A 55906-nucleotide genomic window follows, 5' to 3' on the forward strand; every position below is an offset into this window, starting at 1 on the left:
TGTAGGGCACGGCCAGCCCGCGGCTCTTATCCTTCGACGTGTTGGAGACGCGCCATTCCACATCGGAGGAGGCGAAGGGCGCGGACATTTTTTCGTAAAGCTCTTTTTCCGTCATAGCGGTTCCTCCCTAGTTCTCGTTGATAAAGTCCATCAGGGTGCGGCTGTCGGGAATTAATATATCGCTGTAGTAGAAATTCGGATTCTTGTCCTTGAGCAGTTCCAGCAGATCCCGCATTTCCAATTGAGGCTTGTTGTGCCGTTTATTGAAGTGGTCGTTGTTGTTGGGCATCGCGAGGATGTAGTACGGCAGGCTCCCCAAGGTATGCAGGCTTTTACAAACCGGCATCGGGTTGTTTCCCGTGCAAAGGCGATAGCCGCTCACGTTGGAAAAAGGATAATGGTACATCGGTGTTTTGGGCGTCAATAAGCCCTGTCCCACGACGCCCATCCAGCTTCGCATGACCCGCGCGCCGTCCTGGTGTTCAAATTTGAACACCAGCCGCGGCAGGGGAAAGTCCTGATACTCCGTTCCGGCATAGCTGATGTCGGCGCGAAGTTCCGGGTGGAGGATGGAAGTGATAAAGCGCCCGCTTGCTCCGGCCTGAAAGGAGATGCAGCCGGGCGGCAGAAGGCCGCTGCTGACCAGATCTTTCTCGAGGCTTCCCCGGATGCTTTCAACCAGCGTATCGTAGGAGACCTGCTTACAGCGCCGGACGCCTTTTTGAACAAATTCCGTCTGGATGGTATTGCTGCGGGGGGTGATGCGGATCAACAGTTCGGTGGCCGTGTCCATTACGCCGCCTCCCTTTCTTTTTGAGATGCCGGAAATGGTATCAGCTTCTGACGCTTAAGGGTTTCCACTTCTTTGCGCAGGTCCTTTACAGCGCGGTCGTAAAATTCAAACACATAGAGCAAACGGGAAAACAGTGCCAAAAATTCGCAGAAATAGCTGACATCATACTTGAACACAATCCCACTGGCCCATTTGTGGTTGACTTTGGTTTGCAGCCAGGAGCAGCAGTAGTAACAGCCGTCCTCGCTCATCTGCGCCCGCACCTCCTCCAGGGCGCGCAGCATATAAGGATTCTCTTTGAGGGAGATTCCCTTCAGCTTTCCGTACTCCCGGCAAAGGCGATAGTATTCCATCATGGCATTGGAGGAAAAGTACATGGCACACACCTCCGTGTCTTCCGAGTAATATTCGCTCATAAAGTCGCAGAGCCTATACATACCATTGAGCGCAAATTCGCATTCCACATCCCGGTCGAAAGGAGTGTTTGACAGATACTCCAAAATATCCGGCCGGCCGGTTTCATATGCCATGGCCGCTGTTTCCAGTATGGTAAGCGCGTACTGTGCCTCGTCGAATATGTTTTCATCCATTTCAGGCGCCTCCTAACAAAAAGTCCGCTGATGCTGTGCAACCGGCCTGGCGGATGTGAATTTGTTCAGAAGCTGCATGAGGTTTAGATTTGACAGGCTGGCACATTCCAGATATTTGCCAAAGTCCTGAACATCCTCCAGCGTAAACTGGGAGAAATCCAGATCCCCCACGGTGGGGACGGTTCCATTCATAAACGGAATGAGATAGTGGTCGAATAGGTGCCGGTTGACCTCTCCGTTAAAGGATGTGGATTGGGATGGTTCGCAGGCTTTGGCGCGGCGAAGTTTGCCAATAAGGCGTTTGACGCAGATATCCATTTTTATTTTTACTGCTCCTTTCCGTTCGCATCGAGATACCGGCGCACCTGTGTTTGATAATGGCATTCCCATTGGCTCAGCTTCCAAAATACATGGGAAGGCGCGATCTGATAGGCCCTGCTACACCTCCAAAGCACGCCCGCGGCATATTCCAGCCGGCGGCGCAGCAGCGTCAGGTAGCAGAGAAGCACGGCTTGCTTGATGTTTTTCATTTGCATTGTCCTTCCTTATGTCAACGATTTAAAGCCGGCCGGCGTCAGGATATTGAACACCAGCTGGTTTGAAGCTGTTTCGGTGACGGTGGTTTTCACAGCGTTTCCGAGGCGGTCCTGCTGGGTGACATTTTCGGTGGAGCTGATCGCTTTGATGATGCGCCCCTTGACGATGTGGGGATGATCGCACATCGCCAGCCCGTTGATGAGGCCGCTTCCGCCGATCAATCCCACTTGGCCCACATTGAGCGGCAGGATCGGCCGCTTGGCGGCGCCGTCCAACGCACTTTTCGCCAGCCTTTTGGAAAGGCTTTTGGAGGCCGCCAGCTGCCGCGCCAGTTCCGCGGTATTGAAGACGACGCCTTTGAAGAGCGGTACCTCAACCGGCTGAGCCGGAAGTGTGTAACGGCCCTGCGGCAGTTCGGACAACTCAGGGATTTTGGCCGGCTCCGTGATGGACTCCAGAAAGGGAACCGCCAGAGCCGTACCGTCCTCCCGCTGCTTGCGCGTTCCAAAGATTGCGATTTGATGGAAGCGTTCAAATTCCGCGCCCATGAAGCGGTACGCGGTGAGGTCGGCAAAATTGTCGCAGAGGATGCGGGCGACGTCCGGCGTCAGGCGGTAGTAGGGGATGATGTAGATGAGCAGCCCTCCATAAATCAGATGCTCATAGCTCTCCGCCAGGAATCGCTTTTCGTGGCGTGCCTTGCCGCCGTTTTCATTCAGCACCGAGAGGTAGGGAGGGTTGAGTAGCATCGCGTGAAACGCTTCGTGGCTGATGCGGCTGTGAAAGAAGCTCCCCACCGCCACGCGGTGCAGCCGTTCCTGCGCTTCGGCGGCGCGCTGTTCGTCGATCTCCACGCCATAGGTCATGCAGTTGTTTCCCGTGGCCAACGCCCGCAGGGCGAGCCCTTCCCCGCAGCAGGGATCAAACACATTGGTGGTTACCCCCGGCGGAAACGCGATTCCCCGCGTGATATGCTCCACGTGCAGCGGATCGGTGGGATAGTAGCCCATTTTGACGCTGTTCATCAGCCGGCCGATCACGGCTGCGCTGGCGGTCTGCGGCTGCGGCAATTCGGCGGCAAAGGCCGCCAGGATATCCGACAGCTTTTGATAGTCCGGCGCCATGATCGGAAAGGCGGCAAGCTGGGGGCGCAGAGACGCCGCGACTGCCGCGAGTTTTTCCTCACCCAATTCCAAAAGGCACAATCTGGCCTCCCCCATCAGGGAGGCCAGCCGAGTGCGCTCTTTGAGGATCAGTTCGTAGATCTCTTTTGCCTGCGCCTTGTCGGTTTGCAGGTATTTGTCCAGACGCCTTCGGTACACCGGCAGGATGTCCGCCAGCGCCGCAAAGGTCCGGCTAAATTCGGCAAGCTGTTCCAGTGCATAATAACGGGGCGCGTCAGGCTGCTGCATGGCGGACCTCCTTGCTGCGGTCCATCGCTGAAAGTATTTTTAAAAAGTCGTCATAAGAAAAGGTCTTCATATCAGATGTTGTAAGGTACCGGTTTTGACCACCGGTAAAATCCTTCATATGGTTGATGTTGCGGTAAAGCACACAGCAGCGGCCAAACGCAGGCTCGGAAAGATAGATATCCAATCCGTTTCCCGGGGTCCACATCCCCATGAGGGAGACCTCTCCCGACACGGCGATCCCGGCCGGGTTTTTGGAAACATTCATCTGGGTAAAGCCGAGGTCGCGTCCGAGCTGGGATAAAAACCGTTTGCCCTTATCAAGAAATTCTTTTTTCTCCCCATTCGGACCGCCTTCACGCTCGCCGTAAATGTAGCCAAGGTCGTGGCTGAGCAGCTCCCCCAGCCGGTGCATCAAGATTTCCTGCTTTTGTGCGTTTGTTTTCGCCATGAAAATTCTCCTTTCAAAGTAAAACGGACGAAGGCCAGCCGCCTTTGTCCGTTTTGGGTTATGCCGCGTCGGACGCGGCGTTCTCCTGATGTTTTGCCGGACAGGGCGCGCTTTTTCCACAGCAGGCAGTAATTTGCTCCTTGCCGGCGTCGGTGTAGCGGCCGGCCGTGCGAATTTCCGTAAGCCGCAGTTTCCCATTGTCGTTGGTGACGCAGCGGCTGACGCGGTAAAAAGTCCTCATCATGCCGCATCCCCCTTTTCAAACTCGACAAACTGGGGGGCGGGTGGTTCCGCGCGCACAAAGCCCTGTTTTTCAAGCTCGCTCACCAGAGCGGCCAACAGTTCGGTTGTGAGGACGGGAGGTTGCTGCTCATGCGCTTCCGGCTTTGCCGCATTTTTTTGCGGTTTGTCCGTCCGTGGCTTTTCAGCCTTTTGCGGCGGCTTTCCGGGCAGCCATAAGGAGCGCCACCACGACGCCAGAAGCATTCCCAACAACCCGCGCTTTTTGTCGGGCAGGGTAATGACTTCCGTTACCTCGCACAGTTCCAGCCGGGAACGGCTCATGGTCAGCTTTCCGGCCTGCACATGAAGCGCTTCAAAAAATCCGGCGACGCCGATTTCATCCGCGCGGCAGTCCCGGACCAGCAGGTTGCAGGTGGCGATCTTTTGCGCGGTGACAGTCTGCGCCCGGATGGAATTGACGGACGAAGTGCCGCAAAGGACTTCCTCCGCCTCCAGATAGCCATGGCCCTGTATGTGTTTTGCCGTAAGCTTACCGATTATTTTCAAGGCACCTTCCACAATGACGAGTTCTGTGTGCAGTTCCGACAATTCGACCGTTTCACCTTTGGCGACGTAAAACCGTTTCATGCTGCTTTCCTCCGTTTCAGATTTACAAGATTTGGCTTCAAATTGAGCGTATTGGTGCTGAAGGTGACCGAACGGGTGTCCAATTCGCCGCGCACCAGGATGTTGTAGACGAAATTCACCACCGCCGTGGCCGCCATAATGTTGGCCACAATGCTCTGGGGCGCGGAAACAGAGGCCTCCGCGCAGGAAAGCTCGGTGGGGAATTTGTCTTGTTCCTGCAGGATATCGGGGTATACGGCACCGGCCGGCTTGAATACCGTGCGCTTGCCCTGCCGGATACCGCAAACCACCTGGCCGGTGTGCTCGCCGTTGCCGCTGTCGATGTAGACGAGAGGCGAAACCCGCCGGAACACCGCATGGCAAAGCTGGCGGCTGCGGTTGTTATCCACCGCGCCGATCAGGATGACAAGCTCCCAGTATTCCTCCACAAAGGGATGGCCGTTCACAAAACCCACATCCCCGCGCAGGCGTCTTGGAGTCACCAGTTCTTTGAGCCGCCATTCATCCTCGATAAACTCCGGGATATATTCTGTTTCCAGCCCGAATACCGAGGAATAACGCTCGGCCAATACCTTGGCTTTGTTTTCGCCCAGATCGGCTTCGATGAAGTTCTGCCGGACAAGATTCTTTTGTTCCACAATATCGCCGTCCGCGATGATGAAGCGGACGGGACGGTCCAGCGCGTAGAGCAGGCGGTAGAGGTGCGGCGCGATGTGGCCTCCGGTGCCGCCCGCGCCCAGCATGACGATCTTGACCGGGCGGTTTTGGCTGAATTTCATTCCTCCGTCGCCCCCTTTGACCAAAAGGACCGCGATTGCCCAACGGTTTCCACCCGCGCTGTCCATTCCTGTGGAAAATCAGGCGGCAGGCCTTCGATGACGCTGCCCGGGTTGATGCGGCAGCGTTTTCTGCCGCAGGAAATGCGGGCGCTGATTTCGGGGAAAAAAGCGTCCAGCCTCCCGAACACCATGTAAACGCGGGTCATGCGCTCGTCCCAGTCGTCGGTGGGGGAAAATTTCGCCGGCATGGAATTATGGCTGTGGATATCGGCCACGCAGACATAGCGGTCCTCGTCCAGAGCGTCGTCGGCGTCAAGCCGCGCGTCCACATGCGCTTTACCAACAAATTGTTTGGGTACCGCGATGCGGTACTGTTCCTCCAGCTTGTCCCAGTAGATCTGCACCATTGCCTCCAGTTCCCGTTCCCTCATAAAATAGCGGAAGAACCCGACCACCTGACAGATGACCGGAAAGGGAATCCGGGGCAGCGCCGGAAAAAAACCGGCGCTCACCTCCGAAAGTTCGGGAATATCGGTGGCAGGGACGACAAAGCGCCCCGCCTCGGTACAGCGGATTTCGTAGACCCTTCCGTCCCGCCCGGGGACGATTTGAATGGCCTTTCCCGACTGCTCCGCTTCCTCCAAATTGGTGAAAACTCCTTTGTAGGCTGAAACAACGCCTTTACTCTGGGCAGTGATGCGGGGTTTGACCTTGCAGACGAGGGCGTCCTTCTTCTCCTTTTGCTTTTTGAGCATCTCTAAAAATTCTTTGGAAGCTTCAATTTCCCCCTTGAGCTTATGGATCACGGTCTCCTTGGGCTTGGGTACCTGCCGTGTGATCGTGCCATACTCCATCGTCCATGTGACGCGCTTGCCGTCGTCGAGTTCGGGGAAATCCTCCGATTTGGCGATGCGCAGCTGTTCAAAAGTCTGCGTCTTGTCGGCAAGATCCTCTTTGGCGCTGCCATAGGTAAAGACCGGCAGCCTTGAAAGGACGCCCACGGCGCCGGCCCGGACGTTCTGTTCTTCCGCTTGGTTCACCGCTGCCGCAAGGGGATTGAAATCCGGCGCCGTCACATTGGACGGTTTGGCCGGCGCTTGCGCCGGACGTACCGGCGTGCTGGTTTCGGGTTGCTCTCCATCATCCTCGGCATCTTTCCCATCTGACTGTCTCTCGTCGCCCCCACTATTACTGATAGGAGTAAAAGGGATCGTGCCGGACGGATCATCTCTGGAAGGAACTTCTTCTGCGTCTTGTGCGTCCGCGGCTTCACCGGAAAACACATCGCTTGCTTGTGCAAACGGATCATAATCCGGGACGTTGCCGCCCAGGTCAAATCCATCGTCCTCCAGAAGCTGATCCAAGCTCAGGTTGTCGTTTTGTTCACTCATAGCTGCTCCTCCTAAATAAAAATTTTTTACAGCAAAAAAGACCATGACGGCCCGAAAAATCGGGTTATCATGGTCTTTTGGCTGTGCTGTATTTTGGCTGCGTCAGGTGTAGGGCCTCTCCCGTGGGCGCACGCGTCCCCGGGACTTCACTCTTCCGCCTGAGGCGTCCGCACCGCGGCACGGACGCCCTGACCGCCGGGAAAACCTTCGCTTTCGCCAAGCGGCCTCACTTACGCCTAAAATACAGCTTTATTGTAACAGGGATTGGGAGGGCTGTACACTTGAGGTTTTGACCGGTACAGATCTTCCAACGTCAGCAGGGTCACCTCGCCAAGCTGACCCTGCTCTGCCAGGTTGGAGGTAAAACCGCCTTTGGAAAAAATATAGTAGTGATACTTCCGGCCTTTTCCGAAAACGGCAGCATAGGATCTCAGCAGCTCCAGTTCATCCAAACCAATCTTTTCATTCCGATATTTGCAGGAGCCGATGAGGTATTCATCCCCGTCTGTGGGCGTTCCAACAATGTCAATCTGTACCTGCTTGCGGGTTTTGCTGTCGGTCCCCCACCATTGACCCACCTCGCTGAGCAAGATGGGCAGGTTATCAGCATAGCGCATCAGATAATCCTGACACATCTTCTCAAAAACCAGCCCCATATACTCGGAGAAATACTGCTTTACCGCCCGGTCATAAACTTTGGCAAAACGCCCTGCACTGATGGCCGACATATTCCGCGGGACAAAGCGATACCAGAAACGGAAAAAGTTGTCGTCGATGGCATAGATGGTCTTTTTACCGGGCTTCTCTGTGATCGGGGTTTCCTTTTTTAAGATCCCCAGTTCCAACAGCACCCGCAGGTATTTGGCGCAGACGCCGGACTCGATCCCCACCTTAGTGGCGATCTCGTTGGAACGGGAGGCGCCTCCCGCAATGGCTGAAATGACGGAATTATAGACAGTGGGTTCCCGCAATTCCTGCTTGAGAAGATTTTCCGGCTCCTCGAACAGATAGCTGGAGGTATCAAAGAGATTTTGCAGCAGAGCGTTGTCCAGACTTTCTTCCACCTCCAGCTTGTTGATGTAGTGGGGAATCCCGCCGGTGACGCCATAGAGAAGAGCCTGATTTTCGATGCTGAGCTCAGGATGAAATACGGTCATCTCCCGATAGGTCAACGCATGGATTTTAAGCTGCGCGGTACGCCGCCCGTAGAGGGGGCTTTCGTAGCCCAGCACCTGATACTCCATAAAGCTCATGGAAGAGCCGCACAAAATCAGATAGATTTGGCTCTCCTGCCACAAATGGTCAATAATGTGCTGGAGACGGGAGGAAAAGGATTTCTCCGCTTTCGCCAGATAAGGGTACTCGTCAATCACAAAAATCAGCCGTTGCTTTTGGGCCAGTGCGGTAATCTCATCCAATGCATCGGAAAAGCTGCGGTAAACAGGGAAAGATGTTCCCGCTGGATTCTTAAAGGTCTCAATCGCTTTGGAGAGCGCCTCCAGATTCTCTCCGGAAGAGGCGTTCAAGGCCGAAAAATAGATGGTGGGTTTGTCCATGCAAAATTCGTTGATCAGAGCCGTTTTTCCCACTCGGCGCCGGCCATAGATTACAACACACTCAAACTTGCCTTTCTCATAACGCCGGGTCATCTGCTCCAGCTCGTTCTCGCGACAATAAAACATTCTTGTCCCCCCTTTTTTGCATTTTATATACTCAAAAGTTACTTTCTTACGAGTTTATTATATTCTTGATCCTGCAAAATGTCAATATCACTATTATTTCACTGCCAGAATATAAAACCTCAAGTGTACAGTCCTCTCAATCCCTGCTACAATGAAGCTGTATTTTAGGCGTAAGTGAGGCCGCTTGGCGAGAGCGAAAGCTTTCCCGGCGGTCAGGGTGTCCGTGCCACGGTGTGGATGCCTCAGGCGGAAGAGTGAAGTCCCGGGGACGCGTGCGCCCACGGGAGAGGCTCAACACCTGAAGCAGCCGAAATACACCATAGCAGAAAGACCATGATAACCCGATTCTTCGGGCCGTCATGGTCTTTTTTGCTGCAAAAAGCAAAATAGAAAGGAGGCAGCCACAGCTATGAAATTATTCCAAACGGCGAAAAAGGAGGTGCAGCCACAGTATGCCCGCCCCCAAACTCATCCCCGTCAGTTATCGGGACAGCGGCAACGTCATTCATTTGACCTGTTATGCGGACACGCTGGTCTACACAAAAAGCGATAGCAATACCGGCTGGCTGATCGGAATCCGCATCGGCGGATATCCGGAACAGGTGCGCGGGATGTCGGACGCAATCTATGGCGGCGGAGAAATCCGCGTCGAGCGTCAGAATCTATCTCCACTGGGGCTGCGAAGCCTTGCGAAGCATTATACCCGCCAGCAGAGCATGGATGGGGTCTATGCGGAGGCCGTTGTTTTTGCCACGGATGACAGCGATATTCCAGTAAGGGTAAACGATCCCGAAAAAGAGGGGCAGACCAAGCTGGAGACCCCGCCCCGCGCCTGCTATATCTTCACACCGCCCGGAGACAGGGACCGGTTGTTTGAAGAGATCGACAAGCGTGTGAGGGTGCCGCTGCTGCCGGAATTCCAGGAGTACCTTCTGGACGAATTGATTGCTGGCGAAATGCTGAAGCAGCTCACCGCCGTCTGCCTGAATGAAAAGTTTGACGCGTGGATGCTGCGCTGTGAAGCGGATGACAAAAACGTCATCCGCATTGTGGAGCATGGGCTCAGGGAGGGTAAAATCCAAATTCCCGGCTCGGCCCCGGATAGCTCCGCCGTGTTCGACGAGATCAACACGGTGTCCCAGTATCTGCAAAAATTTGGCGTCACCATCGCTGAGCGCATCAAAAGCCAGTTCGTTCCGCTCTTTGACCCATCGGCAGAGCCGGTGTCCGGCGAAGTGCTGTCAGTCAACGACAACATCTTTGCGCATACCGGCTATCACCTGTACGACGCGCAGCTGGCCGCGGCAGAGGGCCTCAAACGCAAGCTGGACCGCCATGATCCCGCGCTACTGATTGCGGAATGCGGAAGCGGCAAAACAAAAATTGGCGCCACGGCGCTGTATGCGAGCCATTTGGCGGCGGGTAAGGCAAAGACCTTCAACATCGTCCTGTGTCCCGCACACGTCGCGCAAAAGTGGTGCCGCGAAATCGAAGAAACCATCCCAAACAGTATGGGCGGCGTGATCAAGGGCATCAGTCAGCTAAAAGCCTTTTATGCCGCGTATGAACAAAGCGGCCGCACCGCCTTCGCCGTCTTTTCAAAGGAAAAGGCGCGGGACGGGTATATGCACCACCCGGCGGTCACCTGGAGCCGGCGCAAAAAGGGGTTCCTCTGTCCCGAATGCCACAGGCGCGTCATGATGACCGTGACCGACGACGGGATCAATTATGAGATCCCCGCCGACGACGTTTACTTTCGCAGGCAGCACAGCAAAAACCACAAATGCGCATATTGCGGTTCAACGCTTTGGGCGCCGCTCAACCCCGGTGTGCAGAGCGAGTGGGTCAAAATCGGCGCCTACGGTTTTATCCACCGAAGGTTTGCTTACCATCATTTACGTGATCCAAAGGCCATGCGGTACACTGAGGAAATCGAGGCGGTTGCCAATGAGCCGGAAGGTTTTTTTGCCGCCGTGGGAGCCGTCCGCCGTTTTGCACTCAGCACCTATGTGAAGAAAAAACTCAAGGGCAGGATCGACGGCGCGATCATCGATGAAATCCATCAATATGCCCGGGACAGCGGGCAGGGCGACGCGATGGGTGAACTGGCGCGCACCGCGGATAAGGTGGTCGGCATGACCGCGACCCTGATCAACGGGTACGCTTCCGGCATTTTTCATCTGCTCTACCGCCTGTTCCCGCGCTCCATGCTGTTGGACAACAAGCCCTACGATTCCCCGGACACCTTCATTAAGGAATACGGCGTGATCGAGTCTACCTACGAGATCACCGCGGCGGAATATAACGCCAACCGCCGCGCCTCCCGGCGCAAGGTGCGGGAGCACCAGCTGCCGGGCGTATCTCCGTTGGTGTACAGCCGCTTCCTGCTGGAAAACGCGGTCTTTCTGTCGCTGATGGATATGGGGAAAGATCTGCCGGAATACGAGGAAATCCCCATACCTCTCCATCTGCCGCACAAAATCCGGGAGGAATACGACCGGATATCCAGGACGCTAAAGGACTTTATGCAGAAAGACCGGAAGGCTGCCCAAAAAATCCTGAGCGCCTACATGGGCCTGCTCACCGTCTACCCGGATCAACCCTATGGCCATGATCCGCTTGTTAATCCCATTACAGGCGATGAAGTCGTACGGCCCAAGGATTTAGCGACGATCGGCGACCTGCATCCCAAGGACAAAAAGGCTTTGGAAATCACACGGAACAAGGTATCCGCGGGCGGGCGCGTCCTGATTTACACCAGCTGGGTGCGCATCGATTCGCAGCAAAAGCTGCTGACCGCGCTGGCGGGCGAGGGCATCCGGGCGAAAATCCTGCCCGCGTCGGTAAAGCCCGAAACGCGGGAAGCGTGGGTGGACGCCGAGGTCGCCAACGGCCTGCAGGTACTGATCTGCAACCCTGCAGTGGTGGAAACAGGCTTGGATCTCAACGCTTTTACCACGCTCATCTACTACAATGTCGGCTACAATCTGTTTACCATGCGACAGGCCTCTCGGCGCAGCTGGCGGATCAACCAGACGGCGCCTCGTATCGAGGTGTATTTCCTCTACTATGAAGGCGTCATGCAGGCGCGGGCCATCGAACTGATGGCCTCCAAGCTGGCGGTTGCCGGATTGGTGGAGGGGAACTTTTCCGACGAAGGGCTCGCCGCGCTCAGCGATTGCCGCGACCTTACCTCACAACTGGCGATGGAGCTCACAACGGGGATTAAAGAGTCGGTGGAGGATATCGGCGCAATCTTTAAGCGCATGGCGATCCTGCATCCTACCCGGCCGGAAAATGTTCCTCAGTCAACCGACACTGCATCTCCATCACCTCCGGTTTTTAACGCTGCACAGACGCTGACGGAAATCACTCCCCCTGCATTCCGCGAGGAGAGTCCGGAAGAGTTTGTCTTTACCGCTGTCTTTACAAGACGGCGAAAGAAGCAGCCGGAACTTGAGCCGGACGAAAACCAACTATCTTTGTTTGACCTTCCAAAATCGGCATAGAAAGGAGTCGTCTGTATGCTATGCAAAGATAATACGATCTACTTTTCCTATTTGGACAGACTTCGGAAATCCGGCATCACCAACATGTTTGGCGCCACCTCATTCTTAATGGACAGCTTCCACGAATTGTCCGAACGAGAAGCAGCGGAGATTTTGATCTGCTGGATGAAGGACAGAGGACGCGCCGACGATCAATCTGATAACACAAAGGGGTTGCAATGAAATGAAACTATCCTTTGACCGCAAAGACTTTCTGGAAGCGGCCAAGCGGCTTTGCAAAGTCGCGCCGCCGACACACAACAACCCGATCCTCACCGGCGTCCTTCTGGAGGCCGACGCGGAAAATCTGGAGGTCACCCTCACCGCAACCGACCTGATCACCACCGTTTGCTGCAATCTGTCCGCCGCCGTGTACGAGGGCGGCAGCGTTGTGGTGAACGCGGAGCTGTTTGCGAATATGCTCCGGCTGTTTGACGAGGCAACGGTGTCGGCGGAACTTTCCCCTAATGGGCGCCAGATCTCCCTGTCCTGCGGCAATGCCGTTTTTACGATCGGGGCGCTATCCGGCGAGGCGTTCCCCCGCATTCCAGTTCCCAACCCTGAATATACCGGGAAACTCGCAGGATTGCCTTCGCTTGCGAAGCACACCGCGTTTTTGGTGCCCCGGGCAAAGGCGGACGGCGAAAGCCCGAAACATTGTGTGCGGCTGGAGCTTTCCAATGCCGCCGCGCGCGCCATCAGTACCGACGGCAGCCGCCTGATGTGCTGTACCAAGCCGCTGCAGGGCGAAAACAAGCCTGTGTCGCTGCTCCTCCCCGTGGAGGCGCTCACTTTGCTGGCGTCCATGGTGGGTGAGGAGGAAACGCTGAGACTGAAAAGTTCCGCAAGGTTTATCACCTTTGAAAGCGATAAAATGGCTTTTATCACCCGTCTTGGGACCGGCAGCTATATTGACGCGGACAGTGTACTCTCCGCCGTAACCGCCTTGTACGAGGCGGTCGTGGACGCCAAGGCCCTTCAGGACGCGCTTGACGCAGCTGAATCGGTAGCGCTCGTGGGGGATCAACTCAACATGGTATTCCGGATGGACGGAATCGGATTTGAAAGCAACAGCGAACGGGCAAAATCAAAGTTTTATGTCATCGCTCAGGTAACGGCCCCGATGCCGCCGGAGGGCTTTTACTATCCCCTCAAAAAATTTTGCCAGGGGATCGCCGCGATGAGCGGGATACTGAAGCTCTCGGTGACGTCAGCCGGTTTTTTGCTGGTTGAGGGGACCGGGCAGACCCTTTTCCAATCGCCGGTACAGTATCGGGAAAAGGTTCTGAAGCGGCCGGATAAACCGAAAAACGAGGATGAAAAGCCCGCGAAGAAAACCAAAACCACAAAGAAAACCAAAACCACAAAGAAAGCGGCCAAAGCCGCTTAAAGAAAGGATTTTAAAGATGAATGGACAGGAAATGCACCCGCTGACCAAGGAGCAGAGCGATTTTGCCGCCGAGCAGTACGGTATGGTATTTCGATACCTTGCACACAAGAGACTGGACGCCGACGAATTCCATGACGTGGTGATCCTCCCCTTCCTGCGGGCGGTGCAGCAGTACATGGAGCGCCCTGAACTGCAAAAGTATGCGTTTTCCACCATTGCGTGGCGGCAGATGGACTCCGCCCTTTCCAATTATTTTGCCAGACAGAAGCGACGCGGCGCCCTTGCGGCCCCACGCGGGCTGAATGTCCCCCTCCCGGGCGGTTTCACATTGGAGGAGACGATACCTGCCTCCTGTGATGTTTGCGCCCCGGCCGAGGCCCGTGACCATTGGAACCGCGCGAAAGCGTTCGTCAGCCGCAGGCAGGGCAACGTACTCTATTTGCGCTCCCGGGGACTGAGCTACCGGGAAATCGCGGAGCAGGCGGGCATGAAAATCAAAGGTGTGGACAACTGCCTCTATCGCGCCCGGCGCAGGGTGAGGGAGAACTGTGCGGCCTAATAAAACAATAGAGGTGTATCAATTGAAAATAGAACTGCTGCCTTTCTGCCAATGCCCTTATCCGGAATTGCTCAACGATAAGGAACGGCAAATCGGATATATCCGCGGAGACCATGACGGCTACCGCTGGTGGACGACCTGGTGGCCATCCCACCTCGAATTCCTCACCGATGGCTGCAAAACGGAATTTAATGGCGTCCTGAACCACCTCATAGCCCATGATTTTCCAAACGGCGTTCCGGATATCGTTGCATTTACCAACCACTATCCGCAGGCGGCCATTGGCGACCCCGGTTGGGGGGAATACAGCTTCTTTGTGGATGGCAGGGAATGCGGCTACTGGGTGAGGCTCATTACCCGGTACCGTGACTACAATCTTTACCTGTACGGGTTTACGAAAACAATTGAAAACGGAGGGAAAAGTTGTGAGCGTTAAAATCCCAACCATCTGCCCCTATTGCGGCGGCAAGGTGATCTTCACCGATTCCGCCGTCCTCTATGGCGGTAAAAGTTATGGAGACATTTATCTCTGCACCAACTGCAACGCCAGCGTCGGCGTCCATAACGGTACGCGAAGGCCTCTGGGCACGCTCGCCAATTCGGTGCTCAAGCTGAAAAGGCAGGAGGTCCATCGCGTTTTTGACGGCTGGTGGAAAGCTCAAAAGCTTGGACACGGCGAGGCCTACCGTTGGCTGGCCGGGCAGATGAAGCTTCCCGTCCACCGGACTCATATCGGCCAGTTCGATATGGTGCAGTGCGAGCAGACAATCCAGGCGGTTTATGCCGCACAAACGGAAAAGGAGGCAGCGTAAATGATCAGCAGAATTCAAAAACCCGGCGTGATCCCCCTCGGCAATCTGGCGCAGGAAATGGTGAACTTTGGCGAGCAGCAGTATGGGCAGGGCAACGCCCGCCTGGAGCGGTTTGCCGCCTGTATCATCGGCTGCGGCAACGCCCCGGCCAACGAAGGAATTTACCGGCTTTTCGTTGAGTTCGTCCGTGCCCTCGCCGCTAAGAGCAGCGTGGAGGACAAAGACGGCGAGGCGGTGGAAGCCTGCCGGAAGATCTGCGATCTGATGGGCTGGCCGCCCCGGGAGGTGTGAGTATGCACAGCAACATCACCAGTTGCTGCCTTTGCGACTGCTACTATACCCATTGGGGTGTGGAACAGCTTGATGGCGGTGTACGGATGAAAAGCGGCGTCAGCTATTGTCGATTCAATCCCAAATACCGCAAGCTGTCCCAAACCGAATGTTTTAAGGCCATTGGCGCAAAGTGTCCCCGGCGGCTCAAGGAAGCTGTTTTGGGCGTCTATCGTAAGGATGACAATCCCTATGACGGTATCATCGGGCGCCCAGCAGCTTTTGTGAAATATGAGTTTCTGCGGGAGTATAAGGTGCCCTGTCACTCAGCGGATAGCTTGATGGGATCCCTGGTCGGGAACGGCGTAAGAGCTGATATTGCCCTGGAATTTGGGGATGTGTTCACCCTGTATGACGGCCTTTGCCGGCAGGCGTACTTGTATTTTGGAGACAGCGAATACCGACTCCTAAAAACTGCTTTTTTGTCCAACAAAACTATCTCTGTAAAAAAGAGAAGAAATCGAAATTTGAAAGGAGCGCCTTTATGCTGAGAGATAAAATGCAGGCGGTCATGGCCGAAGTCAACGGCGAGGTGGCAGAACGGGAAAAGCTGGTGGAATACATCGCCATCGCGCTGCTCACCCGCAGCAACCTGTTCATTCTGGGCGACACCGGGCAGGCCAAATCCTACGCCATCAACCGCTTCCGCAGTCGGATCACCGGCGCACGGCAGTTTGAACGGCTGCTTTCCAAACAGTGTGATGAGGAGCAGCTGTTCGGCCGGCTGGATCTGGGAAGCCTGATCCCCGGCGGCCTGCCAGAAGCGGTGCGGATGGGCAGCAATACCTACCAAACAATTTATAACGACTTAACCGAAGCCCTGCGGGAATATGAAGACGCCCCCACCGACGACGCGCTCTGCGAATTGACCGACATGGCAAGCCGGATGCAAGACTTCTGCAAGGTGCTGTCGGCGGCCAGCCAAAATCAGCCGAGCATCATCACCGCCGGGAAGATTCCCGATTGTGACATATGCTTCCTTGACGAGATTTTCAAGGCGAACGACGGTATCCTCAACGCCCTGCTGACCGCGCTCAACGAGCGGCGGTACACCAATGAGGGGCGCACTGTGGATATCCCCGTCATCTCATTCTTCGCGGCGTCCAACGAGATTCCCAACTTCTCCGACCCCGCCGAAAGCATCCTGCGACCTCTTTACGACCGTTTCAATCTCAAGGTGGTCACCGAGTATGTGCAGGATCGGGACAAGCGGCTGGAAACACTCCGCAAAAAGCAGGCCACCGGCGACGCCGCGCCCACCGCATATATTTCTCTGGACGAGCTGCGGCGGATGCAGGGGGAGGTGCGGCAGGTGGAGATATCTCCCGCCATCAACGAACTGATGGACGATGTGATGTGCGAGCTTCGGCGCAAAAACATCCATGTGTCCGACCGGAAATATTTCAACTTTTCCCCTATTGTACAGGCAAAGGCGTGGCTGGACGGCAGAAGCGAAGTACAGCCGCCCGACCTGCTCTGTCTGGAGGCCTACCTGTGGACGGCTCCCGAGGAAATCCCGGAGATCCGGCAGGTGCTGGGCAAAAAGTGCATCAATCCGCTTAAGGATAAAACGGACGCCATCCGCACCTGCGGGCTTGAGGTTCTGGACGCCTTCAAACAGGATGTGCAGACCTCCGGCAGCAAGGCAATCGTCAAATTCCGCACCGAAATCGTCGCCGTCTACCGGCAGGCCAAGGAACTGGAATCGGAATTGGAGAACGGCGGCGACCAGGCGCTCTATAACGCGCTGCTTTACGATCTGAACGAGTACAGCCGGCAGGCGCATTCGGCGGTCAACTTCACCGTTGTGCCGTTGGACGAGCTGGCCGCGCTCAACTGAGGGCGCCGCTATGACAATGTTGTTGAACGGCTTGCCCATTCGTGAGGTGGGCATGGACGAGCAGGTGACCTACCGCTGCGATTGCTGCGGCGATTGCTGCCGCCATGTCAAGGACGCCATCATGCTGGATTCCATCGACCTCTGCCATCTGGCGAGGCATTTTAACATACCGGCCTCCGAGGTGATCGATCGCTATGCCAGTGCTGTGCCGCTGGATGAATCTGGTTATCCGATCTTCTTGCTGAATACCGCAGGGCCAGATGACGCCTGCGTCTTTCTCAGAAACAACCGCTGCACCGTGCAGGCGGCCAAGCCTCGCGCCTGCCGGCTCTATCCGTTTACGGCGGGCCCCGGGAAAAAGGGACGGGAACTTCGGTACTACCTTTGTCTCGAAAAGCCGCGTCACTTTACCGCCGGGCAAATTCGGGTGGGAAGCTGGCTGCGGGAGCATTTCAGCGACGAAGACCGCCTGTTTATGACGGGCGAGTATGACGTTATCCCCGAACTGTCGAAGCTGCTGCGCTCCCTGCCTCAAACGAAACAGAAACGGGCGATGACGTCGCTGCTGTTCTTTCGCTATCTGAGCTTCGACCCCATGCGACCGTTTCTGCCGCAGTACGCCCAAAACAACCGTGAACTGATGCAGGCGCTCCAATACCTGGCATCGGAAAAGGAGGAAATCACTTGAAAAGTATGATCAACCGCAGAGGCTCCAAAGCGGCCACCCGCGCGCTCAAACGTTTGGGAACGCCGCGCCGCACAGTACCGGCAAAAAATGTGAAGAAGGCCGCCGCGGGGCGTTGCTGCCGCGAGGATTTTGAGTCCTGCAAACCGGAAAAGGGCCATGAAATGACCGCTGAACAGGAGGCGTGACGATGGCGAAGATCCCTGTTTCGTTCTTTCAAAAAATAGAAGCGGATTATGCGGTGTACATAGACCGGTGGAGCGGAAAGCCGTTTTCGGAGGTTTTGGCCTGTGCGACCGAAATCTGCAATATGAAAAATTTGCACCGCAGCCTGCACACCCACAGTCATCTGCTCGAACCGGAACAGGTCCGCTATCTCAGCCGCTTTGCACATCCGTTGGAGATTCTGCTGGCGTACCGAAACGAGTATTACTACGACGATACCCCTGTGGAACTTTGCCATCTGATGCGCGTCGTCTATGAGGAAAAATACGCGGATGTGCGGGGCTTTGCGCTGGGCGTCGAAGCGGCGGAGCGGCGCTGGTATCCGGTCCTGTGTGGGGCGCTCTCCACGATGGAGCGCTACGCGGAGCATGACGTTCCGGGACTGAATCCCAAGAAAATGCGGTGGGAAATCATCGACCGCGAGGCGATCTATTTTGTCCGCAGCGGCAAAGAAATCGAAGATTCATATGCGCCGGAGGGGAAAAGCATTTGCGCCACTCTCCTGTGCGACCGGAATCTCACAGCCATTGCCCAACAAAAAGGGCTGATATTTTAGAAGGAGGAAACCAGCATGGCAAACAGAATCGTTATCACCGGCAGACTGGTGGCCGACCCGGAGCTGCGGCAGACGCAGAGCGGTGTTTCGGTTACAAAATTCCGCATCGCCGTTCCCCGCAGGTTTTCCAAGGAGGAGAAGACAGACTTCTTCGACGTGGAGGCATGGCGCGCAGCGGCCGAGTTTGTCTGCAAATATTTTGCGAAAGGCAAACTGATCGAGGTGGACGGGAACCTGCAGACCAGCCCGTGGGAGGACAAGAACGGAAGTAAGCATCAGGGCGTAAAAATTGTCGCCGAACAGGTGAACTTTGTCGGCGATAAGCCCAAGGAGCAGACGCCCGCCGCACCGGCGGCAAACGCATCCCCGGCGGCCGCGCCGGAAGGCTTTGATCCCTTCGCGGCGGTGTCCGACAGCGATGATCTCCCGTTCTGAAATAAGATTGCGCGGGAGAGGGCTTCGGCTCTCTCCCGCGCCAGTTATAACCAAGGAGGATATTGATGCGTGATTTGTATTTGAACTTTGGTGCGCTCATGGCTGCTGCATGGTATGCAAAAAAGCGAAGACAACAGCCGCCGCCGGGCAAAAATCAAGTGCTGCAATCCCGCCGGATGGAGGATGAGGTATACCGGCAGAACCGGCCGCGGAGCGAGGCGCTGGAGGAGGTGCGGCGAACCTGTGAGGCAAAATTCCCGCTGATCGAAAACCTGTCCCGCGATATCTTTCAAAGCTTGTACTCGCTGAACATCCGGCACAATGAGCAAAGCGAGCTGTCCCCGCTGGCGCGCCGTTTCAACCGGCATATCCTGGGAGAAATCATGAAGTCGCCGGATTACCCAGCCATGAAATCCATTTGTGAGGGGCGCGGGTATCAGTCGATGGAGAGCACCGCTGAATTTATGGAACAGGTAGCTGAAAATCTGGACGAGCTGCTTGCCGCCGCCAATGGCGGCAACAAGGCGTTGGACGCCCTTGAAGCGCAGGAACGGCGGGCGGCGCAGCTTTTGCGGGACCTGAAGGAGCAGGCACGGGAGCATGAGAGCAATCCAAGCCCCGCACTGGAGAAGAAGCTGCTGAAAACAGCCAACCGGCTCGACAGCAAAGAGCGGCAGGTGGAACGCCTTAACCAGATGGTACGGGACAACCTTGCTAAGTCCAAGCCGGCGCGGGAAATCCTCGCGCGGGCCATGGAGGATGCCAAAGAAAAAGCGCGGGAGGTTCAAAGCATCCTGCGCTCCTGGGGTGATGAAGCCGGCGGGGGCGAGCCGTCCGAGCTCGACCGCGCGCTGGTGGAGAAGGTCCGTCAAAACCAACAGCTTTTGGAGATTTCCGAGTATTTGGGGCGGCTCAAAGAATTGATCCGGCAAAAGCGCAAAAATGCCTACGCCTATGGCCGCGGCGAAAAATACGCGCTGGAGCTGGGGAACAACCTGAGCAGGACGCTTTCGTCCGAAATGGCTCTGCTGGCGGCCCCCGAAACGGTTCCCCTGTTTCTGCGGAAATTGCAGCGCAAGGGCCTCAAGCAGTACGCGCGGCGGGAGCATATCTCCAAGGGGCAGGGGGACATCATCGTGTGTTTGGATGAATCCTCCTCGACAATCGGCCCCAACGCCGCGTGGGGCAAAGCCATCGCGTTTGCCCTGCTGGAAATTGCGGAAATCAACCGGCGCGACTTCGCCCTCATCCATTTTTCCAGCGGTAGGCAGGTCAAAATAGATCTGTTTGAGCATGGAAGGTATCCGAAAGAGCGGGTCTTTGAGGCCGCGCAGCATTTCTTTGGCGGCGGCACGGATTTTGAAACGCCGCTGGATCAGGCGGTTGACCTGATGAAAGAGCGGGGCTGGAGCAAAGCCGACCTGGTGTTCATCACCGACGGCGAATGCAGGGTTTCCGAAAAGTTTGCAGAGAGGTTTGCCCAATCAAAAACGGCGATGGGTTTCACCGTCACCGGTGTGCTGATGGATCAGGACGAGCCGGGCATGGCGTTCAGCTTAAAGCCCTTCTGCGATGAGATCATCCGGATCAGCGAGGTGGGCGGCGAACGCGCGGCCGACCTGTTGATTGGGGACAGGGCATAGCATATGGAAAAATCAAGTACAGCTGACTGATTGATGGCCAAACTGCTGGCACTGGGGCAGCAATACCGCAGCTTTCTCCAAATGGTTTGTAAAAAGGATGACCGTGTGGAAGTACGGTCATCCTCAGCCTGTCGAAAAAGACCAGCCGAAGGGGCGGCTCAATAAAACAGCATGGGAATGTTTTCGAGAAACGGCATGGATTCGGCTATGCCGTTTCTCTGTTTGATAGCTTGTTGAGCAAGAAAGTGGGAAGGATCCCCACAAGATCGTATGTAGACACGCAGGCAATGATCAGCCGCATATGAGCCAATACACCCCGTTCCAAAACAACGGCGCGGATAAAATGCGTGGGGCAAGCATCTTTCCCTTTGCGCCTTGAAGTGGAGCAAACAAAGTGGTCTTGCCGCGCTTCAAAGTTCTTGCTTATGCAATAGTACAGTTTTTCCCCACAGTCGGCATAGCGCACGATACCTGAAAACAGGTCCGTCTTTCCTGTCCTTGCCGGGCGGCGTTTGTTCTTCCATAATTCCTGCACCCGTTCCCATGTATCAGCGTCAATAATCGCTTCATGGGTATTTTCAAATACAAGCTGTTTTTCTTCCGGATTACAACACTTTTTTTGATTTGTAGGATTGCATGTAGGTCTTGAAGTTTACCGTATGCCCCAAGTAATCTTTCTTTTCCAAAATCGTCGCTACCGTATCGACTGTCCAACGATAGGGATTATCCGGCACAGGTTGGTGATTTCCCTTTGCGGTCGCTAATGGGCAGCGGGCGTCAATACCTTATCTGCTTGCAGCATACGGGCGGTTTGCGACGGCCCGTATGCGTTCAATCACAGGGCAAATATCCTCTTGACGGTCTCGGCGGCGTCTACAATCCATTGTTTCGGATTGTCCGGGTTCTTCATATACTTATAGTAAAGCATCGGCCAATCACCCGCTCCGAAGCAGGCGCAGCCAAGCATCCCGCAAAGCAGCGCAATGATTAGGTCTTTTTCGTTCTGTGTACTTCATGCTTCAAATCTCCTTGATCTAACGTGCATCTCTTTTCCGCAGCGTTTCCAGCCAGTCGATTACCGTGTCCAACACCAGCTTTGGATTGCCCACGTTACAGTGGCCGCCGGCATCCTCCTTCGCGGTCATCAGCCGGAAGGTCAGGCTTTTTACATTGGACAGGGCACTGATTTCCTGAGCGTACAGTTCCCGCGGGATAAAATGATCCTGCGCCACGCCCAGGATCAGCATATCCTGGGTGAGCATCGGCCCGATGTCGGTCATTTTGTAGTTGTTCAGTTTTTTCACATAGGCGAACAGTATGACTTTCTTTTGAACTGCTTTTGCGAGGCACAGAAGGAATTTGCCGCCATCCCACCGGAAGAACAGCCAAATAATCTTGCCAACACTTCCGGCGAGTGTATGTATGAAATGCTTTTGTATGCCTATGAACATTTGAATGAATTTAAGCTCATTCTTTGCCGTTCAGAGGGAACACGTTTTTCCAAACTGATTGATGAAATGGCAGAGATAGAAACAAAAGGAACACATGATTATTTGACTGTGCTTGAAAAGTTAGGCAGACCGTCGCCGCCTATTGATGAACGGTTGGAGCATATCTTGATTACAGGAATGTTTAATACATTTTTTGAGTTGATTATACATGAAATGCCCATTGAAGAAGCAAAGCATTATCTAAAAGAGATGAGAGCTTTTTACACCGCTGGGTGGATGAAAATTATGGGGCAATAAGCCCTATAATTTTTACACGCAAGTTAGCAATAGCTAACTTGCTGCAATGGATATTCGGGAACGTATATTGCGTTTTCATATCATAAATCATTTTAAGGAGGTTTTTTCAATGAAAAAGCAATCTAATCTATCAAGATTGATGGAGTATGCCGGGAAACATAAAATATTGACTTATCTTTCTTGGGTACTGTCCGTAACGAGTGCGCTGTTGGCTCTTGTGCCTTTTGGGTATATATGGCGCATCATTCACGACATACTGGAGGTTTCCCCGGACTTCTCACAGGCGGGGAATATTGCAAGCTACGGCTGGTCTGCCGTATTATTTGCGGTTATATCTATTGTTGTCTATATAGCCGCCTTGATGTGTTCACACATGAGCGCGTTCCGGGTTGCCGCTAATATCAGAAAAGAGCTTATGCGGCACATTACAGCGTTGCCACTTGGTGTGACTGAAAAATATGGAAGTGGGAAACTGCGGAGAATAGTAAATACTTCCAGTAACGCAACAGAAACATATCTTGCACACAGGCTGCCCGACAAAGCGGGGGCAATCGCTACGCCCATAGGTTTACTTTTTCTACTTCTTGCGTTCGACTGGCGGTTAGGGCTTTTGAGCCTTGTTCCCGTTGTGCTTGGCTTTCTCATTATGATGAAAATGACCGGAAAAGATATGGCGCAGAGAATGGAGCAATACCAAAATTCACTTTCCGATATGTCAAATGAAGCTGTTGAATATGTAAGGGGCATACCCGTTGTAAAGACTTTTGGGCAGACAATTTTCTCTTTCAAACGCTTCAAAGACTCAATTGACAATTATGAAAAATGGGTAATCGCCTACACAAAGGGACTGCGTCTGCCTATGATGTTCTATACAACGGCAATCAACGGCGTATTTGCCTTTTTAATTGCCGGAGGGATTCTCTTTACAAGGGGCGGCGCAACAAAGGAGTTGCTGCTGAATCTTATTTTCTACATTGTAATTACGCCTGTTATCGGTACGACATTGACGAAAATCATGTTTATGAGCGAGGACGCGATGATTGTAAGCGATGCGATAAACAGGATTGATGAAGTACTGAACGAAAAGCCGCTGTCTGAAAGCCCGGTGAACAATATACCGTCTGATAATTCGATTGCATTGGAACACGTTACTTACAGCTATGACGGGGAGAAAAACGCACTTAATGATGTATCTATGCGGATCAAGCCGGGACAGACAATCGCGTTGGTCGGCGCGTCCGGCGGCGGCAAGACGACCCTTGCAAATATCGTGACAAGATTTTTTGACCCGGTGGAGGGGCGCGTACTGATAGGAAATATCGACATACGTGATATTCCGAAAGAAACGCTGATGGATAAAGTGTCTTTTGTATTTCAAAACAGTCGCCTGATTAAAGCGTCTATATTGGAAAATGTGCGTATGGCAAAGCCGGGAGCAGCCCGCGAAGAAATCGCTCATGCGTTGAAAGCTGCACAGTGCATGGATATTATTGAAAAGTTACCGAATGGCATAGATACCGTTGTCGGAACAAATGGCGTATACCTGTCCGGCGGCGAACAGCAGCGAATAGCGATTGCCCGCGCCATCTTGAAAAATGCACCTATCCTCATTCTTGATGAGGCGACGGCATTTGCCGACCCCGACAATGAGGTGCTGATCCAACAGGCATTATCTGCTCTTTCAAAGGGGAAAACCGTGATTATGATTGCACACAGGCTGTCATCAATCACAGACGCGGACTGCATTTATGTACTGCAAGACGGCAAAATTGCCGAAAGTGGCACGCATAACAAGCTGATAGAGAGAAAAGGCATATTCACGCGTATGTGGAAGAATTATTCCGAAGCGGCGGAATGGAGAATCTCGAATGAAAAAATAGGATTGGAGGCAAAGGCATGATTAAGACACTGCAAAGACGTTTTGCGTTATCAAAAGAAGGGGCCGTCGATTTAGTAAAAGGGTGTATTGCCTGCGTTGTACAGGATATATCGTTTATGCTTCCTGTCGGGCTTCTGTACTACTTTGTCATTGATACTATGAATGGCGGTGTGAGTGGAAACCGCATAGCTTTTTATGTGATTGGCGCTTTGGTTTGCTTATGCCTTATATTTATCGCGACTTGGTTTCAATATAATACCACTTATTTAGCAACCTATGTGGAAAGTGGTGTAAGGCGTATTTCCTTAGCCGAGCAGCTCCGTAAAATACCATTATCCTTTTTTGGCAAAAAAGACCTTGCCGATTTGACAAATTCGATTATGGGGGACTGTGCAACACTGGAAAGAGCATTTTCTCATTATGTCCCCGCCTTAGCAGGCTCCATTATTTCAACAACGCTAATCGCAGTCAGCCTTTTTGTTTACGATTGGCGTATGGCTCTTGCGGCGGTTTGGGTTTTGCCGATTGCATTTGCAATCACATCCTTTTCAGCCCGTATACAGGAGTATTTTAACCGTAAATCCGTAGTTGCAAATGTCGCTCTTGAAAGCGGTGTACAGGAGTGCATTGAGAGTTTGCAGGACTTAAAAGCCAATAACGCAGAGGAAAGTTATCTGAAAGGGCTTGACCAAAAAATTGATCATGTGGAAAAGCGGCACATTATTTCGGAGCTGGGAACGGCCCTTTTTGTTGTTTCGTCCACGCTGATATTAAAGTTTGGGATTGCCACGGTTGCGCTTGTAGGTTCGGCTCTGCTCATTCGCGGGGAGATTGATATTCCACTGTTCTTTATGTTTTTACTTGTCGCTTCAAGGCTGTACGCCCCGCTCGAAGGCGCACTGCAAAATCTCGCGGCGGTGATTTCCACCAAAACAAACATAGACCGCATGAACGAAATCCTTGATCACCCAATTCAGACAGGCAGCAGCCGGGTAACTAATAAAGGCTATGATATTGTTTTCGACCATGTGGGCTTCGCTTACAATACCGGGGAAACCGTATTGAAGGATGTATCTTTTATTGCAAAACAAGGGGAAGTTACCGCATTGGTCGGTCCGTCCGGCGGCGGCAAAACGACGGTGTCGCGCCTTGCGGCAAGATTTTGGGATATAACCAAAGGCAAAATCACTGTCGGCGGTATGGATATATCGAAGATAGAACCGGAAACATTATTGTCGCTGTACTCCATTGTTTTTCAAGATGTGACGCTGTTTAACAATACAATCATGGAGAATATCAGAATAGGCAGAAAAGACGCGACAGATGAAGAAGTGATCGCGGCGGCAAAGCTGGCAAATTGTGAAGAATTTGCCGAGAAACTTCCGAACGGATATGACAGTATGATTGGTGAAAATGGCTGTGAATTGTCCGGCGGCGAAAGACAGCGCATTTCAATCGCCCGCGCTTTCCTCAAAAATTCTCCTGTCATCTTACTGGATGAAGCAACGGCAAGCCTTGATGTAGAGAATGAAACATTGATACAGGCGGCATTATCAAGGCTGATAAAGGATAAGACCGTACTTGTTATCGCTCACCGTATGCGTACCGTAAGCGGCGCGGATAAAGTAGTTCTGCTTTCAGACGGCCGCGTTGCGGAGCAAGGTGCGCCGGGAGAGCTGATGGATACCGGCAAGATTTACCCACATATGGTAAAGTTGCAAATGATCAGCAGGGACTGGGGGATTTAGTACCGTGCCTGCCCAATGGACAAACCGCCCTGTACCTTACGGAGGCATATAGATAACCGCCTGTACAGTCCTGCACTGTACAGGCGGTTTTTGTTATAGCCCTCATTCTAAACGGAAAGGGGGTGAACATGATGTTATCCAAAGAATACAGAGTGCGAGTTTCAGAAAATTCTGATAAAGTTCTTGACAGGATTTTGAGGGTGTGATATATTGTCATTATTGTTCGGTTAGTATAAACTAACCTAATGATGCAAACGGTCAAGTTTTGCGCCACGGTTAGCTATAACTAACTAAATATAATGGAGGAGCTGAGGCCTTGAGCATCGTAATTATCGGCGGAAATAATCGGATGGAGCGAATTTATCTTGATGTGTGCAGTCGGCATGGATGTAAAGCAAAGGTTTTTACGCAGATGAAAGGCGAATTGAGGCGAAAAATCGGCTCACCCGACCTGATGATTCTGTTTACCAATACAGTATCACATAAGATGGTGGACTCTGCTTTATGCGAAGCGCGCCGATGCAATGCGAGGATCGAGCGCTGCCACAGCAGCAGTTTAAGCGCTCTGCAAACGATTTTGCAAACGCAATGCACCCCTTCGGAGGACCTTTCATGAATCAAGATTTCGACCGGATTCTGATCAAACAATGCTCTCCAACGCTTGCCCGACTGAAACCGGCAAGCCTGTTCTGCATTTTTACCGACCGACCCGATCAGCTCTACCGTCGTGTTTTCGAGTGGAACCGATTGCTTGGCGCTTCTGGAATTACTGTGAGAATTCTGAAGTTCTGTAAACGGAACTCTTCTTTTTTGATTTATGTTTATCGCCCAAAACTGCTGTGGGATGTTTTAAGCCGGACAGAAATTCTTGATTTTCTGTTCGGTATGGGTTATGAGACCGTGTCAAATCCCGATCGGTTACTGAAACAGCTCTCCTGCCGGTTATGTTTGAATCAGGAATTTCCACATGAGATTGGAGCTTTTCTTGGTTATCCACTGACAGATGTAATTGGGTTTATCGAGCACAAAGGACGCGATTTCACGTTTAGCGGATACTGGAAGTCCTATGGGGATCCTGTAGAGGCCCAAAAACGCTTTTCTCTTTATCGCAAGTGTACCTCTGTCTACCAAAAAATGTTTGAAAATGGGACGCCAATTGAGAGGCTTGCCGTAGCCGCTTAATCATAGATGGATTTATTGAGAAAGGGAGTATTGTTATGTCCAAAATTGCAGTAGTTTATTGGAGCGGAACCGGAAATACCGAAGCGATGGCCCACCTCGTGGCGGAAGGAATTTCTTCGGCGGGAAGCGAGGCGGAGCTCATTCAAGCCGCGAATTTTTCCGCCGCGCTCGCGCAGAAGTATCCCTCCATCGCGTTCGGCTGCCCGTCGATGGGCTCGGAACAACTGGAAGAAATGGATTTTGCGCCAATGTTTGAAGCGGTAAAGGCGGGGCTCAGCGGCAAAAACGTCGTACTCTTTGGCTCCTACGGCTGGGGCGATGGCGAATGGATGCGCAATTGGGCGGCAGACTGCGATTCATCCGGCTGTCGGATGGCCGCCGATCCGCTGACTGTCAATGGAGCGCCCGAGGGTGCGGATGCCGAGGCCTGCAAAGCCCTTGGCGTCGCCCTCGCGAAAGCGTAAGAAACCCCCAGCATTATAAAGGCGCCGCGGAAAACAAAATTTTTCCGCGGCGCTTGCGTGATTGAGATGCCGCCGCCGTAAGAATTTATTCTTTATTTTGCTGTTGCAGCGCCTCGTAGCGCTCAAGTGTAAGCTCTTTGATTTTCTCAAAGCTTTGCTCGCTCAGGGCGTGCTCGATTTTGCAGGCGTCCGCGGCGGCGGTCTGTTCGTCCACGCCTAGATCCAGCAAAAGACAGCGCAAAACGCGGTGCCGTTCATAGATGCGCTGTGCAATCTCAAGTCCGGACGGTTTGAGGGTAATATAGCCCTCCTTATCCATCTCAAGATAGCCGTTCTCCCGCAGCCGCTTCATTGCGACGCTGACGCTTGGTTTGGAATATCCCAGTTCATTGGCAATATCAATGGAGCGGACAATTCCCAACTGCTCTTTCAACTTCAGGATTGTCTCCAGATAATCCTCGGCGGACTGATGAATTTTCATAAAAATTCTCCTCTATCAGGACTTCATACAATCAAGATTATCATATTTCTAATTTTGTTGCAAGAAAATGAACAATTTGTATTGACAAGAATCGGTTAGCGGTGGTAAACTGTGAATGTTAAAAGTTAGGAACTGCTAACCACAATTCCTTTCATCAGAACGGCGAGAGCGCTGAGATAAGGGGGAGTAGGATTGATGCCTCTGACAATGGCAAAGGCCGGCGAAACGGTGACGATCCGCAAAATAACCGGCAAGGACGAGGTGCGCCAGCATCTGGCCGAATTGGGCTTCGTGGTGGAAAGCGATGTGACGGTGGTCAGTGAGATCGCCGGGAACCTGATTCTGCAGGTCAAGGACAGCCGCATCGCACTGGACAAGACGATGGCAAACCGTATTATGATTTAGGAGGAGTCGCTATGAAAACACTCAAGGACGCCAAGGTTGGAGACACTGTTACAGTGGTCAAGCTGCACGGGGAGGGCCCGGTTAAGCGCCGCATCATGGATATGGGGATCACCAAGGGCGTGGAGCTTCACATCCGCAAGGTCGCCCCGCTGGGGGATCCGATGGAACTAAACGTCCGGGGATACGAGCTCTCGGTTCGTAAGGCGGATGCCCAGATGATCGAGATCGCCTGATTTTGCATGGAAAGCGGAAATCCGCTTTTTTATTTGACGTATAGTTAGCTGAGGCTAACATTCGAGAGGAGCAAAAGCATGAACATCAAAATTGCGCTGGCAGGCAATCCCAACTGCGGCAAGACGACCCTGTTCAACGACCTGACCGGTTCCAACCAGTATGTGGGCAACTGGCCGGGCGTCACGGTGGAGAAGAAGGAGGGCCGCCTCAAGGGCCATAAGGATGTGGTCATTCAGGATCTGCCCGGCATCTACTCCCTTTCCCCCTACACGTTGGAGGAGGTGGTCGCCAGAAGCTATCTGGTCACCGAAAAGCCCGACGCCATCATCAACATCGTGGACGGCACCAACATCGAGCGGAACCTCTATCTCACCACTCAGCTGGTGGAGCTGGGAATCCCGGTGGTGATCGCGGTCAACATGATCGACCTGGTGCGCAAAAACGGCGACAAAATCAACCTCGCGGCGCTGGGTGAGGAACTGGGCTGCGAGGTGCTGGAGATGAGCGCGCTCAAGGGCGAGGGCAGCATGAAGGTCGCTGAAAAGGCGATTGCGCTGGCCAAGGCCGGACAGAACGCGGAACTGCCCCATGTGTTTACCGGCAGCGTCGAGCACGCCGTCGCGCACATCGAGGAGTCGATTGAGGGCAAGGTGGACGCGCGCAACCTGCGCTGGTTCGCCATCAAGCTGTTTGAGCGGGACGACAAGGTGCTGGAGGATCTCAGGCTGGACGCGGAGCTTCGGTCCCACCTGGAGGAACATATCGCGGACTGCGAAAAGGAGCTGGATGACGACGCCGAGAGCATCATCACCAACCAGCGCTACGCGTATATCAACACCGTCGTCTCCAAGGCGGTGCGGAAAAAGGCCGCCAAGCACAGCCTGTCCGTTTCCGACAAAATCGACCAAGTTGTCACCAACCGCATTCTGGCGCTGCCCATCTTTGCCGGCGTCATGTTCCTGGTCTACTGGATCGCCATGGGACCCTTCGGCAGCTTTCTCACCGACTGGACCAACGACGTTTTGGGCGCGGAGTGGCTCCAAGCCGGGTCGCGGGCCCTGCTGGAGGGCTGGGGCGTGGCCGAGTGGCTCACGGGCCTTGTTTCCGACGGTATCGTCGCCGGCGTGGGTGCGGTCCTCGGCTTCGTGCCGCAGATGCTGGTACTGTTTTTGATGCTGGCCATCCTGGAGGATGTGGGCTACATGGCCCGCGTCGCTTTCATCATGGACCGGATCTTCCGGAAGTTCGGCCTTTCGGGCAAGAGCTTCATCCCGATGCTGATCGGCTCGGGCTGCGGCGTCCCCGGCGTCATGGCCTCCCGTACCATTGAAAATGAGCGCGACCGCCGCATGACCATCATGACCACCTGCTTTGTCCCCTGCGGCGCGAAGATGCCCATTATCGCCCTCTTCGCCGGAGCGCTCTTCGACGGCAGCGGCCTGGTGGCCGTGTCCGCCTACTTTATCGGCGTGGCCGCCATCATTGTTTCGGGTATCATCCTGAAAAAGACCAAAATGTTTGCCGGCGATCCCGCCCCCTTCGTGATGGAGCTGCCCCAGTACCACACCCCCAGCGCGAAAAACGTGTTCCACGCCACCTGGGAGCGGGGCTGGAGTTTTATCAAGCGCGCCGGCACCGTCATCGTGGCCTCCTCCATCATCCTCTGGTTCCTCCAGGGCTTCGGCTTCGTGGACGGCGTCTTCGGTATGGTGGAAGACAATAACTCCTCCCTGCTGGCGGCCATCGGCGGCGCCATCTGCGTGATCTTCGCGCCGTTGGGCTTCGGCGACTGGCAGTCCACCGTGGCCACCGTCACTGGGCTCATCGCCAAGGAGAACGTGGTCTCCACCTTCGGCGTCCTGTTCCACATCGGCGAGGAGGTCGCCGAGGACGACGCGGGCCTGCTCTCGGCCGTGGCCATGCACTACACCGCCCTCTCGGCCTACAGCTTCATGGTCTTCAACCTGCTCTGCGCCCCCTGCTTCGCGGCGATGGGCGCCATCAAGCGCGAGATGAACAACGCCAAATGGACCCTGTTTGCGATCGGCTACATGTGCGGCTTCGCCTATGTGATCTCGCTGATCATCTATCAGCTCGGTCTGCTGTTCACGGGCGCGGGCTTCGGCCTTGGCACAGTGGTCGCGCTGGTCCTGCTGGCCGCGCTGCTCTATCTGATGTTCCGCGGCAACAGGTATGAAAACGATAAGCTGAGCATTAAGGTCACCAGTGTGGCGGCAGCCAAATAAAGGAGCGGCTATGTTTGAATTTCTTTTCGCGAACCTCCCGACGATCCTCGTCGCGGCGGTCGTCTTCGGAATTTTCTTCCTGATCCTGCTGGGAAAATACAGGGATCACAAAAACGGCAAGGGCGGCTGCGGGTGCGGATGCGAGCACTGCGCCAATGCCGGCGCCTGCCATCCGAAAGAATAATGGGAAGGGGCGCGGGCCTTGGAGTCCGCGCCCCGCCCTTTGGAGGGGGTCCTTATGCAACTGTCCGATTCGGTCGCCCGTTATCTTGTTGCAATCCACAAGCTTTCCCAGGAGGAGGCGGATGTCTGTTCCAGCCATGTCGCGAAACGCCTTGGAGTGACAAAGCCCTCGGTTGTCAAAACGCTTGGCATCCTGATGAAAAAGAACCTGTTGGTCAAGGAACACTACGGGAAAATCTACCTGACGGCACGGGGAGTGCTTCTGGCGCGCCGGATGGAGCAGCGGATTCAGATTCTTCAGGCGCGCATCCCCAAAATGGGGTTTGACCTGGAACAGAACGAATTTTATGAAATCGCTTTTACCTTGATGGGCCTTCTGCCGGAACGGGTATGGGCGGAAATCGCGCCGATGCCGGAAGGGGTCTTTGCGGATGATGGCGAGGCCGGACAGGAGACTCAGTCGGCGGACGCGGATCAAAGCCTCACGGCACTATGACGCCAAGGGTTTGCAGACGAAGGGGGCCTCAAAGTGGGCGACAGAAAAGAACTGCTGCTCTGCCACGACCTGATCGTCGGAGTCGTCGCCGCATTGGAAGCGCGGGACATCTACACGGCCTGCCACTCGATGCGCGTGGCGCGGATGGCCGAGCTGCTCTGTCACCGCCTGAATCTTTTGGACGAGGACGCCGCCCTCATCCACATAGCGGCGCATCTGCACGATATCGGGAAAATCGGGGTCGACGACGCGGTGCTGCGCAAGCAGGGCGCGCTCAGCGAGCCGGAATGGGAACAGATCAGGCGCCACCCCTTGACCGGCTATGAAATCCTCTGCCGGATCCAAAGCTTTGCCGAAATTGCAGTCATTGTGCTGCATCACCATGAGCGTTGGGATGGGGGCGGCTGTCCGGACGGCCTTTGCGGCGAAGCCATTCCCCTTGGCTCCAGGATCATCGCGGTCGCCGATTCGATCGACGCGATGATGAGCGACCGCAGCTACCGACGGGGCATGTCCCCCGCGCGGTGCCGGGAGCAGATTCAGCGCAACAGCGGCGTGATGTACGACCCGGATGTCGCGGCGGCGGCATTGGAGAACTGGCCCGAACTGATCAAAAGCCGCGCCGAGCCGTCAAGCGCGGACCGCCCATTTGAATCCGGAGAGGCTTCGTTTCCAGCTGAGGAGGTATCCGTGCCGTCCGGCTTTCCGTCCGGCGCGCATTTGGAGAAAATGCGGGAGATCCGCGCCTACCTGCTGGAGCATCTCGATCAGAAAATTTGCCTGAATCAGCTGTGCGGGCAGTTCTACCTGTCGCCGAGCACCCTCAAGCGCCGCTTCAAGGACGCCTTTGGGATTCCCCCCGACGCCTATCTGCGCCAGCAGCGTCTGTCGACGGCGCGGCGGCTGCTCTGCACCACCAGTTTGAGCATTGCGGAAATCGCGGTGCGGGTCGGCTATGAAAGCCCCAGCCGTTTTACCGCCGTGTTTAAGCGTTGTTATCATCAAACGCCGCTGCAATTTCGCAAATCCGGCTTTTTGGCCTGATTCGGACATTTTTCGACCGTTTCAAGATACCCTGCCCCCTTCGGCTCGTGCTATAATAATGAGCAAATATTCAGGCGGTTGGCCGGCTGGCGAGGTGAATGACACATGAAGCAGCACAAATTCTGGGCATGGGCGGCTATTCTTTGTATGGCTATGGCAATGCTGACCGGACACCGGCACAAATAGAAAGGTTGGATTTATCATGTATGGATTCCCTATGAAAAAGCTGGCGCTTTTCGCGGGCGGCGTGCTGTTTGGTTCCGCTGGGATTCGCCTGCTGACCAGCAAGGACGCGAAGAAGGCTTATGCCCACAGCACCGCGGCGGTGCTGCGGATGAAGGACTGTGTCATGGAGACCGTGACCAAAGCGCAGGAAAACGCGGGGGATATTCTGGCGGAGGCCAAGGACATCAACGAGGCACGCGCGGCCGCGCAGGAGGTCGTGGACGACCTTCCCGCTGAAGATGATTCCGCGGATGCCGCCGTTCAATAAACCCGAAGGAAGACATTTGGGGAGCCGCCTTAATTAGGGGGCTCCTTTTCATGGAAAGAGGTCTTTTCACATGAACTGTTCCATATTGCATGAAAGCAAGGGCCGGATGCGGATCCACGTCAAACAGGCGCGGATGACCATCCGGCAGGCGGACGTTCTCGCCTATTATCTCAATGGGATCGACGGCGTCCGGCAGGCCCAGGTTTATGAGCGCACCGGGGACGCGGTGATCTGCTATCGCTGCGCGCGCGAAACCGTTTTGCGGGCGCTGGGCGCCTACCGCTTCGAGCGGCAAGAGACGCTTGCCAAGCTTCCGGAAACCAGCGGGCGGATACTGGCGCGCGCCTATCAGGAAAAGCTGGTGAATCTGGTGCTGTGCAAGGCCGCGCGCACGCTGTTCCTCCCGGCTCCCCTGCGCTGTGCCTACACCGCCGCGCTGGCCCTGCGCTATCTTTGGAAAGGGCTGCGTGTTCTGCTGCGCCGGCACTTGGAGGTGGAGGTGCTCGACGCCCTCTCGATCGGGATTTCGATCCTGCGCGGCGATTACGCCACTGCGGCGTCGGTGATGTTCCTGCTTCGCCTCGGCAGCCTTCTTGAGGAATGGACGCGCAAAAAGTCGCTGGACGACCTCGCGCGCTGCATGTCCCTGAATATCGACCGGGTCTGGCTCAGGCAGGGGGACACGGAGCTTCTGGTTCCCATTTCACAGGTGAGGGAAAACGACCTGGTCTGTGTGCGCACCGGCAATATGATCCCGCTCGACGGCAAGGTGGTCGGCGGGGAGGCCCTCGTCAACCAGGCCTTGCTGACCGGGGAATCCCTGCACGTGCTGAAACGGGAGGGGGCCTACGCCTATGCCGGGACCGTCCTTGAGGAGGGGGAATGCGTGATTCAAGTGGACGCGCAATCCGGGTCGAGCCGGTACGACAAAATTGTGTCGATGATCGAAGCGTCCGAAAAACTCAAATCCGCCACCGAAAGCAACGCGCTGCGGCTGGCCGACCGGCTGGTTCCCTACAGCCTCGCGGGCACGGCCCTGACATGGCTGCTGACCGGCAATCCCACCCGCGCGCTTTCGATTCTGATGGTGGACTTCTCCTGCGCGCTCAAGCTCTCGATGCCGCTGGCGGTGCTCTCAGCCATGCGGGAATGCGGCGGCTATCATATCACCGTCAAGGGCGGAAAATACCTGGAGACCATCGCCCGGGCGGATACGATCGTGTTTGACAAGACCGGCACCCTGACCTACGCGCAGCCGACGGTCGCCCGGATCGTACCGTTTCACGGCGTGGAGGAGCGGGAGATCCTATGCATCGCGGCCTGCCTGGAGGAACACTATCCCCATTCCATCGCCAACGCCGTGGTGAAGGAGGCAAAAGTGAGGGGGATTTCCCACGAGGAGATGCACAGCCATGTGGAATATGTCGTCGCGCATGGCATTTCCAGCGTAATTGACGGACAGAAAGCGGTCATCGGCAGCCGCCACTTTGTATTTGAGGATGAAGGCTGTACGCTGGAGCCGCAGGAACAAAGCCGCTTCGACGCGCTGCCCGCCGAGCATTCCCACCTCTATCTCGCCATCGGCGGGGAGCTGGCCGGCGTCATCTGCATTGCCGACCCGCTGCGCGCCGAGGCGCAGGCGGTGCTCAACAGCCTGAAAAAACTGGGCGTCAAAAAGACGGTCATGATGACAGGCGACAACGAACGGACGGCCGCCTCCATTGCCGCGCAGGTTGGCGTGGACCGCTATTACTCCGAGGTGCTCCCGCAGGACAAGGCCCGTTTCGTCGAGAGGGAGAAGGCCGCCGGGCATACCGTCGTGATGATCGGGGACGGCATCAACGACGCCCCTGCCCTCTCCGCTGCCGACGTCGGCATCGCCATCAGCGACGGGGCGGCCATCGCGCGGGAGATCGCGGACGTCACCATCGCCGCGGACGACCTGTTCCAGCTGGTGCTGCTGAAAATGATTGCAAACGGCCTTTCCCGTAGGATCAGCGGCAATTACCGCTTTGTCATCGGCTTTAACGCGATGCTGATCGCACTGGGCGTCGCGGGGGTGCTGCCGCCCGCGACATCCGCGCTGCTGCACAACCTTTCCACGCTCGGCATCAGCCTTCGCAGCATGACCAATCTGCTGGAGTAAAAATACGGGGGTGCTTTTATCAATTACCAGGGGATCCTGCTTGGAGCTTTCTCTTTTTTCGTCATCGGCGCATTCCACCCAATCGTGATCAAGAGCGAATATTACTTTGGCAAGAAGATCTGGCCCGTTTTTGGGGTTTTGGGCTTTATTTGTGCCGGCGCCTCCCTGTTTCCCCAAAATACAATGGCAGGCGCTGCTCTTGGACTGATTGGGTTCTGCTGCTTCTGGAGTATCAAGGAGTTGTTTGAACAGGAAAAACGCGTACAGAAGGGTTGGCATCCCCGCAATCCGAATCGGAAAGATTAATTGGAAGGACAGAGCCTCTCGTCTGGATGAGGCTCTGTTTTCTTTTGTAATCATCTTGACAAGTGAAGGGACGAATGGTAAAATAATCAACAGTTAGCAAAAACTAACCAAAATTTATTCCAAATAGTTAGTCATAACTAACTATACAAAATCGAAAGGACAACACCGTGAAAAAGATAGCGATTTACGGAAAAGGAGGAATCGGCAAATCGACAACGACCTCCAATTTATCGGCGGCGCTTGCCGTGCGTGGACTTCGGATCATGCAGATCGGCTGCGACCCCAAAGCTGATTCCACCAAAAATTTGATGATGGGCCGGCGAATTCCAACGGTACTCGACCAAATTCGGGAGCGGGGCAGCGGGGTGGCGCTCGACGATATCGCATTCACCGGCTTTGGCGGGGTAGTATGCGTCGAAGCGGGCGGCCCTACGCCGGGAATCGGGTGTGCCGGACGCGGCATCATCACCGCCTTTCAAAAGCTTGAAGAGCTGCACGCCTATGAGCGATACCGGCCCGATCTCATCTTTTACGATGTTCTTGGCGACGTAGTCTGCGGCGGCTTTGCAATGCCGATCCGAGGCGGCTATGCCGATCACGTCTTTATTGTCACCTCGGGTGAGATGATGTCGCTCTATGCCGCGAGCAACATCGCACATGCCATCGAAAACTTTGGCAAGCGCGGCTATGCCAAATATGCCGGATTGATACAGAACTCCCGAAATGTGGAAAACGAAAATAAATTGGTCGAGCAGGCCGCCCGGGAAAGCGGCGCCCAGGTTGTCAAAATCATCCCCCGCGACAAACTGGTGCAGCAGGCGGAAAACCAGGGTATGACGGTGATTGAGGCATTTCCCCAGAGCGCGATGGCGCGGGAGTATCACCTGCTGGCCGATAAGGTACTGGAGGTGACCGAGTCGTGAGCTGCTGCTTTGAAAACACCCTGCACTACTCCTCTCCCGCGAACGGCGGCCGCGGGGTCGTCCGAATCGGCATGATGATGCCGGAAAGCGTCGAACTTTTTGTCTGCCCCTTTGCCTGCGGCCGACATGGTGCAATCAGTGCGATGAAGCAAGAGCTCAAGGGCAGGCTCTCTTATCTTTACATCAATCAAAGCGATGTCATCAACGGCTACGATGATCTGATACCGCCCGCTGTCGGGGAGTTGCTTGACGCGCTCCCTGTCCGTCCAAAGGTCGTCTTTGTCTTTGTGAGCTGTCTCGACGACCTGATTGGCACCGATCATGATGCGCTGCTCGAAACGCTTGGCGCACAGTACCCGGACGTCCGCTTTCGTATCGGCCATATGAACCCGATCTCGCAGGGCTCCGCCACCCCGCCGCCCGTTTCGATTCAAAACAATCTTTACAGCCTGCTCGAACCGTCCGACGGGGCCGACGACGGCGTCAATTGCATCGGAAATCTGGTGGAGGTCTCCCCACAAAGCGAACTGCATAAATTTTTGCACAGCCTCGGATATGGAAAGTTGCGTCATATTTCCCAGTACCAGACCTTCGATGGCTATCAGGAGATGGCGTCCAGCCGTCTAAATCTTGTTATCGCGCCGCCCGGAAGGCAGGCGGCCGGGCAGATGCGGGAAAAGCTGGGGATTCCCTTCCTTTTCCTTCCGGTCAGTTATCGCTTGACGGAAATTGAAGCGGGCTATCGCGACTTGGCCGCTTTCGCCGGGCAGTCTCCGGATTTTGACTTCGTCCCGCACCGGGACGCCGCGCTTCGAGCGATCGAGCGGGCCAAAGGCCGCGTGGGGGAAACACCGCTCATTGTGGATGCCTCCGCGTTTATCCGCCCCTTTGAAGCGGCCCGCGCGCTTCTGGAGTATGGCTTTCCTGTTATGCGGGTACAGGCGCAAGAGTGTATCCCCATCGACCAGGAGCATTGCGACTGGCTGCGCGAAACGCATCCGGAGGTGGAAATCATGCAGTCCCAGCATCACCGGGCAGTGCTGTTTGACAGGCGGATGCCCGGGAGCATCTCGGTGGGGGCGGACGGCGCATACCTGGCGGGTTCGCGGTATGCCGTCAACCTGTTCAGCGATGAGGGCCTGTTTGGCTATCACGGCGTGCAAACGCTGATGGAACTGCTTGAACACGCCCTCGATGCCCCCGTGGACCTCGAACAGATGATTCATGAATACGGATTGGTGGTGTAGCATGGCGGCCTTATCCATTTTTTTGCCCCCGTTTTCCCCCGACTATTCCGGAGTTTCGTCTGTGCTCTTCGACCTTAAAACGGTTACGGCCATGCACGACGCCTCGGGCTGTACCGGAAACTACACCGGCTACGACGAGCCGCGTTGGTACGGCTCCCACTCTCCGATCTTTTGCTCCGGCCTGCGTGAGATCGATGCGATCCTTGGAGACGATGAGAAGCTGATTCAAAAGATGATTGCCGCGGCCAACGATCTCCATCCTGATCTGATGGCGCTGGTTGGAAGCCCTGTGCCGATGGTCATTGGCAGCGACCTCGTCGGCATCGCCGCCGAACTCGAAGCGCGCACCGGAATCCCGAGCTTCGGTTTTGATACGACCGGCACCGAATATTACGACAAGGGCGCGGCGGCCGCGGCCATCGCACTGCTTCATCGCTTTACCGATCCCGCCGAGCCGATTCCCGGCGCCGTCAATATCGTCGGCGCGACCCCGCTGGATTTCGGAACGGGAGAGTCCCTCGACGATCTCAGGGCTTTTCTTTTTGAAAATGAGATTGCGGTGACCGCCTGCCTTTCAATGGGATACACCCTCGACGATCTCAAACGCGCGTCCTCTGCCGGGATCAACCTCGCCGTCTCGAGAACCGGCCTGCTGATTGCCGATTTTATGGAGCAGCGGTACGGCATTCCCTATCTCTGCGGCCTTCCGTTCGGCGACACGGCCAGCCGGGAATATCTTGATGCACTGCAAGCGGTTAGGCAAAGCCGCCGCTCCCGAATTCTCAAAGGGGAAGCCTGCGAAGATGCGGAAATGCTTATTTTAGGAGAACAGGTACAGGCAAACGCCATCCGGCTGGCACTTTCCCGGGAATGCGGGATACGGCGGATCGCGGTCGGCTGCCTGTTTGGCATCGAACCCCGATTGGCTCTGCCGCAGGACAGGGATCTTCCCAATGAGCGGGGGATCATGGATGAGATGCGGAAGGACCGTTACCATACGATAATCGCCGACCCTTTTTTACAGAAGCTGCTTCCCCATGACACGAAAAAACGCTTCCTGCCGAATCCCCATTATGCCGTCTCCAGCAAGCTGGGCGGCGAACCGTCCCGTATGGTTTCCCGCCGTTTCAATCAATGGATCAAAGAAAGAAGGTAATGTCAATGCACTTGAATAAGCAATTCTTCTGCGGCCTTTTGGCCGCCAGCCTCTGCCTTGGAGCGCTCGCCGGCTGCGCGGCCCCCTCGTCGGCGCCTGCCCCGGAAAGCGAGCCTTCGTCTTCGGCTATCGTCTCGGAAGTCCCCGCGGCATCCTCTGAAGCAGTGACCCGCACGGTTGTCGACTACGCCGGCCATGAGGTGACGCTTCCCACCGAGATCAACCGGATCGTTATCACCTCAATCACTCCTTTGCCTTCCGTTTACAGCCTGTTTGAGGGCTCGTCCGAGCGGCTGATCGGCATGAGCCCTTCGTCGATGGCTTCGACCAAAAACTCCCTGCTGGCGGACACCATCCCCGGCATCACCGAGGTGCGTACCGATTTTATGAATGGCAGCGAAATCAATATGGAGGAGCTGCTCGCCATGAAGCCGGACGTTGTGTTCTACCGCGCGGAACAGGAGGAGGAGTATGATAAGCTAACCGCGGCGGGCATTCCGGCAGTGGGCTTCTCCACCACAAAATGGGAGTCCGATTCGATTGAAACCTTTGAAGGATGGGTCACCCTGCTCGGCGAAGTGCTCCAGCAGCAGGATCGCGCGGACGGCATCGCCGAGTACGGCCGCGAGGTCTATAACATGATCCAGAGCCGCTTTGCCGAGGCTGGGGAGTCGCTGGAGCGTCCGCGGATATTGTTCCTGTTCCGGTACAGCAATGGGGTCATACAGACCTCCGGCAGCAAGCATTTCGGCGAATACTGGGCCAACTCCACCGGCGGCGTCAACGCTGCCCACGAAACGGAGTCCGCCAACTTCGAGATCAACATGGAGCAGGTCTATGAATATGACCCCGACATGATTTACATCACCAACTTTGTCCCCTACCTCCCCGAGGATCTCTACAACAACGCCATTGAAGGCCATGACTGGAGCGTGGTGCGCGCGGTACAGGAGAAGAAGGTTTATAAGTGCCCGCTCGGCATGTATCGCTGGTACCCGCCTTCCTCCGATACCCCTCTCATGCTTCTGTGGATGTCTAAAAATAATCACCCCGAACTGTTTGAAGATATCGACATGACAGAGGAACTCAAGAGCTACTACAAGCGCTTCTACAATGTTGAACTGACCGAGGAGAACATTGAGAAAATCTTCAACCCAAGCCGTGAAGCGGCGGGCGCATAGTGCAATGAGTCAGAGACAGAGGAAGATACTTTCGGCATTTTTGGCAGCGGCTCCGTTCGCCTGCCTGATCGTCTGCCTTGGCATCGGGCGTTACCAGATCTCTATCCCCGAAACGGTGCGCATCCTCCTCTCGCCGCTGACCGGCAGCGAGGTGGAACCCACCGCCTATTCCGTTCTTTTCAATGTCCGGCTGCCCCGGCTGCTTCTTTCGCTTTTTGTCGGGGCCGGGCTGTCGGTGTCGGGCGCGGCCTTTCAGGCCCTGTTCAGTAACCCGCTGGCGACGCCGGATACCCTTGGCGTCGCCAGCGGCGCCTCGTTCGGCGCGGTGCTTGCACTTCTCTTTTCCCACAATATCCTTGTCGTACAGGTGCTGGCGCTGGCGGTCGGGATGGCCGCGCTGCTGGGGACCTGCCTGATCAGCCGGATGAACGGCCGGAGTGGCATCATTATGGTTGTACTCTCCGGCATGGTGGTCTCCTCACTCTTTCAGGCGTTGGTTTCGCTGGCGAAATATGTGGCTGATCCCGAAGAGGACCTGCCAACCATCACCTATTGGCTGATGGGCAGCATGTCCCGTTCGACCATGCAGGGGATCGCGATCGGCGTCCCCTTAATCGCGATCGGCATCCTGCTCCTTTTCTTCCTGCGTTGGAGGCTCAACATCCTTTCCCTGCAGGAGGACGAGGCGAAATCGCTGGGGATCAATGTCCGGCGGCTTCGCCTGTTGGTGATGGCCGCCTCCACGATGATCACCGCCTCCTGCGTCTCGATGTGCGGGCAGGTTGGTTGGGTGGGCCTTCTGATTCCCCATGCCGCCCGGATGCTCTACGGCAGCGATAACCGTAGCATTATCCCCGCGAGCATCGGGCTCGGCTCCGCGTTCATGGTGGTGATCGACACGGCGGCCCGCGCGGCGACCGCCGCCGAGATACCGGTTTCGATCCTGACGGCGCTCATCGGCGCACCGTTCTTCATTCTGCTTCTGCGCAAAACAGGAGGTGCAAAGCTGTGAATTTTTCGATACAAAACGGCTGCTTCGGTTATGGGAGTACCCCCATCCTCCATAACATCTCTTTTGATGTGGAGAGCAGGGAGATCCTGACGGTACTCGGCCCGAACGGGGTTGGAAAAACGACCCTGCTGCGCTGCATGATGGGGCTGCTGCATTGGAGAAGCGGCAATACGCTGCTTGACAGCATCCCGATCACCAAAATGAACCACGCCGAGGTCTGGCGCCGGATTTCTTATGTCCCCCAATCCAAGGGGACGGCCCTCTCCTATACCGCCGCTGAAATGGTACTGATGGGGCGCTCGGCCCGGCTTGGGCTCTTTACCCAGCCCACCGCCGAAGACCGCCAGCGTGCCGCCGAAGCGATGGATCAGGTGGGCATCACCCATCTGGCGAACAAAAAATGCAGCGAGATGAGCGGCGGCGAGCTGCAAATGGTACTGATAGCCCGCGCGCTTTCTACCGAGCCCGAGCTGCTGGTACTCGACGAGCCGGAATCGAACCTCGACTTTAAGAACCAGCTCATCATCCTGGAGACGATCAGCCGTCTTTCCCATGAGCGGGGAATCGCCGCCATCGTCAACACGCACTATCCCGCGCATGCTCTCAAAATTGCCGACAAGGCGTTGATTCTCAACCGGGATGGTCAGAGCCTCTGCGGCCCGGCTGCGGAAACGATCAATGAGAAAAATATGCGCCGGGCATTCAGCGTTCAGGTCAAGATTGAGGATTATCGCTACGAGGGACGCTGCTACAAAAGTGTGATTCCCCTCGCCGTCGTCTCCTGACAACCCCTGAATGTTCTCAACAGAAAGGATCTATTATGCAAAAAGACAAAAAGTTTCTCGCGTTTCTCCTCTCTCTTTGCCTGACGGCATCGGCATTTTCGGGCTGCGCTGCCGGGCAGAGCGCGCCACCATCTTCCACCGCCGTGCCGGAATCTGTCTTATCCCCGTCCGAGGTCGATTCCTCCGCGCCCGCCACACGGGAGCGAACCCGTGAGATCGTCGACCAGATGGGGAACACCGTCGTCCTCCCGGAGGAGATTGACCGGGTTGTGATCGCCTCGGTCTGGCCGCTTGCCTCGGTCTATTGCCTCTTTGAGGGTTCGACCGAAAAGCTGGTGGGGCTCGACCCCGCGATCATCAGCGCGGCGGAAAACTCGCTGCTTGTCAAAGCTTTTCCCGAAATCGTTGAGATCGAGAGCGCCTTCAGCCAGAATGGGACCCTTAACGCGGAGGAGCTGCTCAGGCTCGATCCGGACGTCGTGCTTTACGCCTCCGGCGTGCCTGAAGATTACGACGTTTGCCAACAGGCGGGGATTCCCGCGGTCGGGTTTAGCCTGAGCATCAAGGATTTCAACGCCGTCGACACCATCAATTCCTGGATGGAGCTGCTTGGAGAGGTGATGGGCAGGAATCTGACCAATAACGACTTTATCCAGTATGGACAGGACATGCAGGCGCTGGTGGCCTCCCGTCTCGAAGGGCTGACCGATGAAGAGAAGCCGCGATGCATGTTTATCCACGGCTACGATGCCGGATCGATCCGCGTTCCCGGCAGCGCTTCCTGGGCCGACTATTGGATCACTGCTTCCGGCGGAATCAATGTTGGCGCCCAGGGTGGCAAAGGCACACCGGAGGTCGGCATCGAACAGATCTACCAATGGAATCCCGAAAAGATATTTATTACCAACTTCAACCGCGCCATCCCTGACGATCTCTATCAAAATGCAATGGAGAGTTTCGATTGGTCGAGCGTTTTGGCAGTACAAAAGCAGCAGGTCGAAAAACTGCCGTTGGGTATGTACCGCTGGTATGTCACCTGCTCTGATTCCTCTCTCATGCTGCTGTGGATGGCCAAACAAAACCACCCCGATCTCTTTGAAGATATCGACATGAACGAGACAGTGCGGGAGTTTTACAAAAAATTCTATGGTCTTTCGTTGACCGATGAGGAAATTGACTCAATCTTCATCCCCAAAAGGGAAGCGGCCGGTGGAATTTAAGTCCCGTTTTTGATGAAGCGCGTCTTCGATCTCAAAGATTAAACGGGCGGCGGCAGGCGCGCGCGCGCCGGTAAAATAGAGCAGGTGACAAAGTACCGGAGCACATAAAGAGCCAGGAAATTCGGGACATCAGGGATTTCTTGAGCGGTAGAACATATAACCATTGTATAGAGTGGACCTTACAACGAACAGAGGAATCATTAAATTTCAGACGGATCCCCATTTTTCAGGAATGGCCGCTATGAATTTGGCAGCCGTATATTCAGAAGTTTTTGGCACCCGTTTCAGGATGCCCCTTTTTGAGTGTGCAGCCGCAACATTGCTGGCATCAGTTTAGTAATATCAGTGTACCGTCGGTCCTGGCGACAAAGCCGTCAGTGTTGGAAACAGCGGTGATGATTGAGTTAAATAAATACGGCAGCCTTGAATCGCGTCGTTCAGGGCCTGCTTAGACGTAAAGCGTCTGCCCTAGCGACATTCCCATTTCTGGATATCCTGGAAACGGGAATGTCGCACCATTGTCAATACAGTATAAGGTAACAGGCGTATATCTATCCGTTTTGATAACATGAACCTGTCCGTTATTTTCTCGCAAGGAAAAAGTGTGATGATAAAGGTTCCTTCATTTGTAGGACTTATAAAATAAGTGGGAGGTGTGTTCTGGCGGATCGGATTACCTGTTTTTCGGTACGATTAATGGCTGCGCGGAAAAGAAAAAAACTGAAGCAAATTGACCTGGCAAGGGAACTGCATCTTTCGCAGGAGGCCGTCAGCCGGTACGAAGCAGGGAAAAGTCTGCCAAACGCGGAAAATATCGCTTTGTTGGCAAAACTGCTTGACGTCTCCAGCGACTATCTGCTGGGGCTGTCAGATCAGGAACAATCGCCCAAGCCGCTACGGGAACAGCTTTCCCCACAGGAATGGGAACTGCTCTATCAATTCCGGCGTCTGTCTCCTAGAGTCAAGGAGCGCACTTTGGGATACATAGACGGCGCCGTACAAAATCAACCAAAAACAAAAAAGCCGTAGGAAGCGTACATGAACACTTCCTACGGCTTTTGTTCTCAGCGTTTTCCCACAATCCTGCCATAAATCAACTTCCGGTTGTAGTTAAACTCCGTGATATGCACCAGCACCGTGTCCCCCGTTTCAAAGGCCGCGTCATAGTGGTTGTTGGAGTAGAGGCACAGACAGGTGGTGTCGTCCGGCAGCCGGCAAAAGACGCCGCCGGCATATTTCCCTTCGATCACGGCCTGCCGGCGGCAGCCCACCGGATGCCGCTGGTCGGCGCCGTCAAAGGGATTGGGGTTGACCTCCTTGACCGACACCACCGGTTTGCCGTCCTGGATGTCCAGCAGCCGCGCGCGCAGTTCCATGCCGGGCTTGTATTCGCCGCGCAGATCGGCGATGGCAGTGTAACTGAGATCCCTTTGGGTCAGTACAAGGTCGAAACCGCCGCATCCCACCATCAGCGTCTTGCGGGATACGAGCAGGACGTCACAGGTCACTATGTCGCGTCCGGCGCGGGCCGTCTGGAGGGTATGCCTGCGCTGCTTGGTCATGGCCATGCGGCGGGAAGCGACAGCGCAGTCGTTTTCACGATCCACGCTCATAATCACATAATCCACCTTTGCGCCCACCATACCCCGGATGGCATAGCGCGGGTTTTCCTCCCCAACAGCCCATACTTCGGTTTCGGGAATCATCACCTTGACGCGGTAGCCGATGATCACAAGGCTGCGTACGCTTCTGCGCTGTATGATTCCGTCCTCCTCGGTGATATCAAAGGTGTGGTCGTCCACACCGATGACCGTGCCGGTGAGGATGGAACGGGAGCGAAATGAAGCGTAGATAGCATTCCATTCCTGTTCCTGTTCCGGGGAAAGGTCGCGATCCAGTGTGCGGAAGTCAAGGCTGTAAAAGGCTTGACGGGCGTTCTTGGGCTTTTGCGAATCCTCCGGAGGCGGTTCTTCAGGGGGAGGTTCGGCCAGATTTGCTTTTTTCGTTTTTGCCGCTCTGGTTTTTGCGGCCTTTGCCGCCGGTTTCGATGTGGGGCGCGGCGGATCGCCTTGGACGGGCATTTCCGGCAGGCTCTCCTCGTTAGGTTCCGCGATTGGCGGCTCTCCCGGTAGAGGCGGCTCTGTCCGGTCGATCTCTGAGATATCCGATTTTTGTTCCAATCCGTCAGGTGCAGCCGTTGCTTCATCTGGGCTTGGGGAGCATTCTATGGCAGCTTCTTCTACCGGATCTTCTGCTGACAGCGCCGTGGATTCGAAGGATGTGTCAGCGGATTCCGTGTCCACCACTGTGGATATCGCTTCTTCAAGGCCACTGTCCCCAGCCAGTTCAGACATGATCTCCTGTTCGGGATGTTCGGTAAGCGGACTCTCGCTTTTCTTTCTGGGCATAGTCAAATCTCCTTTTCTTTTCGTTATGATACAGTGGACAAAGTATGCATTATGCTGTGATCCACCCTCCCCTCTCACTGCCGGCGCAGAAAGTCATAGCCGCCCGACTCGTTTTTGAAGACAAAGCAGGCAGGGTTTTCCGTGCGAAGGCTTTCGATCTGCTCACGGCTCTCAGGCAGAAAAAGCCAGGTGCATTTGAAACCCTGATACCGCCTGTATAGCTGCTCGACGACGTGCTGTTCCTCCCCCAGGGGGACGGGAACGACTTTGAAATCGAGATAGCCGCGTGTGTCCCGCAGATAAAAGGAAAGCGTGCAGGGCCGCTCTCCCCGTAAAAATTCCGGGAGGTTTTCCCCGCATACCTCGGCCATCACGTCGGCGGCGGCGAGTAAGGCGGGGTCGCGCCGCTGCCCGGGCAGGCTGGAAAATCCGCCGCTGTCCACATGACGGTCGATTTTGTCCAAGTAGGCAAGCTGCCGCAGGCTGCGCTCCCCCTGCTTTATGGAGAGTCCATATTTCAGACGCAGGAGCCACAGCAGATGCCGGTCGCGTATGTAAGGGATCTCCCGTAGGCAATCCAAAATGTATTGCTGGCAGTCGGTGATGATCACATTGCGTACCCCCTTCCTCCGCCGGGGGAGGAAGCGCGGGAAAGGGCGTTCAGGTATGGGTCAACCAGCAAATCACTTTCCGATTCGTGGATGGCGTTAAAGATCGTGGACATCACATAAGCCGTGCTGTTTTTCACCCGCTGTCCGGTGTTGGATCGCAGCTTGTGGTAGGCGTCCTCCAGTACCATTCCATCCAGCCGCCACAGGTGGGAGCGTACCCGTGCCTGCGGCAGCGTTGCCTTGCCTACGGTGAAGCTGCTGGCGTAGTAGAGCCGTTCAATGGCGTTCTGAAAGACGCCCTGCGCCTCCTCGGGCAGTATCCATAATTCGCAGCGCTCCAAAAGTTTTTCAAACGGCTCGCTATCATCCTGTCCGTCCGTGCTTTCCCGCCCGCGGGCGGATACGGACGGACTGACTTTATCAGGATCACTCATATCAATCTCTCTCTTTTCTTTCTTACTTGGGTGCGAATCCGGCAGGTCTGGATGTGCCGTTTCAGCAGGTATAGAACTGCTGTTTTGGCAGGTCTTGAGATCCGGGGAGGGCGGTTCTTGATCTGCCGCTTCGGCAGGTCTGGCCGTATCTTCCCTTCCTGCGTTGGAATCAAGATGTGCGGTTTCGGCAGGTCTTGCGCCCCCATTCCCGAATGGGGCGGCGGTGTGGTCATCCGCGTCCGCGGCGGCAAGTTCCACCAGCGCCAGATAGATCTGATTGGCGTTGCCGCGGCCTACCCGCTTTTCCCAGATGAGCCGCGCCGCGACCAGTTCCCGAAAAGCGGCAATCGCCTTTTTGTAGGTGATCTGCATTTCGGCGGCAAGCGACTCACGGGTGAAGATGACGAACACCTCGCCGTTGTCATTCACCCAGCCGTTCAGGCGGGAGAGCTGGAAGCGGTTGAGTAAAAACGTGTAGGCGACCTTTGCTTCCAGCGACAAAGGCTTATACTGTTCGTGCGAGAACAGCCAGCGGGGCATTTGCAGGTGGAAAAAGCTCACGATGTCACTTTGCTTCATCAGTCGGAAGTCTGGGAGTGCGTCTGTTTTGGCGGCCTTCATGGAGAACACCCTTTCTTGTGTAAAATAAAAGCACACCCGTAATAAACGGATGTACCGGACTGTTGGAGTGATGGATTTACGGCAATGTTGCGGTATGCTATACTTAATATAAAGAATCGCCTTATCAAGCAAGCAATAATGATTAAAAATCAGGTGGTACGCCTTAGGCAGATAAGGCGTACTTGACAAATCGGAAGTTGAGAGGATGGATAAGTCAAAATGAGTAAAGAAATATTGGATGAAATTACGAAAATCCATACTCCTGAAGATGTCATGAAATTTTTTGATGATTTTATTGAGTATGGATGTATAGATGTATGCGAAAAAAGATGGGTTGATAGTTTAGGTGGTCACGATTTTCGCGATATTTATAGGACACTTAGTTTAGAGGATTCTTTGGACAATAAAATTGGTGCTTGTTTTGAACAGGCCAACATTAGCAAATTTGTTTTAGATACAATAGGTATTAAAAATAGGATATTTTGTACCCGCGGCTTTAACGAAGAACACAAAGAGCCAACTGATTTGTATCTTGTTCATTGTTATGTTCTAGGATACTGGGGTGATAAAATCATAAATATTGAGCATTCAGATAGCGATAAAAGGGGTATTTATGTTTATGATTTATTTGAGGACGCCATAAGAGAAACTCACAACATATTCAGTGATAAATTTAAACTCCATGGTGCCTCCACAACTAGATGCGATGAATTTTTTGATTTTTCCTGGCGGATTAACCTTTGTTGAATTTAATGATTTTATCAATGAAAGCATTAGACAGTAACTTCCCATTTGTAGGGCTGTTTTAGTACGCCTTATTGGTATAAGGCGCGATTATTATTGCCGTTCCTCCGGCGGCCGCTCCCGGAGGCTGGCCGGCGGCACATTGGCGTAGGAGACCCGTTTCAGATTGCCCGGAGGTTTTTGACCGGCTGTGTCTGGGACGGGATTGTCCGTTTCCTGCGCGGGCGGTGGGACGGAAACGGCGGTTGTGCCAAAACAACTTGTCTGTTCACGGGGCGGTGGGGAAAAGTCCACAGGTTCGGGCGGAGATGGCTTGGAGGCCTTTGCCGCCTGTTTTTGTTCCTCCTCCAGCTTGCGCCACGCGGGAATGTAGTCCACCACCCGGCAGGGCTTCAGATCGGCAAAGCCCTGCAGTTCCTCAGGAATGATTTTGTAAAGCTGCAAGGGGTTCTGCCCCCGCAGCAGCACGATTTCCCGCGTGTTGTCCAGGCGCAGAAGCTCGTCGGGATACATCAGCGGCCTTTGCGCGTTGCTTCGTCCCTGGCTGTACGGCCTGGTGGAATTATAGACCGGGGAGAACAGCGGCTGCATAGGGATCTGCGCCGTGGTGGTGCGGATGGTCACCATGCCGCATTTGTCGGAGATGTACTTGGCCGTCATCTGGTCGTTGCAGCCGAGGAAAATCTGCGTGTCACAGTTGCCGATGATCTCCTCCCATTCCTTGTTTTCGTAACGGTCGGAAAGCTGCGCGATGCCCTGGATGACGATCTGGCAGTGGATGTTGAACGAGCGGCAAACGCTGATGGTTTTCTTGAAATCCACCAGCCGCCCGATGTTGCAGAATTCTTCCAGCATGACGTTCACCGGCACCGGGAGCCGCCCGTGCTCGCACTTCTTCCGCGCGTAGTTGGGCAGGCGGGTGAAGAGCAGGGAGAAGAACATCGAGCTGAGGAACTCCAGGGAGCTGTCCTGTGCGGAAATGATGCAGAAGTAGGCGCATGGGCGCTGTCCGGGGAGCAGCAGATCAATGTCATCATGCCGGGTGATTTTGTCCACCAACTCGTTTTGGAACACCCCCAGCCGGTTGCCGAGGCCGATGGCGATGTTGCCCCAAATCTGCCGGTTGGCCAGACGGAAGATGCCGTAGGGCGCCTGCGCCGGATGGTTTTTGGGAAGCTGGGCGAAAATTTCCTCGATCTCCTGAAAGGACTTGGTGGACAGAATCTCGTAAATGACGCCGAGGGAGCGTTCCCGCACCGGGAGCAGTTTACCGGTTCGCGGGTCGGTGCGGCGTTGGACATAACGAAGCAGCGCCATCAAAAGGTTCATTTCGGCCTTCTCCCAAAAGTCCTGCCGCTCGTTTTGGTTCGAGGTGTTTTTGATGATGACTTCGGCAATCGTCTGGATCAGCGTCTGGTCGTCCTCCACGGCGGTCAGGCAGTTGAAGCCGTCGCTGTTTTCCATGTCCAGCAGGTTGTAGGCCTTCACCACATAACCTTGACCGCGCAGATACTCGCTGGTCGCTTCAAAAAGTTCCCCTTTGGGGTCTACACAAATCAAGCTTTCCTTGCGTTTGGCGACCTGTATGATGAACGGCTTGACAAATCCCCGGCTTTTGCCGGAGCCGGACGCGCCGTAGACGATCATGTGGCGGTTGAGCTGGTTTTCGGGCGATGGCGACAGGTACTCGGCGTACTTGTCCGGGTCGTCCCGATGCGTTTTGATTTTTCCGATGATCGTCCCGGTGAGCTTGTCCGCCGGGCCGATGTCCATCAGCGCCTCCATATCCTTTCGCTCCATCCAGCCGGAGGTGCCGTGGGTGGCGTCGGGCAGGATGTCAAAACCCCGCGCGTCGCGCTTGAACTTGTAGCCGGAAAACCAGCTGTAGCCTTTTTTCGTAATGAGGCAGAACATTAGGGCACAGAAAAATGTGAGGCCAAGCCCCGTGGGGGTGAACACCGCCAGCAGGTTTCGGATGGGGTTCAGCACCCAAATGCTTTCCACCGGTTCGGCGCCGGTTTTTGGAAAGGTCTGCGCGATGCCGAGGATGATGGAATTGATCAGCAGCCCGTAGAGATACCACCCGGCCGCAAACAGCAGCGCGTAGGTTTTCAGCTTTTGCCTTCCGATCCGTTCAATTTGGCGTTCGAGCCTTTTTTCCAGCTTTGCAATGTGATCCGAGAGCCGCGGCATCCAGATACCCTCCTTCCTGCGTGCGGTATGGGGTGCCAGGCGGTTCGTAGAGCCGCAGGCCAAAATGTTCGGTGAAAAGTGCTTCAGGCAGCGCATAGAAATCTGCCGAGCCCGCAAGTCCCATCGAGGACAGAAGCAGCGTGAGTGCGGCGGACTGTGATTCCAGAATCAAGAGCATCAAGCGGCGTCCCTCCTTGTCCGCCCGCCTTGCGGCCCGTTCCAATCGCTTTACATCCATGTCTATGGCAACCAGCAGGGGCTGTCCGAGACTTGCGGAAAAGGCGTCGCAATCTGGATCATGATCCGGAGGTTGCCGGTAGTCCTCCAAAAGCGCCAGCCGCGCCAGCTTTTCCCGGTAATCCGGCAGGCCCATCAGTGCCAGCTGGCAGGCTCCCGCGTCGCTGCATTCCAGAAGATGCAGCGGCATCAGCAGGCTTTGCGCCGCCCCGGCAAAGGAGTACCAGCCGTTGGCGCGCTTCTGGTTTACCGGCAAAGACGGCTCGTTTAACATTCCATTGGCCGCCGCGAGGTAGCTGTCCGCGGTATAGACGGCGGCGGTCTGCTCACAGTGCCCGGCTGTCAGCTTATGAAACAGGGACATTTCGCTCTGGAAAAGCAGTCCCTGCCCGTCCATGAAGTGCAACATATAGGCGGTTTGGCCGAGCCGGACGATCCCTGCCATGCGGCAGCCCGCCCAGACCTTCGCGCCGGTAACAGCCGTGTTCCTGCGGGCGGCCGCGGAGGAGAGGTAGACCGGCGGCTGTGACAGCTGCCCGGGCGTGTCGGCAAAGGCGTCCATTCCCGCCCGGTAGCAGGTGAACAGGAGCTTGGCGGCTTCATCCCTGCGCCGGAGCTTTTGCGGATCGGTGATATAGCAGGCGTCCTTTGGGTAGGGGTAGCCGAGTCCGTACAGAAGTTCCCAGCCCGCCGGGGTGAGCCGGAGATACCGCCCGTTCCGGGTGGGGTACAGGAGCTTGTAAAGGCAGAGACCGTCGATTCCTGCCGGGGAGAAGAGTCCCGTGTCAAAGCCGCCGAGATCCAGCGGGATGGCTTTGAGCCTTCCTGCCAGCCGCAAGACTTCGATTTCTGCCGTGGAGAAAAGCATCCCGGCCGCCTCCTTTTTGGGGATACCCTACCATGGTGCGTAGTACGTAGCGTGCCCGCATTGTTTTCATCCCGCGGGACAATGACAAAGGCCCGGTTCATGCGCTTTTTTTGCCCTTGCGCCATGGCAGTGCCGGGGACATTTTGAGATGCCCGCCAAACAGGCAGAAAACAAGAGACACCCTACCATGGTTCAAGTCCCGGAAAACCGCTTCCAAAGCAGCCGGAGCGGACGGAAAAGTATTCCCCGGCGTCGTCCGAAGGGAGAATCCAGATGTGGCAGCAGGGGATATCGGAGCGGCGGGACAGCAGCGCCACCTCCAGCGTGAACTGGTCGTCATCCTCGATCAGCAGGCCCTTGATGGCGTTGGGGATAGCCTTCCACCCCTTGTTATCCTGGTCGTAAACCCGCCGGTTTGAAATGTCGCAGCGCTCCTCGATGATGAGCATGGCGCGCTGAAATTTCGGCAGTTTGCGGCCATGTTCCCGATAGCGGAGCAGCAGGGCGGCCAGCGTATTTTCCAGCCAAAGCGGCGTTTTGTATTTGCAGCCCGGCAGCAGCGTGTTGAGGGTGATATGGACCCAGCCGAATTCGGTGACTTCGATTTCCCCCACAAGCGCGGGAATCTTCGGCGCGTCCGGCTTGCGGGAGGACTCGGACTGTGCCGGACGGATCGACTCGGCGGCTGTGCGCAGCCTGACGGCCACCCGTTCCACTGTTTCCAAGACACCGTCCAGCTGGGTGCTGTCCGTCCGGGGAGCTCTCAGCGATACCTCGCAGTTTTCCAGCGCGATGCCCAGCATCGCGTGGATCTGGGACAATTCCTTTTTCATATCCATATGCGTCGTCTCCTTTCGCTTATCCGGACATTCATCCTTGGACGCCCCGTTCGTTCCTCTGCATCTGTGCTTCCAGATCCGCCCGGCTGGTGGTGATCATGTCATACTCCATCTGCGTCGGCTGAAACGCCACGTTGATGCGGTTGTGCCCGGCGCAGAGCAGCCCCTCGCCGCGGCGGTTGCGGATGATCTGCAGGGTTTCGTCATCGGAAAGCCCCAACACTTCTTTGACGCGTAGCGCCTCATCTTCCTCCAGTGGCAGGATGACCTTGATGCGGCTGTTGTTGATGATGCCTTTCCCGTACTTTCCGCCTTCGAGGGCAAAGAAATCACCCAGGTCCTGGGTGGCGCAGATGGCCGAGCCGCCGTAGCCGCGCATGATTTTGAAAATCTCCAGCACATAGTCGGCGGCCAGCGGATTCGAGGAGGCGCCGATCAGGCACCATAGCTCATCGAGCATCAGCACTTTTTTTCGCACTCTGGATTCCTTGCATTTGTCCCAGCAGAAGTCCACCGCCAGGAACATCCCCAGCGGCAGCAGGTCCTTAGGCATTTCGGAAATGTCCAGCACAATGTATTTGTTGTCAAGATCCACGTTGGTCTGGCGACCGAGGTTGGCGGCGGAGCCGGTGACAAACCGCGCCTGCGCCGTGGCGAGCCCCTTGGTTTCCGGATTTTGCTGTAAAATCGAGTAAAGGTCGCTCTGGTCGGGCATGGGCTTCACAGCGCCGGTTTCGTCATACAGGCTGGCATTGTCAAAGGTGATCCCGAAATTTCTGTAGCACTCCACCAGCGCGGCGTCCAGATGGTTCCTCTCCTCATCGGTGATGTTGGGCTTCAAGAGGGAAAAGTAGATGTGCAGCTTGGCGATTTTATCGGCCAGCAGGCTGTCGGCGCGTTCGGAAAGCCGCCCGATTTCGGCGTCCACATCCAGTGTGCCGCGCCGGATCTCCATGATGTTGATGCAGTCGCCGGAGGACGGGGAGAGCTTGATGTACCGCCCGCCGATGGCCTCGCAGGCGGGCCGGAACTCGAAGCCCTTGAGCGGCGCGATGATGAACACCTGCACGTCCTGCTCTCGCAGGCGCACCGCCATCGTCTGGAGGAGCATCGTTTTGCCCGCGCCGCTCATGCCGCAGATGCTCAGGTTGGCGTTGCTGTATTTGGCGGAATTGAAGATGTCCAGCATACAGACCGAGCGGTTATGGAGGTTGATCCCCAGCATGATGCCGGACTGGTCGCAGATCTCAAAGCTGGAAAACGGAAAGGCCGCCGCCACACCAGTGGTCAGCGCGTTGCGGCGGCTCTTGCGCTCAATATCCGGGGCGAGGGCCAGCAGGGGCAGCGAGGACAAAAAGCCCTGTTCGTGTTTGTAATCGCAGCGTTTGGCCACCATGTTCAGCGAGGTGCAGCGGGTCTCCACCATGGCCACGCGCTGCTCCAGCGTGTCCGGGTCGTCGGCGGTGACCTCGATGAGCGTGTGCATATAGTAGAAATCCTCGCCGCCCCGGTTCATCTCGTCCTTCATCCAAAGCCCGGAGGCGATCGCGGAATCCAGTTCCTCAAAGTCCTGCCGGGTGTCGCCCACATCCCGCATCCGGGAGCGGTTGACCATAGTGGTCTGCGCGATCTTCGGAAGGATTTTGTCCTTTTGCTGCCGCCGGGTGATAAAACTCAGATTGATCCCTTCGCCAATTTCCACCAGAGCGTTCAGCCATCCGCTTGTAACCGCGCTGGTGTAGCCGTAGCCGGTGATGTAGAGGTAGCTGTGGTACACGCCGTCTACCACCACATAATCGCGGCCGCGGAAATCGGCGGAAGCGGGGGCGAGAATATCCGGAACAGTGGTGGCGCCGCTTTCCAGCGGGGAGACCTCCGGCGAACGCTCTTTTTTGGCAAGCCGGCGCTTCCGGGGCTTCTTTTTCAATTTTTTCTCCTTGGTCTGCTTTGCGGGCTTGGGTGCTTTTGGCGGCTTGGGCGCCTTTATCCCATGCGTCTTGCGTGAATCCAGAAAGGTTTCGACCTGCCAGGAGGAGCCTTCCTTCTGGTGCTTGCGGCGTGGAACCGGCGGGCCGGCGTCCACCGGCGACATCTGCGGGTCTTCTTTTTCATGAGGCGCTTCTCCTTCCACTTCATACGCTCGAAACTGATACTCTTTTCCCGGCTTCATCGTCCGCACTCCCTTCGTCATGGAATATGGTTTTCAACTCGTCGTCCGTGACGCCGAACACCTTGGTGCAGGAGGAGAACACCTCCAGCGGCAGCTTGCTATGGCGGCTGGTACGCTTGTTGAGCAGGCTGTAAAGCAGCTCCAGTTGGAAATTGTCCGAGTAGTCCGGGCACAGCACCTCCAGGCCGCACATTCCCAGATACCGGCGGGCGGTCTCCTCCTCCTCCCTCAGCCGGTCCGCCACCGCCTGCAGGCCATCGCCCCGGGTTTTCATGCGGGCCTCATGCTGGAAAATCAGAAAGAAGCGGCGCGTCACCGCTTCGTTGGCCGCCAGATAGGTGACCTCATTGATGTTGTCCTCGATCATGTACCGGCAGCTTTCCACCGGCTCGTTCTCGCAAAATGACCGCAGGCGGCTCACGTAGCCCTCGATATCCGCCCTTTGAGTGACCACCTTGATTTGCAGGTTGTCCGGCGCGATTTTGAGGTAGCTTGCGTAGTAGTAGATGATGTTCTGCCGCTCAATGGAGGATTTGAGCGCGAAGTTGACAGGCAAAACCTCCAGAATCTTGATAAAGCGCCCGTCCTTCAGGATCACGATACCGTCCTGGATGTCGGCGACCGGCAACCATTTTTGCGTGCTGTGCTGATACTGCGCGGCGTGGATGCGGGCAAGCTGTTTGCCGAAAAGCAGTTCCTTCAGATTCATTGTCCGCGCCTCCCATCGGATGGGCTGCCGCGGAAGGTCAGGATACGCCGGCTTCGCCGCCACCGCCACCAGATACCGAGAAAGCGCGAAAGGCAATCGTCATTGATGCCGATCAGCGCAAAGCCGCCGGCGGGAACGGCCAGGATCATGGCGGCGATGATGCGGGTGGTGATTTCAAACGGCAAAAACGCCAGACACAGATAGAGAATGGGAGCCGAGATGAGCAGCGACTCGATGGTGTTGCGGATCTGGAACATCCCCATCAGCTTGCCGGCGTCGGTGAAGTTGGCGGGGAGGTGGTAGTTTTCATAGTTCAAAGCGCTTCACCTTCTCTCACATAGTCGAGCAGCCGGTATTCAAGCCGCCGTCCTGGCCGCGTTCGTCCGCGATGATGGCGAAGGCCTCCCGGATGAGCTCGCGCTGGTATTCGGTGGAAGGCTCGATGCCGAGTTCCATTTGGGAAATGCGCTGGGGGGAAACCCTGGCGACCCGCGCCAGCTGGGCAAGGGAGACGTTGTGGCGGAAGCGCAAAAAACGCATCACACGGGTTTGGGGCATATAAAATCACGCTCCTTCAAAGTGTCTTATTGATATCGGGCCTTGATCGGTCAAAAAGCTTTCGCTATAATGGAACCAAATAAAACTGATGACATAGGGAGGTTTTGCTTATGTTGGGAAAAGATTTAGAAAAGTACCTAAACGAAGAAAGTAGCGGGATGGGCGCGGGATCTGATCCGTGCCGTTCCGGCATGTCGGCTTTGGAAGCGGCGCCACCCGCTTCGGCACAGGAGGGTGGGGTACGGCATGAACTGTCGCATGTGGTTCAGCAAATGCACGGGCGTGTCAAACCACCGGCTGACGTCACTCATGATATAGGGACCGATAATGATTCGCTGGAACACGAGGCGGATTTGTACGGCTCCGTTATCCGATGATCCAAAACGGCCCTCCGGCCGCAGCGTTTTTGC

65 protein-coding genes and 1 pseudogene (1 of these 66 cut by a window edge) are annotated in these 55906 nt (G+C 55.4%); 40 read left to right on the forward strand and 26 right to left on the reverse strand.

Annotated features, from left to right (window positions below):
• From DWV16_RS19850 to DWV16_RS10755, 12 genes are all read right to left on the reverse strand, one after another.
• Positions 1–115, reverse strand: a 115-nt coding sequence (locus DWV16_RS19850; protein WP_370219096.1) for a hypothetical protein, incomplete at its 3' end; no start/stop codon positions are given.
• 12 nt (positions 116–127) lie between these two features.
• Positions 128–793: a hypothetical protein gene (locus DWV16_RS10705; protein WP_118479139.1), complete on the reverse strand. Its 666-nt coding sequence runs from the start codon at positions 791–793 to the stop codon at positions 128–130.
• Complete coding sequence (locus DWV16_RS10710) at positions 793–1383, reverse strand: hypothetical protein (RefSeq protein ID WP_118479141.1); 591 nt, start codon at positions 1381–1383, stop codon at positions 793–795. Before DWV16_RS10710 ends, DWV16_RS10705 begins: the two co-directional genes overlap by 1 nt.
• A gap of 12 nt (positions 1384–1395) precedes the next feature.
• Complete coding sequence (locus tag DWV16_RS10715) at positions 1396–1701, reverse strand: hypothetical protein (protein WP_118479143.1); 306 nt, start codon at positions 1699–1701, stop codon at positions 1396–1398.
• A gap of 8 nt (positions 1702–1709) precedes the next feature.
• Complete coding sequence (locus DWV16_RS10720; protein ID WP_118479145.1) at positions 1710–1913, reverse strand: hypothetical protein; 204 nt, start codon at positions 1911–1913, stop codon at positions 1710–1712.
• 15 nt (positions 1914–1928) lie between these two features.
• Positions 1929–3332: a DUF6094 domain-containing protein gene (locus DWV16_RS10725; protein ID WP_118479147.1), complete on the reverse strand. Its 1404-nt coding sequence runs from the start codon at positions 3330–3332 to the stop codon at positions 1929–1931.
• Positions 3319–3780 carry a hypothetical protein gene (locus tag DWV16_RS10730; protein WP_118479149.1) on the reverse strand — a complete coding sequence of 154 codons (462 nt, stop codon included), beginning with the start codon at positions 3778–3780 and terminating at the stop codon, positions 3319–3321. Before DWV16_RS10730 ends, DWV16_RS10725 begins: the two co-directional genes overlap by 14 nt.
• Positions 3781–3838: 58 nt before the next feature.
• The gene (locus tag DWV16_RS10735; RefSeq protein WP_118479151.1) at positions 3839–4024 is read right to left on the reverse strand and encodes a hypothetical protein; all 186 of its coding nucleotides are present in this window, start codon (positions 4022–4024) and stop codon (positions 3839–3841) included.
• Positions 4021–4650, reverse strand: a complete 630-nt coding sequence (locus tag DWV16_RS10740) for a hypothetical protein (RefSeq protein ID WP_118479153.1) — start codon at positions 4648–4650, stop codon at positions 4021–4023. The genes DWV16_RS10735 and DWV16_RS10740 overlap by 4 nt, the downstream gene beginning before the upstream one ends.
• The gene (locus tag DWV16_RS10745; RefSeq protein WP_118479155.1) at positions 4647–5429 is read right to left on the reverse strand and encodes a ThiF family adenylyltransferase; all 783 of its coding nucleotides are present in this window, start codon (positions 5427–5429) and stop codon (positions 4647–4649) included. Before DWV16_RS10745 ends, DWV16_RS10740 begins: the two co-directional genes overlap by 4 nt.
• Positions 5426–6820, reverse strand: coding sequence for a hypothetical protein (locus tag DWV16_RS10750; protein ID WP_118479157.1), 1395 nt, complete (start codon positions 6818–6820; stop codon positions 5426–5428). Before DWV16_RS10750 ends, DWV16_RS10745 begins: the two co-directional genes overlap by 4 nt.
• A 236-nt stretch (positions 6821–7056) precedes the next feature.
• On the reverse strand, positions 7057–8502 hold the full coding sequence (locus DWV16_RS10755) for an ATP-binding protein (RefSeq protein WP_118479159.1): 1446 nt from the start codon (positions 8500–8502) through the stop codon (positions 7057–7059).
• Positions 8503–8954: 452 nt separating this feature from the next.
• Between DWV16_RS10755 and DWV16_RS10760 the strand changes: the two genes are divergently transcribed.
• The 14 genes from DWV16_RS10760 (at position 8955) to DWV16_RS10825 (ending at position 20525) form a co-directional block, all read left to right on the forward strand.
• On the forward strand, positions 8955–12011 hold the full coding sequence (locus DWV16_RS10760; protein ID WP_118479161.1) for a helicase-related protein: 3057 nt from the start codon (positions 8955–8957) through the stop codon (positions 12009–12011).
• A gap of 15 nt (positions 12012–12026) precedes the next feature.
• Entirely contained in the window at positions 12027–12233 is a 207-nt protein-coding gene (locus tag DWV16_RS10765; RefSeq protein WP_118479163.1) for a hypothetical protein, read from the forward strand.
• Between the two features lies 1 nt (position 12234).
• A complete protein-coding gene (locus DWV16_RS10770) occupies positions 12235–13440 on the forward strand; it encodes a DNA polymerase III subunit beta (protein ID WP_118479165.1) in 1206 nt (401 codons plus the stop codon).
• Between the two features lie 16 nt (positions 13441–13456).
• Positions 13457–13999: an RNA polymerase sigma factor gene (locus DWV16_RS10775; RefSeq protein WP_118479167.1), complete on the forward strand. Its 543-nt coding sequence runs from the start codon at positions 13457–13459 to the stop codon at positions 13997–13999.
• Between the two features lie 22 nt (positions 14000–14021).
• Positions 14022–14435, forward strand: coding sequence for a hypothetical protein (locus tag DWV16_RS10780; RefSeq protein WP_118479169.1), 414 nt, complete (start codon positions 14022–14024; stop codon positions 14433–14435).
• Positions 14425–14811 (forward strand): zinc-finger-containing protein, encoded by a 387-nt coding sequence (locus tag DWV16_RS10785; RefSeq protein WP_118479171.1) that lies wholly within the window; start codon positions 14425–14427, stop codon positions 14809–14811. Before DWV16_RS10780 ends, DWV16_RS10785 begins: the two co-directional genes overlap by 11 nt.
• Complete coding sequence (locus DWV16_RS10790; protein WP_118479173.1) at positions 14812–15102, forward strand: hypothetical protein; 291 nt, start codon at positions 14812–14814, stop codon at positions 15100–15102.
• Between the two features lie 2 nt (positions 15103–15104).
• On the forward strand, positions 15105–15632 hold the full coding sequence (locus DWV16_RS10795) for a hypothetical protein (protein WP_118479175.1): 528 nt from the start codon (positions 15105–15107) through the stop codon (positions 15630–15632).
• On the forward strand, positions 15626–16981 hold the full coding sequence (locus DWV16_RS10800) for an AAA family ATPase (RefSeq protein ID WP_118479177.1): 1356 nt from the start codon (positions 15626–15628) through the stop codon (positions 16979–16981). The genes DWV16_RS10795 and DWV16_RS10800 overlap by 7 nt, the downstream gene beginning before the upstream one ends.
• Positions 16982–16991: 10 nt before the next feature.
• Positions 16992–17669, forward strand: a complete 678-nt coding sequence (locus DWV16_RS10805) for a YkgJ family cysteine cluster protein (protein ID WP_118479179.1) — start codon at positions 16992–16994, stop codon at positions 17667–17669.
• Positions 17666–17854 (forward strand): hypothetical protein, encoded by a 189-nt coding sequence (locus DWV16_RS10810; RefSeq protein WP_118479181.1) that lies wholly within the window; start codon positions 17666–17668, stop codon positions 17852–17854. The genes DWV16_RS10805 and DWV16_RS10810 overlap by 4 nt, the downstream gene beginning before the upstream one ends.
• A gap of 2 nt (positions 17855–17856) precedes the next feature.
• Positions 17857–18447, forward strand: a complete 591-nt coding sequence (locus DWV16_RS10815) for a hypothetical protein (RefSeq protein ID WP_118479183.1) — start codon at positions 17857–17859, stop codon at positions 18445–18447.
• A 15-nt stretch (positions 18448–18462) separates the two neighbouring features.
• Positions 18463–18882, forward strand: a complete 420-nt coding sequence (locus DWV16_RS10820) for a single-stranded DNA-binding protein (protein ID WP_118479185.1) — start codon at positions 18463–18465, stop codon at positions 18880–18882.
• A 65-nt stretch (positions 18883–18947) separates the two neighbouring features.
• Positions 18948–20525, forward strand: coding sequence for a VWA domain-containing protein (locus tag DWV16_RS10825; RefSeq protein ID WP_118479187.1), 1578 nt, complete (start codon positions 18948–18950; stop codon positions 20523–20525).
• 205 nt (positions 20526–20730) lie between these two features.
• Here DWV16_RS10825 and DWV16_RS19615 read toward each other — a convergent pair whose 3' ends face one another.
• Together DWV16_RS19615 and DWV16_RS10835 are read right to left on the reverse strand one after the other, a co-directional pair.
• Entirely contained in the window at positions 20731–21060 is a 330-nt protein-coding gene (locus tag DWV16_RS19615; protein WP_368233245.1) for a zinc ribbon domain-containing protein, read from the reverse strand.
• 499 nt (positions 21061–21559) lie between these two features.
• The gene (locus tag DWV16_RS10835) at positions 21560–21829 is read right to left on the reverse strand and encodes a hypothetical protein (RefSeq protein WP_199719783.1); all 270 of its coding nucleotides are present in this window, start codon (positions 21827–21829) and stop codon (positions 21560–21562) included.
• Between DWV16_RS10835 and DWV16_RS10840 the strand changes: the two are divergent.
• The 6 genes and pseudogenes from DWV16_RS10840 to DWV16_RS10865 form a co-directional block, all read left to right on the forward strand.
• Positions 21830–22273, forward strand: a pseudogene (locus tag DWV16_RS10840) (TetR/AcrR family transcriptional regulator); the annotation flags it as partial. It lies immediately after the preceding gene.
• 109 nt (positions 22274–22382) lie between these two features.
• Positions 22383–24173 (forward strand): ABC transporter ATP-binding protein, encoded by a 1791-nt coding sequence (locus tag DWV16_RS10845; RefSeq protein ID WP_118479189.1) that lies wholly within the window; start codon positions 22383–22385, stop codon positions 24171–24173.
• The gene (locus DWV16_RS10850; protein ID WP_118479191.1) at positions 24170–25900 is read left to right on the forward strand and encodes an ABC transporter ATP-binding protein; all 1731 of its coding nucleotides are present in this window, start codon (positions 24170–24172) and stop codon (positions 25898–25900) included. Before DWV16_RS10845 ends, DWV16_RS10850 begins: the two co-directional genes overlap by 4 nt.
• Positions 25901–26216: 316 nt before the next feature.
• Positions 26217–26516 carry a DUF2325 domain-containing protein gene (locus tag DWV16_RS10855; RefSeq protein ID WP_118479193.1) on the forward strand — a complete coding sequence of 100 codons (300 nt, stop codon included), beginning with the start codon at positions 26217–26219 and terminating at the stop codon, positions 26514–26516.
• Complete coding sequence (locus DWV16_RS10860) at positions 26513–27082, forward strand: DUF3793 family protein (protein WP_118479195.1); 570 nt, start codon at positions 26513–26515, stop codon at positions 27080–27082. Before DWV16_RS10855 ends, DWV16_RS10860 begins: the two co-directional genes overlap by 4 nt.
• Positions 27083–27117: 35 nt before the next feature.
• Positions 27118–27546: a flavodoxin gene (locus DWV16_RS10865; protein WP_118479197.1), complete on the forward strand. Its 429-nt coding sequence runs from the start codon at positions 27118–27120 to the stop codon at positions 27544–27546.
• 85 nt (positions 27547–27631) lie between these two features.
• On the opposite strand, the gene DWV16_RS10870 is transcribed toward DWV16_RS10865, so the two are convergent.
• Positions 27632–28027 (reverse strand): metal-dependent transcriptional regulator, encoded by a 396-nt coding sequence (locus DWV16_RS10870; RefSeq protein WP_118479199.1) that lies wholly within the window; start codon positions 28025–28027, stop codon positions 27632–27634.
• A gap of 192 nt (positions 28028–28219) precedes the next feature.
• On the opposite strand from DWV16_RS10870, the gene DWV16_RS10875 reads away from it, so the two are divergent.
• The 18 genes from DWV16_RS10875 (at position 28220) to DWV16_RS10955 (ending at position 44133) form a co-directional block, all read left to right on the forward strand.
• The gene (locus DWV16_RS10875) at positions 28220–28432 is read left to right on the forward strand and encodes a FeoA family protein (protein WP_118479201.1); all 213 of its coding nucleotides are present in this window, start codon (positions 28220–28222) and stop codon (positions 28430–28432) included.
• 11 nt (positions 28433–28443) lie between these two features.
• Entirely contained in the window at positions 28444–28665 is a 222-nt protein-coding gene (locus DWV16_RS10880; RefSeq protein ID WP_118479203.1) for a ferrous iron transport protein A, read from the forward strand.
• A gap of 78 nt (positions 28666–28743) precedes the next feature.
• The gene (feoB, locus tag DWV16_RS10885; protein ID WP_118479205.1) at positions 28744–30912 is read left to right on the forward strand and encodes a ferrous iron transport protein B; all 2169 of its coding nucleotides are present in this window, start codon (positions 28744–28746) and stop codon (positions 30910–30912) included.
• A gap of 10 nt (positions 30913–30922) precedes the next feature.
• Complete coding sequence (locus tag DWV16_RS10890; protein ID WP_118479207.1) at positions 30923–31096, forward strand: FeoB-associated Cys-rich membrane protein; 174 nt, start codon at positions 30923–30925, stop codon at positions 31094–31096.
• 54 nt (positions 31097–31150) lie between these two features.
• Positions 31151–31591 carry a metal-dependent transcriptional regulator gene (locus tag DWV16_RS10895; RefSeq protein ID WP_118479209.1) on the forward strand — a complete coding sequence of 147 codons (441 nt, stop codon included), beginning with the start codon at positions 31151–31153 and terminating at the stop codon, positions 31589–31591.
• Between the two features lie 33 nt (positions 31592–31624).
• Positions 31625–32635 carry an HD domain-containing phosphohydrolase gene (locus DWV16_RS19855; protein ID WP_158572848.1) on the forward strand — a complete coding sequence of 337 codons (1011 nt, stop codon included), beginning with the start codon at positions 31625–31627 and terminating at the stop codon, positions 32633–32635.
• Positions 32636–32740: 105 nt separating this feature from the next.
• Positions 32741–32821 (forward strand): DUF6219 family protein, encoded by an 81-nt coding sequence (locus DWV16_RS19860; RefSeq protein WP_368233348.1) that lies wholly within the window; start codon positions 32741–32743, stop codon positions 32819–32821.
• Between the two features lie 16 nt (positions 32822–32837).
• Positions 32838–33128 (forward strand): DUF6110 family protein, encoded by a 291-nt coding sequence (locus tag DWV16_RS10905; protein ID WP_243007312.1) that lies wholly within the window; start codon positions 32838–32840, stop codon positions 33126–33128.
• Positions 33129–33198: 70 nt separating this feature from the next.
• Positions 33199–35274, forward strand: coding sequence for a heavy metal translocating P-type ATPase (locus DWV16_RS10910; RefSeq protein WP_199719780.1), 2076 nt, complete (start codon positions 33199–33201; stop codon positions 35272–35274).
• A gap of 18 nt (positions 35275–35292) precedes the next feature.
• Entirely contained in the window at positions 35293–35580 is a 288-nt protein-coding gene (locus tag DWV16_RS10915; RefSeq protein WP_118479211.1) for a DUF4491 family protein, read from the forward strand.
• Between the two features lie 167 nt (positions 35581–35747).
• The gene (locus tag DWV16_RS10920; RefSeq protein ID WP_118479213.1) at positions 35748–36503 is read left to right on the forward strand and encodes an AAA family ATPase; all 756 of its coding nucleotides are present in this window, start codon (positions 35748–35750) and stop codon (positions 36501–36503) included.
• Positions 36500–37750: a nitrogenase component 1 gene (locus DWV16_RS10925; protein ID WP_118479215.1), complete on the forward strand. Its 1251-nt coding sequence runs from the start codon at positions 36500–36502 to the stop codon at positions 37748–37750. Before DWV16_RS10920 ends, DWV16_RS10925 begins: the two co-directional genes overlap by 4 nt.
• Positions 37751–37811: 61 nt before the next feature.
• Positions 37812–38906 carry a nitrogenase component 1 gene (locus DWV16_RS10930; protein ID WP_243007313.1) on the forward strand — a complete coding sequence of 365 codons (1095 nt, stop codon included), beginning with the start codon at positions 37812–37814 and terminating at the stop codon, positions 38904–38906.
• Between the two features lie 5 nt (positions 38907–38911).
• The gene (locus DWV16_RS10935) at positions 38912–40087 is read left to right on the forward strand and encodes an ABC transporter substrate-binding protein (RefSeq protein ID WP_118479219.1); all 1176 of its coding nucleotides are present in this window, start codon (positions 38912–38914) and stop codon (positions 40085–40087) included.
• 4 nt (positions 40088–40091) lie between these two features.
• Positions 40092–41099: an iron ABC transporter permease gene (locus DWV16_RS10940; RefSeq protein ID WP_118479221.1), complete on the forward strand. Its 1008-nt coding sequence runs from the start codon at positions 40092–40094 to the stop codon at positions 41097–41099.
• Positions 41096–41884 carry an ABC transporter ATP-binding protein gene (locus DWV16_RS10945; protein WP_118479223.1) on the forward strand — a complete coding sequence of 263 codons (789 nt, stop codon included), beginning with the start codon at positions 41096–41098 and terminating at the stop codon, positions 41882–41884. The genes DWV16_RS10940 and DWV16_RS10945 overlap by 4 nt, the downstream gene beginning before the upstream one ends.
• A 35-nt stretch (positions 41885–41919) precedes the next feature.
• Complete coding sequence (locus tag DWV16_RS10950; RefSeq protein ID WP_118479225.1) at positions 41920–43104, forward strand: ABC transporter substrate-binding protein; 1185 nt, start codon at positions 41920–41922, stop codon at positions 43102–43104.
• A 696-nt stretch (positions 43105–43800) separates the two neighbouring features.
• Positions 43801–44133, forward strand: coding sequence for a helix-turn-helix domain-containing protein (locus DWV16_RS10955; protein WP_118479227.1), 333 nt, complete (start codon positions 43801–43803; stop codon positions 44131–44133).
• 35 nt (positions 44134–44168) lie between these two features.
• Here the strand turns inward: DWV16_RS10955 and DWV16_RS10960 are convergent, their stop codons facing one another.
• The 3 genes from DWV16_RS10960 to DWV16_RS10970 form a co-directional block, all read right to left on the reverse strand.
• On the reverse strand, positions 44169–45512 hold the full coding sequence (locus DWV16_RS10960) for a hypothetical protein (protein ID WP_118479229.1): 1344 nt from the start codon (positions 45510–45512) through the stop codon (positions 44169–44171).
• A gap of 74 nt (positions 45513–45586) precedes the next feature.
• The gene (locus tag DWV16_RS10965) at positions 45587–46123 is read right to left on the reverse strand and encodes a hypothetical protein (protein WP_118479231.1); all 537 of its coding nucleotides are present in this window, start codon (positions 46121–46123) and stop codon (positions 45587–45589) included.
• Positions 46120–47178 carry a replication initiator protein A gene (locus DWV16_RS10970; protein ID WP_158572849.1) on the reverse strand — a complete coding sequence of 353 codons (1059 nt, stop codon included), beginning with the start codon at positions 47176–47178 and terminating at the stop codon, positions 46120–46122. The genes DWV16_RS10965 and DWV16_RS10970 overlap by 4 nt, the downstream gene beginning before the upstream one ends.
• Positions 47179–47397: 219 nt before the next feature.
• On the opposite strand from DWV16_RS10970, the gene DWV16_RS10975 reads away from it, so the two are divergent.
• The gene (locus tag DWV16_RS10975) at positions 47398–47925 is read left to right on the forward strand and encodes a hypothetical protein (protein ID WP_118479235.1); all 528 of its coding nucleotides are present in this window, start codon (positions 47398–47400) and stop codon (positions 47923–47925) included.
• Between the two features lie 90 nt (positions 47926–48015).
• Here DWV16_RS10975 and DWV16_RS10980 read toward each other — a convergent pair whose 3' ends face one another.
• From DWV16_RS10980 to DWV16_RS11005, 7 genes are all read right to left on the reverse strand, one after another.
• Entirely contained in the window at positions 48016–50115 is a 2100-nt protein-coding gene (locus tag DWV16_RS10980; RefSeq protein WP_158572850.1) for a VirD4-like conjugal transfer protein, CD1115 family, read from the reverse strand.
• Positions 50057–51220, reverse strand: coding sequence for a hypothetical protein (locus tag DWV16_RS19070; protein WP_158572851.1), 1164 nt, complete (start codon positions 51218–51220; stop codon positions 50057–50059). Before DWV16_RS19070 ends, DWV16_RS10980 begins: the two co-directional genes overlap by 59 nt.
• Before the next feature lie 182 nt (positions 51221–51402).
• Positions 51403–52059, reverse strand: coding sequence for a hypothetical protein (locus DWV16_RS10985; RefSeq protein ID WP_118479239.1), 657 nt, complete (start codon positions 52057–52059; stop codon positions 51403–51405).
• Between the two features lie 31 nt (positions 52060–52090).
• Positions 52091–54229 carry a VirB4 family type IV secretion system protein gene (locus DWV16_RS10990; protein ID WP_243007314.1) on the reverse strand — a complete coding sequence of 713 codons (2139 nt, stop codon included), beginning with the start codon at positions 54227–54229 and terminating at the stop codon, positions 52091–52093.
• Complete coding sequence (locus DWV16_RS10995) at positions 54192–54938, reverse strand: hypothetical protein (RefSeq protein WP_199719781.1); 747 nt, start codon at positions 54936–54938, stop codon at positions 54192–54194. Before DWV16_RS10995 ends, DWV16_RS10990 begins: the two co-directional genes overlap by 38 nt.
• Positions 54935–55255, reverse strand: coding sequence for a hypothetical protein (locus tag DWV16_RS11000; RefSeq protein WP_118479241.1), 321 nt, complete (start codon positions 55253–55255; stop codon positions 54935–54937). The genes DWV16_RS10995 and DWV16_RS11000 overlap by 4 nt, the downstream gene beginning before the upstream one ends.
• Positions 55256–55271: 16 nt before the next feature.
• Positions 55272–55496, reverse strand: a complete 225-nt coding sequence (locus DWV16_RS11005; RefSeq protein ID WP_118479243.1) for a helix-turn-helix domain-containing protein — start codon at positions 55494–55496, stop codon at positions 55272–55274.
• A 110-nt stretch (positions 55497–55606) separates the two neighbouring features.
• Between DWV16_RS11005 and DWV16_RS11010 the strand changes: the two genes are divergently transcribed.
• A complete protein-coding gene (locus DWV16_RS11010; RefSeq protein WP_118479245.1) occupies positions 55607–55873 on the forward strand; it encodes a hypothetical protein in 267 nt (88 codons plus the stop codon).
• On the opposite strand, the gene DWV16_RS19630 is transcribed toward DWV16_RS11010, so the two are convergent.
• Positions 55863–55906, reverse strand: the end of a protein-coding gene (locus tag DWV16_RS19630; protein WP_243007315.1) for a C39 family peptidase. It continues 1231 nt past the right edge of the window; 44 of the gene's 1275 nt are visible here — the last part of the coding sequence; its start codon lies off the right edge, out of view — the gene reads right to left on this strand; it ends in the stop codon at positions 55863–55865. The genes DWV16_RS11010 and DWV16_RS19630 overlap by 11 nt on opposite strands.

It is taken from the genome of Anaerotruncus sp. AF02-27 (genome assembly GCF_003465835.1).
Taxonomy (GTDB): domain Bacteria; phylum Bacillota; class Clostridia; order Oscillospirales; family Ruminococcaceae; genus Anaerotruncus; species Anaerotruncus rubiinfantis.

What these genes read in the sequence shown, in the direction of transcription:
- DWV16_RS10705 (WP_118479139.1), bottom strand. Translation starts at nt 793, where the DNA reads ATGGACACGGCCACCGAACTGTTGATCCGCATCACCCCCCGCAGCAAT.
- DWV16_RS10710 (WP_118479141.1), bottom strand. Translation starts at nt 1,383, where the DNA reads ATGGATGAAAACATATTCGACGAGGCACAGTACGCGCTTACCATACTG.
- DWV16_RS10715 (WP_118479143.1), bottom strand. Translation starts at nt 1,701, where the DNA reads ATGGATATCTGCGTCAAACGCCTTATTGGCAAACTTCGCCGCGCCAAA.
- DWV16_RS10720 (WP_118479145.1), bottom strand. Translation starts at nt 1,913, where the DNA reads ATGAAAAACATCAAGCAAGCCGTGCTTCTCTGCTACCTGACGCTGCTG.
- DWV16_RS10725 (WP_118479147.1), bottom strand. Translation starts at nt 3,332, where the DNA reads ATGCAGCAGCCTGACGCGCCCCGTTATTATGCACTGGAACAGCTTGCC.
- DWV16_RS10730 (WP_118479149.1), bottom strand. Translation starts at nt 3,780, where the DNA reads ATGGCGAAAACAAACGCACAAAAGCAGGAAATCTTGATGCACCGGCTG.
- DWV16_RS10735 (WP_118479151.1), bottom strand. Translation starts at nt 4,024, where the DNA reads ATGATGAGGACTTTTTACCGCGTCAGCCGCTGCGTCACCAACGACAAT.
- DWV16_RS10740 (WP_118479153.1), bottom strand. Translation starts at nt 4,650, where the DNA reads ATGAAACGGTTTTACGTCGCCAAAGGTGAAACGGTCGAATTGTCGGAA.
- DWV16_RS10745 (WP_118479155.1), bottom strand. Translation starts at nt 5,429, where the DNA reads ATGAAATTCAGCCAAAACCGCCCGGTCAAGATCGTCATGCTGGGCGCG.
- DWV16_RS10750 (WP_118479157.1), bottom strand. Translation starts at nt 6,820, where the DNA reads ATGAGTGAACAAAACGACAACCTGAGCTTGGATCAGCTTCTGGAGGAC.
- DWV16_RS10755 (WP_118479159.1), bottom strand. Translation starts at nt 8,502, where the DNA reads ATGTTTTATTGTCGCGAGAACGAGCTGGAGCAGATGACCCGGCGTTAT.
- DWV16_RS10760 (WP_118479161.1), top strand. Translation starts at nt 8,955, where the DNA reads ATGCCCGCCCCCAAACTCATCCCCGTCAGTTATCGGGACAGCGGCAAC.
- DWV16_RS10765 (WP_118479163.1), top strand. Translation starts at nt 12,027, where the DNA reads ATGCTATGCAAAGATAATACGATCTACTTTTCCTATTTGGACAGACTT.
- DWV16_RS10770 (WP_118479165.1), top strand. Translation starts at nt 12,235, where the DNA reads ATGAAACTATCCTTTGACCGCAAAGACTTTCTGGAAGCGGCCAAGCGG.
- DWV16_RS10775 (WP_118479167.1), top strand. Translation starts at nt 13,457, where the DNA reads ATGAATGGACAGGAAATGCACCCGCTGACCAAGGAGCAGAGCGATTTT.
- DWV16_RS10790 (WP_118479173.1), top strand. Translation starts at nt 14,812, where the DNA reads ATGATCAGCAGAATTCAAAAACCCGGCGTGATCCCCCTCGGCAATCTG.
- DWV16_RS10795 (WP_118479175.1), top strand. Translation starts at nt 15,105, where the DNA reads ATGCACAGCAACATCACCAGTTGCTGCCTTTGCGACTGCTACTATACC.
- DWV16_RS10800 (WP_118479177.1), top strand. Translation starts at nt 15,626, where the DNA reads ATGCTGAGAGATAAAATGCAGGCGGTCATGGCCGAAGTCAACGGCGAG.
- DWV16_RS10805 (WP_118479179.1), top strand. Translation starts at nt 16,992, where the DNA reads ATGACAATGTTGTTGAACGGCTTGCCCATTCGTGAGGTGGGCATGGAC.
- DWV16_RS10815 (WP_118479183.1), top strand. Translation starts at nt 17,857, where the DNA reads ATGGCGAAGATCCCTGTTTCGTTCTTTCAAAAAATAGAAGCGGATTAT.
- DWV16_RS10820 (WP_118479185.1), top strand. Translation starts at nt 18,463, where the DNA reads ATGGCAAACAGAATCGTTATCACCGGCAGACTGGTGGCCGACCCGGAG.
- DWV16_RS10825 (WP_118479187.1), top strand. Translation starts at nt 18,948, where the DNA reads ATGCGTGATTTGTATTTGAACTTTGGTGCGCTCATGGCTGCTGCATGG.
- DWV16_RS10845 (WP_118479189.1), top strand. Translation starts at nt 22,383, where the DNA reads ATGAAAAAGCAATCTAATCTATCAAGATTGATGGAGTATGCCGGGAAA.
- DWV16_RS10850 (WP_118479191.1), top strand. Translation starts at nt 24,170, where the DNA reads ATGATTAAGACACTGCAAAGACGTTTTGCGTTATCAAAAGAAGGGGCC.
- DWV16_RS10860 (WP_118479195.1), top strand. Translation starts at nt 26,513, where the DNA reads ATGAATCAAGATTTCGACCGGATTCTGATCAAACAATGCTCTCCAACG.
- DWV16_RS10865 (WP_118479197.1), top strand. Translation starts at nt 27,118, where the DNA reads ATGTCCAAAATTGCAGTAGTTTATTGGAGCGGAACCGGAAATACCGAA.
- DWV16_RS10870 (WP_118479199.1), bottom strand. Translation starts at nt 28,027, where the DNA reads ATGAAAATTCATCAGTCCGCCGAGGATTATCTGGAGACAATCCTGAAG.
- DWV16_RS10880 (WP_118479203.1), top strand. Translation starts at nt 28,444, where the DNA reads ATGAAAACACTCAAGGACGCCAAGGTTGGAGACACTGTTACAGTGGTC.
- feoB (WP_118479205.1), top strand. Translation starts at nt 28,744, where the DNA reads ATGAACATCAAAATTGCGCTGGCAGGCAATCCCAACTGCGGCAAGACG.
- DWV16_RS10890 (WP_118479207.1), top strand. Translation starts at nt 30,923, where the DNA reads ATGTTTGAATTTCTTTTCGCGAACCTCCCGACGATCCTCGTCGCGGCG.
- DWV16_RS10895 (WP_118479209.1), top strand. Translation starts at nt 31,151, where the DNA reads ATGCAACTGTCCGATTCGGTCGCCCGTTATCTTGTTGCAATCCACAAG.
- DWV16_RS19860 (WP_368233348.1), top strand. Translation starts at nt 32,741, where the DNA reads ATGAAGCAGCACAAATTCTGGGCATGGGCGGCTATTCTTTGTATGGCT.
- DWV16_RS10905 (WP_243007312.1), top strand. Translation starts at nt 32,838, where the DNA reads ATGTATGGATTCCCTATGAAAAAGCTGGCGCTTTTCGCGGGCGGCGTG.
- DWV16_RS10910 (WP_199719780.1), top strand. Translation starts at nt 33,199, where the DNA reads ATGAACTGTTCCATATTGCATGAAAGCAAGGGCCGGATGCGGATCCAC.
- DWV16_RS10935 (WP_118479219.1), top strand. Translation starts at nt 38,912, where the DNA reads ATGCACTTGAATAAGCAATTCTTCTGCGGCCTTTTGGCCGCCAGCCTC.
- DWV16_RS10940 (WP_118479221.1), top strand. Translation starts at nt 40,092, where the DNA reads ATGAGTCAGAGACAGAGGAAGATACTTTCGGCATTTTTGGCAGCGGCT.
- DWV16_RS10950 (WP_118479225.1), top strand. Translation starts at nt 41,920, where the DNA reads ATGCAAAAAGACAAAAAGTTTCTCGCGTTTCTCCTCTCTCTTTGCCTG.
- DWV16_RS10955 (WP_118479227.1), top strand. Translation starts at nt 43,801, where the DNA reads ATGGCTGCGCGGAAAAGAAAAAAACTGAAGCAAATTGACCTGGCAAGG.
- DWV16_RS10960 (WP_118479229.1), bottom strand. Translation starts at nt 45,512, where the DNA reads ATGCCCAGAAAGAAAAGCGAGAGTCCGCTTACCGAACATCCCGAACAG.
- DWV16_RS10970 (WP_158572849.1), bottom strand. Translation starts at nt 47,178, where the DNA reads ATGAAGGCCGCCAAAACAGACGCACTCCCAGACTTCCGACTGATGAAG.
- DWV16_RS10975 (WP_118479235.1), top strand. Translation starts at nt 47,398, where the DNA reads ATGAGTAAAGAAATATTGGATGAAATTACGAAAATCCATACTCCTGAA.
- DWV16_RS10980 (WP_158572850.1), bottom strand. Translation starts at nt 50,115, where the DNA reads ATGCCGCGGCTCTCGGATCACATTGCAAAGCTGGAAAAAAGGCTCGAA.
- DWV16_RS19070 (WP_158572851.1), bottom strand. Translation starts at nt 51,220, where the DNA reads ATGCTTTTCTCCACGGCAGAAATCGAAGTCTTGCGGCTGGCAGGAAGG.
- DWV16_RS10985 (WP_118479239.1), bottom strand. Translation starts at nt 52,059, where the DNA reads ATGGATATGAAAAAGGAATTGTCCCAGATCCACGCGATGCTGGGCATC.
- DWV16_RS10990 (WP_243007314.1), bottom strand. Translation starts at nt 54,229, where the DNA reads ATGAAGCCGGGAAAAGAGTATCAGTTTCGAGCGTATGAAGTGGAAGGA.
- DWV16_RS10995 (WP_199719781.1), bottom strand. Translation starts at nt 54,938, where the DNA reads ATGAATCTGAAGGAACTGCTTTTCGGCAAACAGCTTGCCCGCATCCAC.
- DWV16_RS11005 (WP_118479243.1), bottom strand. Translation starts at nt 55,496, where the DNA reads ATGCCCCAAACCCGTGTGATGCGTTTTTTGCGCTTCCGCCACAACGTC.
- DWV16_RS11010 (WP_118479245.1), top strand. Translation starts at nt 55,607, where the DNA reads ATGTTGGGAAAAGATTTAGAAAAGTACCTAAACGAAGAAAGTAGCGGG.